General features: G+C 60.2%; 52 protein-coding genes (2 of these 52 only partly in view). 26 read left to right on the top strand and 26 right to left on the bottom strand.

Features of this window, described 5'->3' with window-relative positions; genetic code table 11:
- The 5 genes from ACP7BS_RS20820 to ACP7BS_RS20800 form a co-directional block, all read left to right on the top strand.
- A protein-coding gene (locus tag ACP7BS_RS20820; RefSeq protein ID WP_426239647.1) for an ABC transporter substrate-binding protein crosses the window boundary here: on the top strand, positions 1–1,126 show its 3' portion. The gene continues 107 nt to the left of window position 1, outside the view; 1,126 of the gene's 1,233 nt are visible here — the last part of the coding sequence; its start codon lies off the left edge, out of view; its stop codon occupies positions 1,124–1,126.
- 235 nt (positions 1,127–1,361) lie between these two features.
- On the top strand, positions 1,362–2,264 hold the full coding sequence (locus tag ACP7BS_RS20815) for a carbohydrate ABC transporter permease (RefSeq protein ID WP_426229853.1): 903 nt from the start codon (positions 1,362–1,364) through the stop codon (positions 2,262–2,264).
- Positions 2,261–3,088 (top strand): carbohydrate ABC transporter permease, encoded by an 828-nt coding sequence (locus ACP7BS_RS20810; RefSeq protein WP_426229852.1) that lies wholly within the window; start codon positions 2,261–2,263, stop codon positions 3,086–3,088. Before ACP7BS_RS20815 ends, ACP7BS_RS20810 begins: the two co-directional genes overlap by 4 nt.
- Positions 3,085–4,152 (top strand): ABC transporter ATP-binding protein, encoded by a 1,068-nt coding sequence (locus ACP7BS_RS20805; RefSeq protein WP_426229851.1) that lies wholly within the window; start codon positions 3,085–3,087, stop codon positions 4,150–4,152. The genes ACP7BS_RS20810 and ACP7BS_RS20805 overlap by 4 nt, the downstream gene beginning before the upstream one ends.
- Before the next feature lie 93 nt (positions 4,153–4,245).
- Complete coding sequence (locus tag ACP7BS_RS20800) at positions 4,246–4,641, top strand: winged helix-turn-helix domain-containing protein (RefSeq protein ID WP_426239646.1); 396 nt, start codon at positions 4,246–4,248, stop codon at positions 4,639–4,641.
- Here ACP7BS_RS20800 and modC read toward each other — a convergent pair.
- The 3 genes from modC to modA form a co-directional block, all read right to left on the bottom strand.
- Complete coding sequence (gene modC, locus ACP7BS_RS20795; protein ID WP_426239645.1) at positions 4,616–5,683, bottom strand: molybdenum ABC transporter ATP-binding protein; 1,068 nt, start codon at positions 5,681–5,683, stop codon at positions 4,616–4,618. The genes ACP7BS_RS20800 and modC overlap by 26 nt on opposite strands.
- A complete protein-coding gene (gene modB, locus ACP7BS_RS20790; protein ID WP_426239644.1) occupies positions 5,680–6,381 on the bottom strand; it encodes a molybdate ABC transporter permease subunit in 702 nt (233 codons plus the stop codon). Before modB ends, modC begins: the two co-directional genes overlap by 4 nt.
- Before the next feature lie 87 nt (positions 6,382–6,468).
- On the bottom strand, positions 6,469–7,263 hold the full coding sequence (modA, locus tag ACP7BS_RS20785; RefSeq protein ID WP_426239643.1) for a molybdate ABC transporter substrate-binding protein: 795 nt from the start codon (positions 7,261–7,263) through the stop codon (positions 6,469–6,471).
- 188 nt (positions 7,264–7,451) lie between these two features.
- Between modA and ung the strand changes: the two genes are divergently transcribed.
- On the top strand, positions 7,452–8,153 hold the full coding sequence (gene ung / locus ACP7BS_RS20780; protein ID WP_426239710.1) for a uracil-DNA glycosylase: 702 nt from the start codon (positions 7,452–7,454) through the stop codon (positions 8,151–8,153).
- Here ung and ACP7BS_RS20775 read toward each other — a convergent pair.
- The 3 genes from ACP7BS_RS20775 to ACP7BS_RS20765 form a co-directional block, all read right to left on the bottom strand.
- On the bottom strand, positions 8,150–9,058 hold the full coding sequence (locus ACP7BS_RS20775; RefSeq protein WP_426239709.1) for a DMT family transporter: 909 nt from the start codon (positions 9,056–9,058) through the stop codon (positions 8,150–8,152). The genes ung and ACP7BS_RS20775 overlap by 4 nt on opposite strands.
- Before the next feature lie 126 nt (positions 9,059–9,184).
- On the bottom strand, positions 9,185–10,483 hold the full coding sequence (locus tag ACP7BS_RS20770) for an HlyD family type I secretion periplasmic adaptor subunit (protein ID WP_426239708.1): 1,299 nt from the start codon (positions 10,481–10,483) through the stop codon (positions 9,185–9,187).
- A gap of 17 nt (positions 10,484–10,500) precedes the next feature.
- A complete protein-coding gene (locus ACP7BS_RS20765; RefSeq protein WP_426239642.1) occupies positions 10,501–12,270 on the bottom strand; it encodes a type I secretion system permease/ATPase in 1,770 nt (589 codons plus the stop codon).
- 353 nt (positions 12,271–12,623) lie between these two features.
- Between ACP7BS_RS20765 and cobF the strand changes: the two genes are divergently transcribed.
- The 5 genes from cobF to ACP7BS_RS20740 all read left to right on the top strand — a co-directional run bounded on the left by cobF (position 12,624) and on the right by ACP7BS_RS20740 (position 17,042).
- Positions 12,624–13,394 (top strand): precorrin-6A synthase (deacetylating), encoded by a 771-nt coding sequence (gene cobF, locus ACP7BS_RS20760; protein ID WP_426239641.1) that lies wholly within the window; start codon positions 12,624–12,626, stop codon positions 13,392–13,394.
- 144 nt (positions 13,395–13,538) lie between these two features.
- Positions 13,539–14,912: a precorrin-3B synthase gene (cobG, locus tag ACP7BS_RS20755; protein ID WP_426239640.1), complete on the top strand. Its 1,374-nt coding sequence runs from the start codon at positions 13,539–13,541 to the stop codon at positions 14,910–14,912.
- A 2-nt stretch (positions 14,913–14,914) separates the two neighbouring features.
- Positions 14,915–15,547, top strand: a complete 633-nt coding sequence (locus ACP7BS_RS20750; protein ID WP_426229843.1) for a precorrin-8X methylmutase — start codon at positions 14,915–14,917, stop codon at positions 15,545–15,547.
- A complete protein-coding gene (locus ACP7BS_RS20745; RefSeq protein ID WP_426239639.1) occupies positions 15,544–16,281 on the top strand; it encodes a precorrin-2 C(20)-methyltransferase in 738 nt (245 codons plus the stop codon). Before ACP7BS_RS20750 ends, ACP7BS_RS20745 begins: the two co-directional genes overlap by 4 nt.
- On the top strand, positions 16,278–17,042 hold the full coding sequence (locus ACP7BS_RS20740) for a precorrin-3B C(17)-methyltransferase (RefSeq protein WP_426239638.1): 765 nt from the start codon (positions 16,278–16,280) through the stop codon (positions 17,040–17,042). Before ACP7BS_RS20745 ends, ACP7BS_RS20740 begins: the two co-directional genes overlap by 4 nt.
- On the opposite strand, the gene ACP7BS_RS20735 is transcribed toward ACP7BS_RS20740, so the two are convergent.
- Positions 17,006–17,776, bottom strand: a complete 771-nt coding sequence (locus ACP7BS_RS20735) for a cobalt-precorrin-6A reductase (protein ID WP_426239637.1) — start codon at positions 17,774–17,776, stop codon at positions 17,006–17,008. The genes ACP7BS_RS20740 and ACP7BS_RS20735 overlap by 37 nt on opposite strands.
- Between ACP7BS_RS20735 and cbiE the strand changes: the two genes are divergently transcribed.
- Positions 17,775–19,016, top strand: a complete 1,242-nt coding sequence (gene cbiE, locus ACP7BS_RS20730; protein WP_426239636.1) for a precorrin-6y C5,15-methyltransferase (decarboxylating) subunit CbiE — start codon at positions 17,775–17,777, stop codon at positions 19,014–19,016. The two genes, ACP7BS_RS20735 and cbiE, sit on opposite strands and share 2 nt — an antisense overlap.
- A gap of 25 nt (positions 19,017–19,041) precedes the next feature.
- A complete protein-coding gene (cobM, locus tag ACP7BS_RS20725) occupies positions 19,042–19,806 on the top strand; it encodes a precorrin-4 C(11)-methyltransferase (protein ID WP_426127208.1) in 765 nt (254 codons plus the stop codon).
- A gap of 6 nt (positions 19,807–19,812) precedes the next feature.
- Here cobM and mnhG read toward each other — a convergent pair whose 3' ends face one another.
- The 6 genes from mnhG to ACP7BS_RS20695 are packed head-to-tail and all read right to left on the bottom strand — an operon-like array spanning position 19,813 to position 25,854.
- The gene (gene mnhG, locus ACP7BS_RS20720; protein WP_426239635.1) at positions 19,813–20,193 is read right to left on the bottom strand and encodes a monovalent cation/H(+) antiporter subunit G; all 381 of its coding nucleotides are present in this window, start codon (positions 20,191–20,193) and stop codon (positions 19,813–19,815) included.
- Positions 20,190–20,471 (bottom strand): K+/H+ antiporter subunit F, encoded by a 282-nt coding sequence (locus tag ACP7BS_RS20715; protein WP_426239634.1) that lies wholly within the window; start codon positions 20,469–20,471, stop codon positions 20,190–20,192. Before ACP7BS_RS20715 ends, mnhG begins: the two co-directional genes overlap by 4 nt.
- Positions 20,468–20,956 (bottom strand): Na+/H+ antiporter subunit E, encoded by a 489-nt coding sequence (locus ACP7BS_RS20710; RefSeq protein WP_426239633.1) that lies wholly within the window; start codon positions 20,954–20,956, stop codon positions 20,468–20,470. Before ACP7BS_RS20710 ends, ACP7BS_RS20715 begins: the two co-directional genes overlap by 4 nt.
- A 3-nt stretch (positions 20,957–20,959) precedes the next feature.
- Positions 20,960–22,585: a monovalent cation/H+ antiporter subunit D gene (locus ACP7BS_RS20705; RefSeq protein ID WP_426239632.1), complete on the bottom strand. Its 1,626-nt coding sequence runs from the start codon at positions 22,583–22,585 to the stop codon at positions 20,960–20,962.
- Positions 22,586–22,591: 6 nt separating this feature from the next.
- Positions 22,592–22,927, bottom strand: a complete 336-nt coding sequence (locus tag ACP7BS_RS20700) for a Na+/H+ antiporter subunit C (protein ID WP_113247198.1) — start codon at positions 22,925–22,927, stop codon at positions 22,592–22,594.
- On the bottom strand, positions 22,927–25,854 hold the full coding sequence (locus ACP7BS_RS20695; protein ID WP_426239707.1) for a monovalent cation/H+ antiporter subunit A: 2,928 nt from the start codon (positions 25,852–25,854) through the stop codon (positions 22,927–22,929). Before ACP7BS_RS20695 ends, ACP7BS_RS20700 begins: the two co-directional genes overlap by 1 nt.
- A gap of 388 nt (positions 25,855–26,242) precedes the next feature.
- On the opposite strand from ACP7BS_RS20695, the gene ACP7BS_RS20690 reads away from it, so the two are divergent.
- Positions 26,243–26,956: a response regulator gene (locus ACP7BS_RS20690; RefSeq protein WP_426229833.1), complete on the top strand. Its 714-nt coding sequence runs from the start codon at positions 26,243–26,245 to the stop codon at positions 26,954–26,956.
- Complete coding sequence (locus ACP7BS_RS20685) at positions 26,957–28,216, top strand: ATP-binding protein (RefSeq protein ID WP_426239631.1); 1,260 nt, start codon at positions 26,957–26,959, stop codon at positions 28,214–28,216.
- Between the two features lie 296 nt (positions 28,217–28,512).
- Here ACP7BS_RS20685 and ACP7BS_RS20680 read toward each other — a convergent pair whose 3' ends face one another.
- The 7 genes from ACP7BS_RS20680 to ACP7BS_RS20650 form a co-directional block, all read right to left on the bottom strand.
- On the bottom strand, positions 28,513–29,925 hold the full coding sequence (locus ACP7BS_RS20680) for an efflux transporter outer membrane subunit (RefSeq protein ID WP_426239630.1): 1,413 nt from the start codon (positions 29,923–29,925) through the stop codon (positions 28,513–28,515).
- Between the two features lie 365 nt (positions 29,926–30,290).
- Positions 30,291–32,876 (bottom strand): bifunctional diguanylate cyclase/phosphodiesterase, encoded by a 2,586-nt coding sequence (locus ACP7BS_RS20675; protein WP_426239706.1) that lies wholly within the window; start codon positions 32,874–32,876, stop codon positions 30,291–30,293.
- A gap of 186 nt (positions 32,877–33,062) precedes the next feature.
- Positions 33,063–33,251, bottom strand: coding sequence for a DUF3008 family protein (locus ACP7BS_RS20670; RefSeq protein WP_426239629.1), 189 nt, complete (start codon positions 33,249–33,251; stop codon positions 33,063–33,065).
- 42 nt (positions 33,252–33,293) lie between these two features.
- Complete coding sequence (locus ACP7BS_RS20665; protein WP_426239628.1) at positions 33,294–34,943, bottom strand: cisplatin damage response ATP-dependent DNA ligase; 1,650 nt, start codon at positions 34,941–34,943, stop codon at positions 33,294–33,296.
- Between the two features lie 3 nt (positions 34,944–34,946).
- Positions 34,947–35,957 carry a ligase-associated DNA damage response exonuclease gene (locus ACP7BS_RS20660; protein WP_426239705.1) on the bottom strand — a complete coding sequence of 337 codons (1,011 nt, stop codon included), beginning with the start codon at positions 35,955–35,957 and terminating at the stop codon, positions 34,947–34,949.
- A 60-nt stretch (positions 35,958–36,017) separates the two neighbouring features.
- Entirely contained in the window at positions 36,018–36,977 is a 960-nt protein-coding gene (locus ACP7BS_RS20655; protein ID WP_426239627.1) for a nucleoside hydrolase, read from the bottom strand.
- Positions 36,978–37,071: 94 nt separating this feature from the next.
- Positions 37,072–38,307, bottom strand: coding sequence for an NAD(P)/FAD-dependent oxidoreductase (locus ACP7BS_RS20650; RefSeq protein ID WP_426239626.1), 1,236 nt, complete (start codon positions 38,305–38,307; stop codon positions 37,072–37,074).
- Between the two features lie 274 nt (positions 38,308–38,581).
- Here ACP7BS_RS20650 and ACP7BS_RS20645 point away from each other — a divergent pair, with 274 nt between their 5' ends.
- Positions 38,582–39,238 (top strand): hypothetical protein, encoded by a 657-nt coding sequence (locus ACP7BS_RS20645; RefSeq protein ID WP_426239625.1) that lies wholly within the window; start codon positions 38,582–38,584, stop codon positions 39,236–39,238.
- Between the two features lie 29 nt (positions 39,239–39,267).
- Here the strand turns inward: ACP7BS_RS20645 and ACP7BS_RS20640 are convergent, their stop codons facing one another.
- The 3 genes from ACP7BS_RS20640 to gltX form a co-directional block, all read right to left on the bottom strand.
- The gene (locus ACP7BS_RS20640; RefSeq protein WP_037100293.1) at positions 39,268–39,441 is read right to left on the bottom strand and encodes a DUF1328 domain-containing protein; all 174 of its coding nucleotides are present in this window, start codon (positions 39,439–39,441) and stop codon (positions 39,268–39,270) included.
- Between the two features lie 112 nt (positions 39,442–39,553).
- Complete coding sequence (lysS, locus tag ACP7BS_RS20635; protein ID WP_426239624.1) at positions 39,554–41,047, bottom strand: lysine--tRNA ligase; 1,494 nt, start codon at positions 41,045–41,047, stop codon at positions 39,554–39,556.
- A 191-nt stretch (positions 41,048–41,238) separates the two neighbouring features.
- Entirely contained in the window at positions 41,239–42,696 is a 1,458-nt protein-coding gene (gene gltX, locus ACP7BS_RS20630; protein WP_426239623.1) for a glutamate--tRNA ligase, read from the bottom strand.
- Between the two features lie 280 nt (positions 42,697–42,976).
- On the opposite strand from gltX, the gene ACP7BS_RS20625 reads away from it, so the two are divergent.
- The 3 genes from ACP7BS_RS20625 to ACP7BS_RS20615 all read left to right on the top strand — a co-directional run bounded on the left by ACP7BS_RS20625 (position 42,977) and on the right by ACP7BS_RS20615 (position 44,415).
- Positions 42,977–43,324, top strand: a complete 348-nt coding sequence (locus ACP7BS_RS20625) for an ArsR/SmtB family transcription factor (RefSeq protein WP_426239622.1) — start codon at positions 42,977–42,979, stop codon at positions 43,322–43,324.
- Complete coding sequence (locus ACP7BS_RS20620) at positions 43,308–43,796, top strand: SRPBCC family protein (protein ID WP_426239621.1); 489 nt, start codon at positions 43,308–43,310, stop codon at positions 43,794–43,796. The genes ACP7BS_RS20625 and ACP7BS_RS20620 overlap by 17 nt, the downstream gene beginning before the upstream one ends.
- Before the next feature lie 82 nt (positions 43,797–43,878).
- Positions 43,879–44,415 carry an SRPBCC family protein gene (locus tag ACP7BS_RS20615; RefSeq protein WP_426239620.1) on the top strand — a complete coding sequence of 179 codons (537 nt, stop codon included), beginning with the start codon at positions 43,879–43,881 and terminating at the stop codon, positions 44,413–44,415.
- A gap of 299 nt (positions 44,416–44,714) precedes the next feature.
- Here ACP7BS_RS20615 and ACP7BS_RS20610 read toward each other — a convergent pair whose 3' ends face one another.
- The 3 genes from ACP7BS_RS20610 to ACP7BS_RS20600 all read right to left on the bottom strand — a co-directional run bounded on the left by ACP7BS_RS20610 (position 44,715) and on the right by ACP7BS_RS20600 (position 47,258).
- The gene (locus ACP7BS_RS20610) at positions 44,715–45,464 is read right to left on the bottom strand and encodes a TerC family protein (protein ID WP_426239619.1); all 750 of its coding nucleotides are present in this window, start codon (positions 45,462–45,464) and stop codon (positions 44,715–44,717) included.
- Between the two features lie 148 nt (positions 45,465–45,612).
- Complete coding sequence (locus ACP7BS_RS20605; RefSeq protein ID WP_426239618.1) at positions 45,613–46,452, bottom strand: AraC family transcriptional regulator; 840 nt, start codon at positions 46,450–46,452, stop codon at positions 45,613–45,615.
- A 107-nt stretch (positions 46,453–46,559) separates the two neighbouring features.
- Positions 46,560–47,258 (bottom strand): TetR/AcrR family transcriptional regulator, encoded by a 699-nt coding sequence (locus tag ACP7BS_RS20600; RefSeq protein ID WP_426239617.1) that lies wholly within the window; start codon positions 47,256–47,258, stop codon positions 46,560–46,562.
- A 129-nt stretch (positions 47,259–47,387) separates the two neighbouring features.
- On the opposite strand from ACP7BS_RS20600, the gene ACP7BS_RS20595 reads away from it, so the two are divergent.
- The 7 genes from ACP7BS_RS20595 to ACP7BS_RS20565 all read left to right on the top strand — a co-directional run.
- Entirely contained in the window at positions 47,388–48,611 is a 1,224-nt protein-coding gene (locus ACP7BS_RS20595; RefSeq protein WP_426239616.1) for an HlyD family secretion protein, read from the top strand.
- A 145-nt stretch (positions 48,612–48,756) separates the two neighbouring features.
- The gene (locus ACP7BS_RS20590; protein ID WP_426239615.1) at positions 48,757–50,349 is read left to right on the top strand and encodes a DHA2 family efflux MFS transporter permease subunit; all 1,593 of its coding nucleotides are present in this window, start codon (positions 48,757–48,759) and stop codon (positions 50,347–50,349) included.
- Positions 50,350–50,435: 86 nt separating this feature from the next.
- Complete coding sequence (locus tag ACP7BS_RS20585) at positions 50,436–51,566, top strand: metallophosphoesterase (protein ID WP_426239614.1); 1,131 nt, start codon at positions 50,436–50,438, stop codon at positions 51,564–51,566.
- 103 nt (positions 51,567–51,669) lie between these two features.
- The gene (locus tag ACP7BS_RS20580; RefSeq protein ID WP_426239613.1) at positions 51,670–52,740 is read left to right on the top strand and encodes a LacI family DNA-binding transcriptional regulator; all 1,071 of its coding nucleotides are present in this window, start codon (positions 51,670–51,672) and stop codon (positions 52,738–52,740) included.
- 10 nt (positions 52,741–52,750) lie between these two features.
- Positions 52,751–54,205, top strand: a complete 1,455-nt coding sequence (xylB, locus tag ACP7BS_RS20575; RefSeq protein ID WP_426239704.1) for a xylulokinase — start codon at positions 52,751–52,753, stop codon at positions 54,203–54,205.
- Between the two features lie 71 nt (positions 54,206–54,276).
- Entirely contained in the window at positions 54,277–55,584 is a 1,308-nt protein-coding gene (xylA, locus tag ACP7BS_RS20570) for a xylose isomerase (RefSeq protein WP_426239612.1), read from the top strand.
- A gap of 156 nt (positions 55,585–55,740) precedes the next feature.
- Positions 55,741–56,092, top strand: the 5' portion of a protein-coding gene (locus ACP7BS_RS20565; protein WP_426239611.1) for a GFA family protein. It continues 56 nt past the right edge of the window; the window shows 352 of its 408 coding nt (coding positions 1–352); the start codon lies at positions 55,741–55,743; the stop codon falls past the right edge of the window.

The following is a 56,092-nucleotide window of genomic DNA, read 5'->3' as shown; positions in this document are numbered from 1 at the left end:
TGACCGCGACATTCAGCCGGCGCCGCATCTGGTGGCCGATTTCAACAAGCTCAACAACGGCATCCAGATCGAGTACCGCCAGATCCAGTTCGACGATGTGGTGAGCGAGGCGATGCGCGCCTATTCGACCGGTCAGGCGCCGGATATCATCGCCATCGACAATCCGGAGCATGCGCTGTTTTCATCGCGCGGCGCTTTCCTCGATCTGACTGATATGATCTCGAAATCGACGGTGATCAAGCCGGAGAACTACTTCCCCGGGCCGCTGAAATCGGTCGAGTGGAATGGCAAATATTACGGCGTGCCGAAGGCGACGAACACGATCGCGCTCTACTACAACAAGGATATGTTCAAGGCGAAGGGTCTCGACCCGAACAAGCCGCCGCAGACTTGGGATGAGCTTGTCGAGGATGCGCGCAAGCTGACCGATCCGGCGGCCAACGTCTATGGCCTGGCCTTCTCCGCCAAGGCGAGCGAGGAAGGCACCTTCCAGTTCCTGCCCTGGGCGCAGATGGGTGGCGGCAGCTACGAAAACATCAATTCCGAAGGTGCGGTGAAGGCGCTGACCGTCTGGAAGACGATCATGGATGAGAAGCTTGCCTCGCCGGATACGCTGACCCGGGGCCAGTGGGATTCGACCGGCACCTTCAATTCCGGCAATGCCGCCATGGCAATCTCCGGTCCGTGGGAACTCGACCGCATGACGCAGGAGGCAAAATTCGACTGGGGCGTGACGCTGCTGCCGGTGCCGCAGGAAGGTGCCGAACGCTCCTCGGCGATGGGCGATTTCAACTGGGCGATCTTTGCCTCGACCAAACATCCGGAGGAAGCGTTCAAGGCGCTCGAATTCTTCGCCTCGCAGGATGACAAGATGTTCAAGAACTACGGCCAGCTTCCGGCCCGTTCCGACATCTCCATCCCGGAAACCGGTCAGGCGCTCAAGGATGCCGGCCTCAAGGTGTTCCTCGAACAACTGAAATACGCCAAGCCGCGCGGTCCGCATCCCGAATGGCCAAAGATCTCCAAGGCGATCCAGGATGCCATCCAGGCCGCGCTAACCGGCCAGTCGAGCCCGAAGGACGCGCTTGATCAGGCGGCCGAAAAGATCAAGGCTGTGCTGGGCTGAGCTTGCTTTCTCTCTTCTCCCCAGCGGGGAGAAGATGGCCCGAAGGGCCGGATGAGGGGGCACAATCTCCATGCTTGCGGATAGACCCCCTCATCGCCTCACTTTGCTCGGCACTTCTCCCCGCTGGGGAGAAGACAAACTTGCCGATGGCCTGCGCCATCATCATTTCCTCCCGGAAGGGGTTGTCTTGCGCGCCAATGCGTCAGGCAACCCCGTTCGGAGCATCGGAGGCCCCATGAAGAGGCTGCTTTCCAGCATCCGGGATGGCAACGGTTTCGATATCGTGCTCGTCGCCTTTCCACTCGGTTTTCTATTCCTGATGGCGGGTCTGCCGCTGCTCTACAATATCCTGATGAGCTTTCAGGAAGTCGACATGTTCAGCCTCGGCACGTTGCTGCGGCCCTTCGTCGGTTTCAAGAACTACCGGGACCTGTTTGCCCAGCCGGAGACATGGCCGATCCTTGGTAATACGGCGATCTTCGTGATCGGTTCGATTGCCGGCCAGTTCCTGATCGGCTTCGGGCTGGCGCTGTTCTTCTGGGTGAATTTTCCGGGTGCTTCGTGGCTGCGCGGCCTGTTCCTGGTATCCTGGGTAATGCCCGGCCTCGTCGTCGGCGCCATCTGGAACTGGATCCTGTCGGGCGATTTCGGGGTGCTGAACTTCATGCTGAGGGAAACCGGCATCATCTCAGGCAATATCTTCTGGCGCTCCGATCCGAACTATTCGCTCTATGCCGTCATCATGGCCAATATCTGGCTGGGCACGGCCTTCAACATGATCCTGCTGTCGGTCGGCTTGGCGAGCATTCCCGGCGATCTCTATGAGGCCGCCGAACTCGACGGCGCCAATGCGTGGCAGCGGTTCTGGACGATCACCCTGCCAATGATGCGCTCGACCATCGGCGCGATCATTTCGCTCGGCCTGATCTTCACCTTGCAGCAGTTCGATCTGTTCGCGGCGATCACGTCCGGCGGACCCAACAATTCGTCCAACGTCACGCAATACTGGGCGTGGGACCTGTCGTTCCGGCAGTATGACTTCGCCAAGGGTGCGACGATCTCCGTCATCATGATCGTCTTCGTGATGTTCGCCTCGGTCGTCTATGTCCGCTCCACACGTCATGAGGTGCGCGGATGAACGACACCAACCGCAACCGCCTGATGCTGGTCATCGCCCTCGTCATGGCGGCGATCTATCTGTTTCCGCTCTACTGGATGTTCATCACCGCCTTGAAAAGCGGTTCGGAGATGTTTGCGACGCCGCCGAGCTTCTGGCCCTCTGAACCGCAATGGAGCACCTATGCCTTTGTCTGGGAAAGCCGTGACATGGGCCGTTATTTGTGGAATTCGCTGATCATTGCCTTCGGCTCGGTCGCGCTGATCACCGTGCTCGGGGTCGGCTGCGCCTATGTGCTGGCGCGCTACCGCAATGTCTGGGTGGATATCGGGCTGTTCCTGATCCTGATGCTGCAGGTTCTGCCGGCATCGCTGATGATCACGCCGATCTTCGTCGGCTTCTCGCAGCTCGGCATGCTCAACTATCCGCGCTTGGCCGTGATCATTGCCATTGCCGCCAAAAGCATGCCGTTCTTCGTCGTGCTGGTGCGCGCCACCTTCATGGCCGTACCGCAGGAACTGGAGGAGGCGGCATTGGTCGATGGCAATTCGCGGGTCGGCGCCTTCTTCAACATCGTGCTGCCGCTTGCCCGCAACGGCATCCTCGTCAGCGCCATCCTCATCTTCATGCAGGCCTTCGGCGAGTTCGTCTATTCGAAGTCGATCATCCAAGCGGTGGAATTGCAGCCCGCCAGCGTTGGGCTCAATTCGTTCATGGGGCCGAACACCAACGAATGGAACAATATCATGGCCTATGCCACGATCTACGTGACCCCCATCCTCGCCATCTTCGTGCTTTTGCAGCGGCGCATCGTCTCCGGCCTTACTTCGGGAGCCATCAAATGACCAAGCAGATCGAGCTCTCGGGCGTCAATAAATATTACGGCGCCTTCCATGCCCTGAAAAACATCGAGCTCAGCATCGAGAAGGGCAGCTTCGTCGCACTTGTAGGCCCATCCGGCTGCGGTAAGTCCACCCTGCTGCGCTCTTTGGCCGGGCTTGAAAGCATCTCGACGGGCGATCTGAAGATTGCCGGCGAGCTGATGAACAACGTGCCGCCGCGCAAGCGCGATATTGCCATGGTGTTTCAGTCCTACGCGCTTTATCCGCATATGACGGTGGAGCAGAACCTCACCTACAGCCTGCGCATTCGCGGTGTGCCGAAGGCGCAAGCCAAGAAGGCGGCTGAAGAGGTTGCGGCGACCACCGGGCTTTCGCAGCTTCTCGGCCGCTATCCGCGCGAACTGTCCGGAGGCCAGCGCCAGCGTGTCGCGATGAGCCGGGCGATCATTCGTGATCCGAAGGCGTTCCTGTTCGACGAGCCATTGTCCAACCTCGATGCGGCGCTGCGCGTCCATATGCGCAAGGAAATCCGCACGCTGCACGACCGGCTGGGCGCGACGTCGGTCTATGTTACGCATGACCAGATCGAGGCGATGACCATGGCTGACCATGTCGTGGTCATGAAGGATGGTGTCATCGAGCAGCAGGGCGCGCCGCTCGAACTGTACGACCGGCCGGCCAACAGGTTCGTCGCCGGCTTCATCGGGTCGCCGGCAATGAATTTCGTGCCTGCGGTGGTTGGCGAGGATGGCCGTTCGCTGGCGGTCGATGTCGGTGAAAAGCAGACCATCGTTCTTGACCGCCAGCTGCAGCCCGGCCGCAAGGTGACGGCGGGGTTGAGACCCGAACACCTGCATTTCGTCGAGCCGGGGCAGGGCGTCTTCCGCCTGCCCGTCGGTATCGTCGAGAGCACCGGATCGGCGACCTACATCACCACCTCCACGGCTGCGGAGGTGACGATCGTCGAGACGTCGCGCAGGCAGGTTCGCACGGGAGATGTCATCGATGTATCGATCCGTCCGGCCGATGTGCATGTGTTCGATGATCAGACCGGACTGCGGGTTTGAAGGCGGCGGCCACTCTGGAGTGGGGGCGGCGCTATACATCGGCAGGCGGGCGCGATAATCTTTTATCGATCCAGCCAGGGCACGTAGAACCGCATGACACAGACAGATCACAGCAGTCTCCACCCCGTTTTGCGGGTCGATTTCCCCCATGCCGAACGGCTCGGCCGAGGCAAGATCGAGTTGCTTGAGCATATCCGCGAAACCGGATCGATCTCGGCTGCGGGCCGTGCCATGGATATGTCCTATAGGCGGGCCTGGCTTTTGGTGAGCGCGCTCAACAGCATGTTCCAACAGGAGGCGGTGGAATCGCAGCGCGGCGGAAAACAGGGCGGCGGTGCAATCCTGACGCCCTTCGGCGAAGAATTGATCCGTCAGTTCCGCGCGATGGAGGCGAAGGCTCAGGCGGCGCTGGCATCGGAACTGGCCTGGCTGCAAGACAATCTCAGCGCCAGCGCGCCGAAGATCAGAGATCCAGAGCCACGCTCTTGATGATGGCATGAACCGGTTTGCCCAGATGCAGTCCGAGCACGTCGCGCGAGAGGGTCGTCACCCGCGAAACGATCGTCACGTCAGCGCAATCCAGCCGGATATCCACCATGCCTAGCGCCGGTTCGCCGATCTCGATGATCGTTGCGGACAAAATATTGAGCGCGCTCAATCCATCCGGCCGGCTGGTTGCCAGCATGACGTCGCGGGCGGCGATCTGTAGCCGGACGCGCTTGCCGATGGGGGCATTGAGATGCGGCACGCGGATTTCGGCCTTTCCGGCCCGGATGACGGTGATCTGATGCGTTGTGTCCGTCGTCTCGACGATGCCGTCGATAACCACGCCGGCCTCGCGGCGGCTGATGGTCGAAGACGGCTGGCTGAGGATGGTTGCCGCGTCGCCTGACGCGCTGACCCGGCCGTTTTCCAGAATGATGACCTTTGTCGCCAACCGGGCGACTTCCGCGATCGAGTGGCTGACATAGATGATCGGAATATCCGCCTCATCGCGCAGCCGCTCCAGATAGGGCAGGATTTCCGCCTTGCGTTCCTCGTCGAGGGCGGCCATGGGCTCGTCCATCAGAAGCAGGCGCGGATTGGACAGCAACGCCCGGCCGATGGCGATGCGCTGCTTTTCGCCGCCCGAGAGGTTGGCCGGTGCGCGGTCCAGCAGTGCACCGACGCCGAGCATATCGACGATCCGGTCGAAATCCGCTCCGCCATGGCTGCGCCGGGCAAACCATCGACCATAGCCGAGATTGCGCCGGACGCTCAGATGCGGAAAGAGGCGGGATTCCTGAAAGACATAACCGAAGCGGCGTTTGTGCGCGGGCACGAAAACCCGCTTGTCACCGTCGAAAAGCACGTCGCCGTTGAAGATCAGAGACCCGCTCCCGGGCCGCATCAGCCCTGCGATGATGTTGATCAGCGATGTCTTTCCTGATCCCGAGCGGCCGAAGAGGGCCGTCACGCCCTTGCTCGCAGAGAAGGCCGCTTCGACGGAAAAGGCGCCAAGCCGATGGCGGATGTCGACCTCAAGGCTCATACGGCGTCAACCTTCTTCGCGGCGAGGTTTGCCAGGATTTCCGACACCATCAGCGCGGCCATGGAAATGACGATGGAAATCAGCGTCAGGCGAAACGCACCGGCGTCGCCGCCGGGAACCTGGGTAAAGGTATAGATCGCCGAAGACAGTGTCTGGGTTTCACCAGGAATATTGGAAACGAAGGTGATCGTCGCGCCGAATTCACCCATCGCCTTGGCAAAAGCCAGAACCATGCCGGCGATTATACCTGGCATTACCAGCGGCAGCGTGACGGTGAGGAAGACCCAGAATGGTCCTGCCCCCAGCGTCGAGGCCGCCAGTTCCAGCCGGCGGTCCACGGCTTCGATCGACAGGCGAATGCTGCGCACCATCAGGGGGAAGGCCATGACCGCGCAGGCGAGAGCTGCACCCGTCCAGCGGAAGGAAAAGACGATGCCGGTATATTCGGCGAGAAACGCGCCGATCGGGCCACGTTTGCCGAACAGGATCAGAAGCAGAAAGCCGGTCACGACCGGTGGCAGGATCAGAGGCAGGTGGACCAGGCCATTGAGGATGGATTTGCCCCAGAAGCGTCCGCGCGCCAGAAGCATGGCGATAGCAATGGCGAAGGGCAGGCCGACGATCATGGCCACAAAAGATACGCGCAGGCTGAGGCGGATCGCCGTCCATTCCGCGTCGCTTAAAGTCAACCAGTCCAAATTGCGTGCTCCGTCCCTGACGGTCAAACGATATGCGCTCCATCCATTCGCGGATAGAGCGCATCGCCGTCTTATTTCTGGGTCAACTTACTTCAGAACCGTAAAGCCTTGGGCTTCGAACAGGGCAGCAGCCTTGGCAGACTTGACGAAATCGACATAGGCGGCGGCGTCCGGGTTCTTGCTGTCGGCGGTGATGGCGATCGGGTAGACGATCGGCGGATGGCTGTCTTCCGGGAAGGTACCTGCAATCGTCACGCCTTTGTCGGCAGCCGCATCCGTCTGGTAGACGATGCCATAGGGCGCTTCGCCTTTGGACACGAGCAAAAGGGCTGCCCGGACGTTTTCAGCACCGGCGACATTCTTTTCGACGGACGACCAGATGCCTAGCTTTGCAAGCGCTGCCTTGCCGTATTTGCCGGCGGGAACGGAATCGACAGCACCCATGGCGAGCTTTTCGTCACCCAGCAGTGCCTTCAGATCGAGCCCCTGCTTGATATCGACCGGGGCTGCATCCTTCTTGCCGGTGACCAGCACGATGCGGTTGCCGAGCAGGTTGGCGCGAGTGTCGTCCTTGATCAGCTTCTTTTCAGCGACGTAGTCCATCCAGGCAAGGTCGGCGGAGATGAAAACGTCGGCCGGTGCGCCGGACTCGATCTGCTTGGCAAGGGCCGAGCTTGCCGCATAGGAAACCGTGGTTTCCTTGCCGGACTCCTTCTGCCATTCGGCATTGACGGCATCGAGTGCGTTCTTCAGGCTTGCCGCAGCAAAGATAGTGACCTTTTCGGCTGCGAGCGCCGGCTGGGCGAGCGACGCGCCACCGATCCAGAGCGCTACGGCTGCAGTTCCGAGACATTTCAGCAAGGTTCGACGTTCGGTGCGCATGCGGTTCCCCATTGGTTTCGAGATATCCATTTAGATATAACGGTGCAATCCAATTGGCCAGCGTTATGTTTGTCAAAATATATTGAAACTCATTCGCCTCAACCCGAGATCTGCTGCTTGCCATCGCCGCGGCTGAAGTTAAATTCTGCGGCGCAGGATTGACCGGAATGAACAGGGTAGGGACCGCGATGGAATCGAGTGTCAGAATCGACGAGAGCTGGAAAGCAGCTCTCGCCACGGAATTCTCCAGCCCCTATATGGCCGCGCTGAAAAAATTTCTGGTAGAGGAACGAAACGAGGGAAAGCAGATTTTTCCGAAGGGGCCGGAGTATTTTCGCGCTTTGGATCTGACACCGCTCGACACGGTGCGCGTGGTCATTCTCGGGCAGGACCCTTATCATGGCGACGGGCAGGCACATGGACTGTCGTTCAGCGTCAAGCCGGGCGTGCGCTCGCCGCCATCGCTGGTGAACATCTACAAGGAGCTGCAAAGCGATCTCGGTATTCCGCCTGCCCTGCATGGCTTTCTTGAAAGCTGGGCGCGGCAGGGCGTCTTGCTGCTCAACAGCGTGCTGACGGTCGAACGGGCGATGGCGGCATCGCATCAGGGCAAGGGCTGGGAAAAGTTTACCGATGCGATCATCCGCGCTGTCAACGATCAGGAGCATCCGGTGGTCTTCATCCTCTGGGGAGCCTATGCGCAGAAGAAGGCGGCTTTCGTCGATCAGTCGCGCCATCTGGTGATCCGCTCGCCGCATCCGTCACCGCTGTCGGCCCATAACGGTTTTTTCGGCACCAAGCCCTTTTCCAAGGCCAATGATTTTCTGCTCTCGAAAGGCCGCGAACCGATCGACTGGGCGCTGCCCGCCAATCCGGAGATACCGGCTTAGGTCAGCGTCTGGGAGGACGGCGGTTCGGGTTTCCTGGCATTGCGCCGGGCAACCACGCTCTCGCGCCAGACGGTGAAAATGCCGGCGCAGACGACGATTGCCGAGCCAAGGATCATGTTGAGGTTCAGCGTCTCGCCAAAGATCGAGACGCCGATGATCGAGGCGAAGACCAGCTGGAGATAGGTCAGCGGTTGAACCTCTGACGCGTCCAGAAGCTCATAGGCTTTGATCAGGAAGAAATGGCTGGTCGTTCCGGTGATGCACAGAAGCAGCATCCAGCCCCAGTCCTGCGGCGCAAGCGTCGTCCAGTAGAATGGGCCGACCAGGGTGATCGCCACCGCGCCTGCTACACCGGTATAGAAGAAACTGGTCATGGCGCTGTCGTCACGGCTGACCAGCCGCGTCGCGATGACGTAGATCGCAAAGATCAGTGCCGAGGAGATCGGGATCAGGAAATTGATGTCGAAGCTGCTGTCGTCAGGTTTCAAGATGAGCAAGACGCCAAGCAATCCGATGATGATCGCCGTCCAGCGCCGCCAGCCGACGCGCTCGCCGAGCAGCGGCATGGACAGCAGCGCCACGAATAGCGGTCCTGAGGAAAAGATCGCCTGCGAATGGGCAAGACCGACCCTAGAGAACGAAATGATGACGATGACGATCTGTGCGACCAGCAGGATACCGCGCAAGATCTGCAGGATCGGACGTTTCGTCCCTGCGGTGACGGATAATCCGCCACGCGAACGGGCCGCCAGCGCAATCGCGAACGCGGCAAACGCCCAATAGCGGATCATGGTGATGAAGACCGGGGGGTAGAGACCGCCCAGATGTTTGGAAATCGCGTCCTGTATCGAGAAGATGACAAGGGCAAGCAGGACGAAGATATAGCCGGTACGCTTCGAGGTCATGACAACGGTCATACACCGGCTCTGCCGCAAGCCGCCACGCGATTTTCGCGACGCAGCCCTGTTTGTTTGAACAGGCGTTTTCGGGCAACACGGCGGTGATGGGCACCGCCGTGTTGCTTGTCTGGATCAATCCTCGCGGAACGTATGCTGTATCTGTTCGGTCAGTGGTTTCGCGAGGTAGGAGATCACGGTGCGATCGGCGATCTTGATGAACACTTCAGCCGGCATGCCGGGATAAAGCGTCAAGCCTTTCAGGCCGGTCAGGCTTTCCGGCTTCGGCCTGATACGGAGCGGATAGTAGGTCATGCCGGTACGCTGGTCGGTCACGAGGTCGGGCGCAATGGTTACCACCTCCGCTTCGACAATCGGTGTTGTGCGCTGGTTAAAGGCGCTGAAACGGACTTCAACCGACTGGCCGAGGCGAATCTGATCGATATCATGGGTGGCAATCTTGGCTTCGACCGTCAGGCCGTCGGCGCCGGGCACAACCAGCATCAGGACTTCGCCGGGATTGATCACACCATTTACGGTATGCACGGCCAACTGATAGATCCGGCCATCGAGCGGCGCGCGAATGTCGATACGTTTCAACTGGTCCATGGCGGCGACGCGGCGGTCCTCGTACTCGGCGATCTTGCCCTCGACATCCGTCAGCTCCTTGGCAATTTCAGTACGGCGGTCTTCATCGAGCTGCAGGATCTGCAGGTCGATTTCACTGGATTTCCCGGCAGCCTGTGCACGGGCCGCGAGACGCGCGCCGCGGTCGCCTTCCAGCTGGGCACGGTCGCGCTTCAGCTCGGTCAGGCGCTGCATGGAAACGAGGCCCTTGCCATAGAGCTTGTCGAGACCCGACAGTTCTTCGCCGATCAGTTTCAGCGCATCTTCGATCGCCGTCAGCTGAACGGTCAGGCCCTTGGTTTCATCGACAAGCTGGCTCTTGCGCGATGCGAGCTGACTTTTCATGCCGACGAGAGCATTCTTGCGGCTGATGAACAGCTTGCGTTCGCTCTGTTCCAGAACCTCGCCGGGCGTGCTGGTGCCGGATATCAACTGGCTCAGGTCTTCGGGGATGGCGAAGTCGTTTGACCCCAGCTGCTCGGCCAGCAGGCGGGCGCGGCGCGCATAAAGTTGTGCCAGCGTGTTCTGCACGATCGACAGGTTGGCGCGCACCGTCGTGCCGTCGAGCTTGAGCAGGATTTGGCCAGCCTTGACGGTATCGCCCTCTTTGACCAACACTTCCTCGACGATGCCGCCTGTCAGGTGCTGAATCTTCTTGACGTTGTTCTCGACCACGACCGTGCCGCTCGCGACGATCGCGCTCGATAGCTCGGTGGTCATCGCCCAGCCGCCGATACCGACGACGAGTGCGAGGCCGAGGATTGTTACGGCGGTGATATGCCGGCCCAGCGACCGGTGCGAGCTCATTGGTTTTGCTGCCTGGGTCACGACGCGGACTCCTGTCCTTCACCCACGACTTTCAGCGATCCGTGGCTTGCAATTTTTGGCTGACGGTTGTCCTTGCGCAGGATCTGCGCGAGCACTTCATCCTTCGGTCCAAACGCCTGCATCCGTCCCTCGTTCATCATCAGCACCATATTGGCGGCGGCGAGCGCACTCGGCCGATGGGCAATGACGACGACGATGCCGCCGCGTGCGCGCACGCTCATGATTGCTTCGCTGAGTGCCTGCTCGCCCTCGGCATCCAGATTGGAGTTTGGTTCGTCGAGGACGACGAGGAAGGGCTCCCCATACAAAGCACGAGCGAGAGCGACACGCTGGCGCTGCCCGGCGGAAAGCGCTGCACCACCTTCGCCAATCTCTGTCTCGTAGCCGTTGGGCAGCTTGAGAATAAGGTCGTGTACGCGGGCGGCCCTGGCGGCGGAAACAATGGCATCCGGCGACGGGTTTTGACCCAGGCGGGCAATGTTCTGTGCGACGGTCCCGGCGAAAAGTTCAACGTCCTGCGGCAGGTAGCCGATAGACCGGCCGAGCCTGTCGCTGTCCCATTGATCCAGCGCTGCACCGTCGAGGCGGACAGAGCCGCGAAACGACGGCCAGATGCCGATCAGGGCGCGCGCAAGCGAGGATTTGCCGGAGGCGCTGGGTCCGATAACGCCAACCGCACTGCCGGCGTTTACCGTGAAGGTTACTTCCGCGAAGGTCAGACGCTGCGCGCCGGGAGGGCCACCTGCGAGGTTTTCGGCGCTCAGTTTTTCCTTCGGTATCGGCAGTTCCAGCGGCGATTCGCGTTCCGGCAGGGCGTTGAGCAATTCCTTCAGTCGCTGCCAGCTCTGCCGGCAGGAAACGTAGCCGCGCCAGTTGCCGATCGCCAGTTCCACCGGTGCAAGCGCCCGAGCGGTCAGGATCGAACCGGCGATGATGATGCCCGGCGACGCCATGCCCTCAATGACAAGAACCGCGCCTGTTGCGAGAACGGCGGATTGCAGTGCCATCCGGAACACTTTGGATAAGGCTCCGTATCCGTTGCCGACATCGGACGTTTCCCGGTTTTGTTCGCGGAAGGTGTTGTTGCGCTGTTCCCAAAGCTGCGACATCCGGCCCATCATGCCCATGGCCTGCATGACTTCGGCATTGCGCTGTGAGGCCTGAGCGAAGGCATTGCGCTGGTTGCCCGCTTCCGACGCCTTTTTCGATGGGCCTTGTGTGCCGCGGTTGGTCAGGAACGTTAGGCCGATGAGAATGATCGACCCGATGACCGCGACGATGCCGATCATCGGGTGGAAGAGAAAGCAGATGCCGATGTAGAATGGCAGCCAAGGCAAATCGAAGAATGCTGCGGGGCCGGTGCCAGAGAGAAAGGAACGAACCTGATCGAAATCGCGCAGAGCTTGCAGGCCATCGCCCTGGGTGCGCAGTTTCAAGGGGGCCTGAACCACGGCACGATAGATCCGCGCGCTCATGGCTTCGTCCAACGCACCGGCAACACGCACGAGCATCCGGCCGCGCACCATTTCGAACGCGCCCTGAAAAGCATAGAGCAACAACGCAAGCAGGCAGAGCGCGATCAAGGTCGGGATGCTTCGGCTCGGCAGAACCCGGTCATAGACTTCCAGCATGAAGAAGGAGCCGGTCAGATAGAGGATATTGACAAGCGCACTGGCGATAAAGATGCCGATGAAGCCTGCCTTGCAGTTCCACAAAGCTGCGGCAGGATCGGATGCGCTGACTTTGTTCTTCAATGGATTGGTCACTGTTGAGGTCCTCGCGAGACGTTCGCCGTCTCAAATGGTGTGCACTATGTGCCACAATTTCTCTAGGGCCGCATTACCAGGCATTCTGCCGCCCGGGGAACATGCGAACTGCCATGGCGTATAGCATCGCCGGTTGCTGCATTTGCGCGTCTATGTAAATGATTTATCGCTAATGTAAACGGATTTATCGGTTTTATAGCGGAACTATTGGGCTGTTGCCATGGTGGTTGTATTATCTTGGTAAAGTATTTTTCGTGTTTTACCAGATGCTTAGACTTGATGGGCGCCACCACTGTCTTGCGCTGCTTTCCTCAATCCGCCAAACACACCGATATGTTGAAAAAGGCTTCGAAATGAGAAATGTCCTGATCGTGGGGATCGGCGCTGGAAACCCTGAACACATGACGGTGCAGGCGATCAATGCAGTCAATAAGGCCGGCGTTCTGTTCATCCCCACCAAGGGGGATGCGAAGGTTCAGCTTGCCGATATCCGCCGTGATATTGTGTCCCGTTATGTCAGCAATCCGAACAGCCGGGTGGTGGAATTCGCGGTTCCCGTGCGCCAGGTGGCGGATCGGTCCTATCAGCGCAGCGTCGATGACTGGCATGCCGCGATCGCTAGCGCCTACGAGCGCCTGCTGACCGAAGAACTCGATGAAAGTCAGACCGGTGCCTTTCTCGTCTGGGGCGATCCGATGCTGTATGACAGTACGATCCGGATCATAGAACGAGTTCGCGCCTTGGCGACGGTTGCGTTCGACTATTCGGTCATTCCCGGCATTACCAGCATTCAGGCATTGGCCGCCAGTCACAGGATTCCGCTCAATCTCGTCGGCAAGTCGGTGGAGATAACCACCGGGCGGCGTCTGTCGCAGAGCTTTCCGCAGAAAAGCGAAACGGCCGTCGTCATGCTTGACGGCGAGCAAGCCTTCATGAAGATCGATGATCCCGAGGCGCAGATCTATTGGGGCGCCTATCTCGGCACGGAACAGGAGATCATTATTTCTGGCCGTCTTGCCGACGTGAAGGACGAAATTCTCCAAACGAGAACAGCGTTGCGGGCGCAGCATGGCTGGATCATGGATATCTACCTTTTGCAGAAGGGCGTGGATTTCGAAGAGTAGCGGGCAATATGGTGCTTCCTTTTGCCGTGCGCCATGGCATGGCGGCCGGGTTTGCTGTGTTGTAGAGTGATGCAGTGACGGGCCAACGGTGGCCCGAGCCTCGGATTGCACTTTTGGAAACCTGGAGATGGCGAGCCGCCTGTCATGACGTTTTGTGCTGCACCATCCGACAGATCAATGGAAGTCACGCCGCTCGCGCCGATGCGCCGTGGTGCGTGTCCCTCCCTGTCAACGCCGATGATGACGGGCGACGGCCTGTTGGCACGATTGCGGCCCGAAAAACCTGGGTTTGCGCTTCGCGATCTGATGGCGATAGCGGATGCGGCGGCTTTGTGTGGAAACGGGATTCTGGAAATCACCGCGCGGGGCAACCTGCAAATCCGTGGATTGACGGTGCAGACCGTCTCGCTCTTGTCCCAAAAAATCGCAGAGGCTGGCATCGAGATCGCGCAGGGGCTGGCCATTGAAACGCCCCCTCTGGCCGGGCTGGACCCAGCCGAAATTGCCGACGCCGTTTCCGTTGCCGAACGGTTGCGCGTAGCTGTAGCTGCGCATCAGCCACCATTGATCCTGGCGCCGAAGCTTTCTGTGGTGGTGGATGGCGGCGGGCTGCTGAATCTGGGTGCGGTGACCGCCGATATCAGGCTGCGCGCAGTCCAGGCCGACGGCCAAGGGCGCTGGCTGCTGGCTCTTGCCGGTACTGAGGCGACGGCAAGGCGGATTGCCGTGCTGGAAGAAGCGGCTATCGTCCCGGCAGTGATGGATATTCTCAAAAACCTTGCAGCGATCGGCAGGGATGCTCGAGCACGCGATATCGTCGGCGCTGTTGCAACCCGCTGGGCCGCCGCAACTGATCTTGATCCGATCCCGCCCATGGTGCCCGCACCGAACGCCGCTGGTATTCACCATCTTGGCGAAGGCCGCTCTGTTCTCGGCATAGGCCTGCCATTCGGACAAATCCACGCGCAGGGTCTCGGCGCATTGCTTGAGGCACTGGACATATTGGGGGCTACGGAAATCCGCCTGGCCCCCGGTCACGCGCTGATGGTGCTGGGCATTACAGCTGACCGGACCGGTGCGGCGCAGGCTTTGGCGCTCGGCCATGGCTTGCGGGCATTTCCGCGTGATCCGCGCAATCACATCGCCGCCTGCGCCGGTGTCGGCGCCTGCCGCTCGGCGCGGATAGATACGCGAGCCGTGGCGCACATGGTTATAGACAAAGCACCGGTGCTGCTCGACGGATCGCTGACGGTGCATGTGTCCGGCTGTGCCAAGGGCTGTGCCAAACCGTCCGCTTCGGCTCTGACGATCACCGCTGCGCCAACAGGCTACGGCCTTGTCGTAAATGGCCCTGCATCGGCGGCGCCAACCGCTTATATCGAAGAAAACAACATAAGAACCGCGCTTGAACACCTCGACAAGCTGGTGTCTGAGCGGAAACAGGGTGGCGAATCGGCCCGGTCCTGCCTTACACGGCTCGGAGCGGACGGGATAAGAGCCGCGGTTCAACAGGGATAGAGATGCCTGATTACGATTATATCCGGGATGGCGATGCTATCTACGAGCGCTCGTTTGCTATCATTCGCAGCGAAACCGATCTCTCCCGCTTTTCTGAGGAAGAGGCCGATCTGGCCGTTCGCATGGTGCATGCCTGCGGACTGGTCGATGCGGCGCAATATTTCGAGTTCTCTCCCGGCTTCGTTCCGGCCGCCCGCCAGGCCCTGAAGAATGGCGCGCCGATCTTTTGCGATGCCTTCATGGTTTCTCACGGCATTACCCGCGCACGCCTGCCGGCCGATAATGATGTGATCTGCACTTTGCGCGAACCGCAGACGGCCGACATCGCCCGTGAGATCGGCAATACCCGCTCTGCCGCTGCGTTGAAGCTGTGGGTCGAGCGCCTGGCCGGTTCGGTTGTTGCCATCGGCAATGCGCCGACGGCACTGTTCTTCCTGCTGGAACTGCTGCGCGACGGCGCGCCAAAGCCCGCAGCAATCATCGGCATGCCAGTCGGCTTCGTCGGCGCGGCGGAATCGAAGGATGCGCTGGCCGACAATTCCTATGGTGTGCCCTATGCCATCGTGCGTGGCCGTCTTGGTGGTAGCGCGATGACGGCAGCGGCGGTCAATTCGCTGGCGAGGCCGGGACTTTGAGCGGCGCTTCGATTGGCAGGCTGATCGGTGTCGGCACAGGTCCGGGCGATCCGGAGCTTCTGACCCTCAAGGCGATCAAGGCACTGGAAGCCGCCGACGTGCTTGCCTATTTCGCCAAGGAAGGGCGGCGCGGCAATGGACGCGCGGTCGTCGACGGGCTGCTGAAACCGGGTCTACTTGAGTTGCCGCTCTATTATCCCGTGACCGTCGAGATCGACAAGGATCATGACGACTACAAGAGCCAGATCACCGGGTTCTACGATGCGTCGGCAGCGGCCGTTGCCGAACATCTGAACGCCGGCAAGACCGTCGCCATCCTCAGCGAAGGCGACCCGATGTTCTACGGCTCCTACATGCATCTGCATGTACGTCTGGCCGGACGTTACCCGGTCGAGGTCATTCCGGGGATCACCGCCATGTCCGGATGCTGGTCGCTGGCTGGCCTGCCGATCGTGCAGGGCGACGATGTGCTTTCCGTGCTGCCGGGCACGATGGGCGAGGACCAGCTGATCCGCCGCCTCGGCGATACCGAGGCAGCCGTGATCATGAAGGTCGGCCGCAATTTGCCGAAGATCCGGCGTGCGTTGATTGCTGCAGGCAAGCTTGGCCAGGCCGTCTATGTCGAGCGCGGCACGATGGCGAATTCCGCGATGATACCGCTGGCCGAAAAAGCCGACGACGTCGCACCTTATTTTTCGCTGGTTCTGGTTCCCGGCTGGAGCGGCAGGCCATGAGCGGCACGCTTTATGTGATCGGCACAGGTCCGGGCGGTCCACAGCAGATGACGCCCGAGGCCCTCGACGCGGTCTCAAAGTCGAACGACTTCCTTGGCTACGGCCCCTATCTCGACCGGCTGTCGTTGCGCCCGGATCAAAACCGTATTGCGTCGGACAATCGCGAGGAACTCGACCGGGCGCAGGCCGCAATCCTTCGCGCCGTGGCTGGAACCAATGTCTGCGTCGTTTCCGGCGGCGATCCCGGCGTCTTTGCCATGGCCGCCGCCGTCTGCGAGGCAATCGACAACGGGCCGGACGAATGGCGCGCGATCGATCTCGTCATCGTGCCGGGGGTTACCGCCATGCTGGCGGTTGCTGCCCGCATCGGCGCTCCGCTCGGCCATGATTTCTGTGCCATCTCGCTGTCGGATAATTTGAAGCCCTGGGATGTGATTACGCGGCGTTTGAAGCTGGTGGCGGAAGCAGGCCTGGTGATCGCGCTCTACAATCCGATCAGCAAGGCGCGGCCCTGGCAGCTCGGCGAAGCGTTCGATATCCTGCGTACCGTGCTGCCGGCGGAAACGCCGGTGATCTTCGGCCGTGCGGCTGGCCGTCCGGATGAACGCATGCTGGTCATGCCGCTTGGGCAGGCCGATGCCCAGAAGGCCGATATGGCGACCTGCGTGATCATCGGCTCTCCGGAAACGCGGATTATCCCGCGTCCGGGCAAACCCGATCTGGTTTATACGCCGCGTTTCATCTCCGGGGAGAAAAGGTGATCGACCAGGCCGAGCGCGTCTTTGACAGTCTCAACCGTGCGGACATCGGCCGGTTGCTGGCGCTCGACCATGATCACCGGGATGCCCAGCGCGCGGGCGGCAGCGATCTTGCCGTGGGTGGCCGTACCGCCGCTATTCTTGGCGACGATGACCTCGATCCGGTTCTCGATCAGAAGTTGGCGTTCGGCCGCTTCCTCGAAGGGGCCGGTCGCGAGAATGTAAAGTGCATGGGGAATATCGAGACGCGGCGTGACGGGGTCGACACTGCGGATCAGATAGCTGTGCTGCGGAGCGCTCTCGAAATGGAAAGCTTCCTGTCTGCCGATGGCAAGGAAAACGCGGTTTGGCGCGGTGCCGAGCGCCAAGGCTGCCTCTGGGACGGAGCGGACACTCGTCCAGCGATCGCCGGGTTCCTGTTTCCACTCCGCGCGACGCAGAGCAAAAAGCGGAATGCCAGTCCGGCCTGCTGCGATGGCCGCGTTGTGCGAGATGCGTGCCGCAAAGGGATGCGTAGCATCGATCAAAAGGTCGAATTTTTCGGTAGTGAGGAAATCGGCAAGCCCGTCGCTTCCACCGAAGCCGCCGCTTCGGACCGGAACCGGCTGGGCCATGGGCTCTGCCGTGCGTCCGGCCAACGAAAGCAGGCTGTCGTAATCGGTGCGTTCAGCCAGCGCGGTCGCCAGTTGCCGCGCTTCGGTCGTGCCGGCAAGGATCAGGATGCGGTGTTTGCCCATGGGTGACAATCAGGTCTTTTCTATCGGTGATACAACGCCCTGGCTGACGATCATCGGCCTTGGTGAAGACGGTTTAGCCGGTCTCGGTGACGAGGCCAAGCGCTGCATCGCCAGCGCCTCGGTGGTTTTCGGCGGGGTTCGCCATCTGGAGCTTGCCGCGCCGCTGATTGCCGGCGAGCAACAGAGTTGGCTCAGCCCGTTCGAGCGTTCCGTCGAGGCCGTGGTTGCTCTGCGTGGAAAGCCTGTCGTGGTGCTTGCTTCCGGCGATCCGTTCTTCTTCGGTGTCGGGGTGACCCTGTCGCGGCGGATCGATCGTTCGGAAATGCATGTTCTTCCCGCTCCGTCCTCGTTCAGCCTTGCCGCCTCCCGCCTCGGTTGGGCGCTGCAGGACGCGGCGATCGTTTCCCTGCATGGACGTCCACTCGATCTGATCCGGCCACATCTGCAGCCGGGATCGCGCATTCTGGCGCTGACATCCGATGAGCAAGGCCCGGGTCAGCTTGCACAGTTGCTTGTCGAGAACGGCTTCGGGCGGTCCCGGCTGACGGTGCTTGAGGCGCTGGGTGGCGCTCAGGAACGTGTGACGTCGCAACTCGCTGCGCAGTTTTCGCTGACGGAGATCAATCCGCTCAATATCTGCGCCGTCGAGGTCGTGGCTGAAACGGGTGCCCGTATCTTGCCACTGGCGCCGGGCCTTGATGACGGGTTGTTCGAGCATGATGGCCAGATCACCAAGCGCGAAGTCCGCGCGTTGACGCTGTCTGCGCTGGCCCCGCGACGTGGCGAGCTGCTGTGGGATATCGGTGCAGGCTCCGGTTCGATCGGGATTGAATGGATGCTCTCCGATCCCGCCATGCGCGCTGTTGCTATCGAAGGCTCGGATGAGCGCGCCGAGCGCATCAGGCGAAACGCGGCGAAATTCGGCGTGCCGGGTTTGACTGTTGTTCTTGGCACAGCGCCCGAGGCCCTTGCCGGACTACCATCTCCGGACGCGATCTTTATCGGTGGCGGTGGCAGCGAAGAGGGCGTGATGGCCGCGGCGATCGCCGCCTTGAAACCTGGTGGCCGGTTGGTTGCCAATGCCGTCACAACGCAGATGGAGGCGGTGCTTCTTACGCATCATGCCAGGCTCGGCGGTTCGCTGATCCGCATCGATATCGCCCGCGCTTCTCCCGTCGGCGCCATGACCGGCTGGCGTCCCGCAATGCCGGTGACGCAATGGTCATGGGTCAAGCTATGATGCCGGAAATTCAAAAGGATAGAGCATGACCGTTCATTTCATTGGAGCAGGCCCGGGTGCCGCAGACCTGATCACCGTGCGCGGCCGCGATCTCATCGCCCGCTGCCCGGTCTGCCTCTATGCCGGTTCGATCGTCTCGCCGGACCTGCTGCAATATTGCCCGGAAGGTGCGCGCATCGTCGATACGGCGCCGATGTCGCTTGACGAGATCGAGGCTGAATATGTCAAAGCCGCCGCCGCTGGCCATGATGTGGCGCGGCTGCATTCCGGCGATTTGTCGGTGTGGAGCGCCGTTGCCGAACAGATCCGCCGGCTGGAGAAGCACGGGCTCGATTATACGATGACGCCCGGCGTGCCGGCGTTTGCCGCCGCTGCTGCGACGCTTGGCCGGGAACTCACCATCCCCGCCGTCGCTCAGAGCCTCGTGCTGACGCGCGTGTCCGGGCGCGCGTCGCCGATGCCGAATGCGGAGACGTTGGCCGGGTTCGGTGCAACCGGTGCGACGCTCGCCATCCATCTGGCAATCCATGCTCTGGCACAAGTGGTTGAGGAACTGACACCGCTCTACGGTGCGGATTGCCCGGTGGCCATCGTCGTTAAGGCATCCTGGCCGGATGAGCGGGTGATCCGTGGCACGCTCGCCGATATCGAGGCGAAGGTGGCGGCCGATCCGATCGAACGGACGGCACTGATCTTTGTCGGCCGTACGCTGGGTGCCACCGATTTCCGCGAGAGTTCGCTTTATGATGCGGCCTATCAGCGGCGGTTTCGCGGTCGCGACGGCCTGTAGACAGGGTCAGATATCCATGCCCGACGTATCCGGCTGCTCGCCTGTCGTCTTGCCCGGCACGTCGTTCTTGCCCTCGATCCGGTCGCGGTAAAGCGCTGATTGACCGAGCAGCATCAAGGTTACCGGTGTCGTCAGGATGACGAAGACGATGATCAGGACTTCGTGCAGGATCCAGCGGTTCTGCAGCACGGCGAAGGTGATCATCGAGGCGATGCAGATCAGGATCGTGCCGGCGCTGGCGCCGAGCGTCGGTGCATGCAGGCGGCCATAGAACGTCTTCAGCCGGATCAGACCCATCGAGCCGATGAGGGTGATAGCCGAGCCGAGCAGAAGAAGCATGCAGACCGGGATCGCCGCCCAGGCCGGAAGGTCGGTCAGATGGCTCATTCGATCACCTCGCCGCGCATCAGGAATTTGGCAAAGGCGATAGACGAGACGAAGCCGAGCAGGGCGATGATCAGTGCCGCTTCGAAATAGATCGAATTGGCGGTGCGGATCCCGAATGTCAGAAGCAGCAGCATGGCGGTGATATAGAGTGCATCAAGGCCAAGGATACGGTCCTGGGCGCGTGGTCCCTGGACCATACGGAACAGGGCGCATCCCATGGCCAGTCCAAGCAGGATCTGCGACGCCAGGATCGACCAGATGATGAAGAGCTCGTTCATTCGAATATCTCCTTCAACGGGGTTTCGTAACGGCGTTTGATCAGGTCGGACCACGCTGCGCCGTTTTCCAGGTCCAGCACGTGGATCAAGAGAACGCCGGTCTGGCGGTCGAATTCGAGCCAGGCGGTTCCCGGTGTCGCCGTCAGGATGCAGGCTAGAAGTGCCAGCGCATTCTCGTCGCGCAGACCGATGTCGATTGCCACGAAGCCGGAATTCACCGGCCGTTTTCCGGCGCGCAGAATGACGCCCATCACGGCGATGTTGGACCGAACGACATCAACGGCCACATGTCCGGCCAGAACAGCGATGCGCCCATAATTCTTCAACCGCGTCTTGTCGGGCTGGAGGTTGACCATGGCCCAGGCAAACGCGATCCCGAGCATGGAACCGAGCACGATCTGGCCGGGCGACAGCGACTGGTTGATCAACAGCCATAACATCAAAAGGGCCAGTGACAGCAGCGGATAAGGAAACCAGTAGCGCATGGCCTATTCCCCCGCCGCAGGGCCGGCACGTGGAGCCGACATCACGCGTCCGATATAGTTCTGCGGTTCCCCCAGCGATTTCGCCGTTGCGTCCATATAGCGCATGACGGGACCTGCCTGGAAGCTGAGGAAGACGCAGGCCGTCAACAGCAGCAGAACGGGTGCGATCTCGATCAGGAAGACGCGCGGGATAGTGCCTTCGATCGATGTCCAGAAGGTGCGGATACCGACACGGTTCATGGCGATCATGGCTGCAAGGCCAGACAGGATGAGGAGGGCGGTATAGGCCCATTCGGCGCCGGAGACCTGGGCCTCACCGCCGAAGCTGCTCGGATTGAACAGGCCGTGCAGCATGGCGAATTTGGCGAGAAACCCGGAGAGCGGTGGCAGGCCGGAGAGCAGGATGGCGCAGGCGCAGAAGCAGAGACCGAGCACCGCCGTGGTGCCGGGCACCGCGACGCCGCCCTCTTTTTCGGCCTCGTTCTCGTCGACATCGCCATAGGCTTCCATCGTCACGGCCAGAACGTCGGCGCCGGCGTCGCGGGCGCGTTCCACCAGTTCGATCAACAGGAAAAAGGCGCAGATCGTCAGTGTCGAACTGACCAGATAAAACAACGCTCCGCCGATGACGGCGCCATTGCCAAGCCCGATCGCCGCCATCAGCGTGCCGGAGGAGACCAGCACGCAATAGCCGGCAAGCCGGCCCATGGCCTGCGAGGCCAGCACGCCGATCGCGCCGAAACCGATGGTCAAAAGGCCGCCATAGAGCAGGACCGATTGCCCGAAGCCGAGAGAGGCACCGGCATCTGCGCCGAACAGCAGCATGGAGAGGCGCAGGAGGATGTAGACGCCGACCTTGGTGAGAATGGCGAAGATCGCGGCGACCGGCGGGGTTGCTGCCGAATAGGTGGCGGGCAGCCAGAAGCCCAGCGGCCACATGCCGGCCTTGACGAGGAAAGCGATGCCAAGAAGGGCAGCACCCGCTTCCATCAGCATCCGGCTTTCCGGGCCGATCGTGGTGATGCGCATGGCAAGATCGGCCATGTTCAGCGTGCCGGTCGCGCCATAGATCAGGCTGACGCCAATCAGGAACAGCGAGGAGGCTGCAAGATTGACGGCGATGTAGTGTAGACCTGCCTTGACGCGCATCAGGCCCGAGCCGTGCAGCAGCAGTCCGTAGGAAGCAGCCAGCATCATCTCGAAGAACACGAACAGGTTGAACAGGTCACCGGTCAGGAAGGCGCCGTTGAGCCCGGCCAGCATCAGCTGGAACAGCGAATGGAAATGATAGCCGGCCCGATGCCATTTCGCCATCGAGAACACCTGCGTCGCCATCGCCAGCAGCCCGGTCAGTACCAGCATCAGGGCGGACAACCGGTCGAGCACCAGAACGATGCCGAAGGGTGCGGGCCAGTTTCCAAGCAGATAGACGCTGGCACCCGTTTCGCCTGCTCCCGAGGAGGACGCCATCCGCATCAGCAGAATGCTGATGATGAAAACCAACACATTGGATGCAAAAGCGATCACGCCCTTCAGCGTCCGGTTTCGTTCATCGACCGGAATGAGGGCGGCTGCGGTGATGATCGGCAGCAGGATCGGCAGGATGATCAGGTGGTGAAGCCAGTTCATGCCGTCCTACTCCCTGCCGTCGACATGGTCGGTGCCGGTAAAGCCGCGAGAGGCGAGAAGGACGACGAGAAACAGCGCGGTCATGGCAAAGCCGATGACGATGGCTGTCAGTACCAATGCCTGCGGAATGGGATCCGTATGGGTCAAAAGCCCGCCGGCGCCGCCGGGCTCAAGCACCGGCGGTGCATTGACCCTCAAGCGGCCCATGCCGAAGATGAAAAGATTGACGGCATAGGACAGCAGCGACAGGCCGATGATGACCTGATAGGTGCGCGGGCGGAACAGAAGCCAGACGCCGGAAGCGGTCAAGACGCCGATGCCTGCAGAGAGAACCAGTTCCATTATGTGTTCTCCTTCGCAGCCAGCTTCGCGGCCCTGATCTGGGCGCGGGGAGAGCGCACCGACTGGTGGGCAAGTGCGATCAGGATCAGCACTGTGGCGCCGAGCACCAGGGAGAACACGCCGAGATCAAACAGGATCGCGCTTGCGAGCGGAATCTTGCCGAGGACCGGTAGGTTCACGTATTGCGCGTGCGAGGTCAGGAACGGATAGCCGAAGACCCAGGATCCAAGGCCGGTCGCCGTGGCAACGAGCAGGCCGATCGCCATCCAGCGCAGCGGATGGATCCGCAGCCGTTCCTCGACCCAGCGCGTGCCGCCGGCCATGTATTGCAGGATAAATGCGATCGACATGGCGATACCTGCCGCAAAGCCGCCGCCCGGCAAATCATGGCCGCGGAAGAACAGGAAGGCCGCCAGCATCCCGATGACCGGGAACATCCAGCGCATGATCACCGACGGAACCAGCAGGTATTCGGCGATGCTGTCGCCCTTCTTGCGGTCCGGGTGATCATCGTCGAAGGCGTTCTGGACGCGCTGCTGCTCCGGCGCCTCAAGGCTTTCGGTGGCGGGGCGGAAGCGCAGGAGAAGCGCAAACACGGTCAGGGCAACGATGCACAGAACAGCAATCTCGCCCAGCGTGTCGAAACCGCGGAAATCGACGAGGATGACATTGACCACGTTGGTGCCGCCGCCTTCGCGATAAGCGCGCTCGAGGAAATAGCTCGAAATCGTTTCCGGCATTTCCCGGCTCATCACCGTGTAGGAGATGAGCATCATGCCGAAACCAGCGAACACGGCAAAGGCGAGATCACGCAGGCGGCGCAGGCGGGTGGAGATGGTCATCATTTCCGGATCATCGGGATCTTCAATCCGCTTCGGCAGCCAGCGCAGGCCAAGCAGGATGAGAACTGTCGTGACGATCTCGACGAGCAATTGCGTCGCCGCAAGATCGGGCGCTGAAAGCCAGACGAAGGTGACGCAGGTGACAAGGCCGGCGCCGCCGAGCAGAACGAGCGCCGCGAGCCGGTGGAATTTCGCCTGATAGGCGGCGCCGACGGCACAGACCATGCCGACCAGCCAGAGCAGCGCAAAGGCCGGATCGATGTTACGCAGGACGATGTTGGCCGGTTTGAAACCTTGCGAGAGCAGCGTGACGGCTCCTGCGAGCAGCGCCACGGCGACCAAAACCCGCATTTGTGGTTGCAACCGGCGCGTACCGGCGCGCATCTCGATCGACCGTGCCCATTTCCATGATAAGGTCACCAATACGCGCTCGAAGATGCGTTGGCCCTTCAGGCGGCGGAAGAAGGGTGGTCCTTCGATGCTGGTGGCAAGATAGGGGCGCATGATGAAAAATAGCCCGATGCCACCGATCAGTGCGATCAGACTCATGAACAGCGGCAGGTTCCAGCCGTGCCAGACGGCAAGGCTATAGACCGGTGTCGCGTCGCCGAGCACCGATTGGACGGCGGTGTGCAGGAAGGGGCCGATGGTCCAGGCCGGGATGACGCCGACGACGAGGCAGGAGAACACCAGGAAATAGATCGGCGCCAGCATCCAGTGCGGTGGTTCATGGGGTGACTTTGGCAGGTCCTGCGGTGGCGGGCCAAAGAAGACACTGTAGATGAACCGCAGCGAATAGGTGACGGCAAACATGCTGGCGAGCGTGGCGACATAGGGCGTGATCGTGTCGAGAAGATTGTATTTATGGGTTTCGATCGCCTCGGCAAAAAACATTTCCTTCGACAGGAAGCCGTTCAACAGCGGCACGCCCGCCATCGAGGCACTGGCAACCATCGCCAGGGTCGCGGTGATCGGCATGTATTTGAATAGCCCGCTCAGCTTACGCATGTCGCGGGTGCCCGTTTCATGATCGATGATCCCCGCCGCCATGAACAGCGAGGCCTTGAAGGTGGCATGGTTCATGGTGTGGAAAATTGCGGCGACCGCCGCCAGCGGGCTTCCGAGACTGAGCAGAACCGTGATGAGGCCGAGATGGCTGATCGTCGAATAGGCGAGCAGGCCCTTGAGGTCCTGCTGGAAAATCGCGAAATAGGCACCCAGCAAAAGAGTGCTGAGACCGGCGAGGCCGACGATCCAGAACCACTGGTCGGTTCCCGCCATGACCGGCCAGAGCCGGATCAAGAGGAAGACCCCGGCTTTGACGAGGGTCGCCGAATGTAGGTAGGCCGAAACGGGTGTCGGCGCGGCCATCGCATGCGGCAGCCAGAAATGGAATGGAAACTGCGCGCTCTTGGTCAGCGCTCCGAGCAGGATGAGGACGAGCACGGTGGTATAGAGCGGGTCGTTGCGGATCAGGTCGCCGGATGACAGCACGACATCGAGATCGTAGCTGCCGACGATATGGCCGATCAGCATCAGGCCGACGAACATGCACAGGCCGCCGGTCCCGGTGACCGTCAGGGCCATGCGGGCGCCGTCGCGGGCATTGGCATTGTGGTGCCAGTAGCCGATCAGGAGGAAAGAGATGATGCTGGTCAGTTCCCAGAAGATCGCCAGGAGAATCAGATTGCCCGAGAGCACAACGCCGAGCATGGCGCCCATGAAGGCGAGAAACAGCGCGAAGAAGCGCGGCACGGGGTCGTTGGCCGACATGTAATAGCGTGCGTAGATGACGACGAGCAGGCCGATCGCAGTGACCAGGCTTGCAAACATCCAGGCGAACCCGTCCATGCGCAGCGAGAAATTCAGTCCCGGTTCTGGAAGCCAGTTGATATCGTAGCGAAGCACTTTGTCTGCAGCAACGATTGGGTAGAGGCCGGCCGATGCGACCAGGCAGAACAGGGCTATGGAGCCTGAAAGCCAGGCGCTGGCTGTGCCCTTGTGCCCTGGAATGCATATTGCAACAAGGCTCCCCGCGAAAGGCGCGAGAACCAGAATCAGAAGCAATGTCGCTGCGATCTCTATGTGCCCGTTTCCTTACAGCTTTCCGAAATGTCGGGACCGCGAGGGGTCCGTGAATGCGGCAGCATTTGCGCGCCGCAGCGGTGCCCGAAGCGCACCGCGAAACGGCGCAAGAGCACATTGTTTTTATGGCTGCTTTCGGCTGCCATGCCAACCCGCAACAGTGATAAAAACGACCGCTTGCGGCAATTCGTTGCCGGGCGTGCCGCAAACCCGCAACTTGATGGCTGATCGTCAAGCGCACCGCGCAATCTGTGTTTGGAAACATCAGGCTGCGATTTTTGTAACGAAATGTAGGATCGGTATGACGGGAAATATTTCGACACTCAAAACGGCTGATGGCAGCCACCATGACGCGTGCGTTTTACCTTGCTGCTGATATAAACACTGCATGGACACAATACCGCACATCCTTGTCGTCGATGATGATCCGGAGATTCGCCGGCTGCTTGGAAAATATCTTGATGGTCAGGGCTTCCGCATCAGCCTGGCCGGTAGCAAAGGCGAGTGCGAGGCCAAGCTGGCCGAGTTGAAGATCGATCTGCTGGTTCTCGACGTCATGCTGCCGGATGGTTCCGGGCTTGATCTCTGCCGTTCCTTGCGGGGCAGGATGCCGCAGCTGTCGATCATCCTTTTGACGGCGCTGAAGGAGGATGTCGACCGGATCATCGGACTTGAATTCGGTGCCGACGATTATCTCGGAAAACCGTTCAACCCGCGCGAACTGTCTGCCCGTATCCGGGCCGTGCTGCGCCGTGGCCGCGCGGAACCGGCACCGGCCGGCAGCCGGCAATACGTGTTTGCCAACTATGTCGCCGATATCGAAAGCCGCACGCTGCTTGCACCCGATGGCAGCGCCGTCGATCTGACGGGCGGCGAGTTCGAACTGCTGGTGGTGTTTCTCCAGCGTCCGGGCCGTGTCCTGTCGCGTGATTCACTGCTTGACCTGACACAGGGGCGGACGGCCGATCCGTTCGACCGGTCGATCGATATCCTGGTCAGCCGCCTGCGCCGCAAGCTCGGCGATGCCAGCGTATTTGCGATGTTGAAGACCGTACGCAACAAGGGGTATCAACTCGCAGTTCCCGTCGAGCGGAGCAATTAGATGCTGTCGCTTCGTACGCGGTTTACGGCACTGCTGATCATCTCGGTCGTTCTGGTGCTGGTGATCGCTGCCGTCATCACGGCTTGGCTGCTGCGAAAACCGCCTGAAGTCATGTACGACCGTGTTCTGGCTGAAAAAGCAGAATTCGCGCTGCTTCTGCTTCGCGCCGATCCGCTGGCGGCGCAGACACTGCATATTACGATTCAGGAAAAGCCGGCGAAAGATCGTATCGATCAGGATCGGACTGACAATATCCTCGCGGAGGGCCGCCGCCAAGGCTACACGGCCGATGTCGTCGTCTTGAAGAGCTTTAATCCGCATCGCTGGGATATCGCCATTCGGCTGGATGACGGCCGCTGGGCATATCTGGATTTTCCGGATCCCGCGCCTTTTCCGTATCTGCCGCTGGCGGCCTATCTGGCATTGGTTGCCATCGGCATGACCGGTATTGCAACCTATGTCAGCAACGTGATGATGCGGCCGTTGCGCATCCTTGATGAAACGATCGCCAAAATCCGTCCTGATGGCATTATTCACGAACTGCCTGAGACCGGACCGATGGAGGTCCGTACCACCGCCAAGACCATCAACAGGCTGGCAACGCGTCTCAATGCAGCGGTCTCCAGCCGCATGCGCATGATTGCGGCCGCAGGTCACGACATGCGCACGCCGATGACCCGCATGCGCCTTCGCGCCGAGTTTGTCGTCGATGGCGACGACCGGCAGTCGTGGTTGAAAGATCTCGACGAACTCGACCATATCGCCGACAGCGCGATCCGGCTGGTGCGTGAGGAAATCAGTCCTGCAGCGCAGGAACAGGTGTCGCTGGACGCGGTTCTGCGGTCCGTCGCAGAGGAGATCAGCGAAACAGATCTCCCCGTTGAACAGGGAGCGATCAAGCCGGTACTGGTCAAGGGTGCGCCATTCGCTCTCAAGCGCGCGTTGCGGAATCTGGTGGTGAACGCCGCGACCCATGGCCTCGGGGCCCGCGTTTCGCTTTCCCGCTATGGCGGCGAGGCTGTCTTGACGATTATGGACAGCGGCCCCGGTATTCCGCAGGATCTGCTCGGCCGTGTGTTCGAGCCGTTCTTTCGTGTTGATCAGGCCCGGCGGCAGATTGTGCCCGGAGCCGGTCTCGGCCTCGCCATTTCGCAGGAAATCATCGAAAGCCATGGCGGTACGATCACGATTGTCAACCGCCGTGAGGGAGGCCTGCTGCAGACGGTGCGTCTGCCGCTGTGCAAACCGGAGCAGGATTGATCGAGAAAACTGCTTCCCCGGTCGATGTGGACAGTTAATCCAGTCTGATGGACTGCTGGCGTCTCGGGTCTCGGCATCGATGCAGTTGACATCGCAATCGACTGTTGGGTGCAGCTGTGCACGCCTTTACGCTTGAAACAGATCGGCGAGCTCCGCTACCACGCTGATCACCAGCCGACATCTTCACCCGCTCACCGCTTACGCCCAAATGAAAAAGCGCGGCCGACTGATCGGCCGCGCTTGATTGATCCTGGCGTTCGAGCCCACCTGGCGACGGCGAGCAGGTCGCGTTCGTCTTATTGTCCGATAGCCTGGATGCCTGCGCCGCCACCGATGGCGATGTTCAGAGCTACATAGTTGTTGGCGAGGTTGCGAATGCCGGATGCAAGCGCAATACGCGATGTCGCCAGCGAGCGTTCGGCGTCCAGCACGTCGAGCAGCGATGTTGCACCGCCCTTGTAGCTTTCGCGTGCCAGGCCCAAGGCCTGCTCGTAGGAATCCACCACCTTACGCAGGGCTGCCACGGTCTGGTAGTTGTTGCGCAGCGCGACAAGCGCGTTTTCGACTTCCTCGATCCCGTTCAGAACGGTCTGCTTCCAGGAGAGGTATTGCTGTTGCGCGCCGGACTTGGCGATGTCGACATTAGCCTTCAAACGTCCGCCATTGAAGATCGGAATATTCAGGCTTGGGCCGAAGGACCATGTGCTGAGACCCCCGGCGACCGCAGAGACGATACGGGAGCCGTCGATCGAGCCACTCAGGCTGAGGCTTGGATAAAGCTGAGCCTCGGCAACGCCGATCTGGGCGGTGGCCGCAGCCAGAAGACGTTCCGCCCTGCGGATGTCCGGCCGGTTGCGCACGAGATCGGCCGGAATGCCGATCTTGGTGTTGTAGCGCGGCGAGGGCTGAGACGCGCCGTTTCTTAAGCCGGCTGTGACCGTGGTTGCGGGCAACCCGAGCAGGGTGGCGATGTGGTTTGCCGCCTGGTTGAAGCCGGTCTGGTAACCGGGCAATTCGGCCAGCGTGCTGTTCACCAGGCCTTCGGCCTGAACAACGTCGAGGCTGGAGGCTGCGCCCGCTGCCTTGATGTCGTTCGTCAGTTTCAATGTTTCGCGCCGCGAGGCCAGGCTCTTCTGCTGCAACGCATAGGCTTCCTGGTTGTAACGCGCCTCGATGTAGGACGTCGTCAGGTCGGACAGGTAGGCAAGGCGGGCAACGTTGACGTCGGCATAGGCGGCATCAAGCGACGCGTTGGCCGATTCCTTGGCACGCGCGTACTGGCCGAACAGATCGATCAGCCAGGAAGCATCGCCGCCGCCGCCGATTGTCTTGGTTTCGCTGTGGTCGCCTTGGCCGCTGTTGCGCCGCGAGGAGCCATCCTGGCCAGCAACACTTGCGGAACCGCTCGCATTGATCTGCGGCAGGCCGCCGGATGCTGCGACGATGACATTGGCGCGGGCTTCGATGATGCGCTCGATCGATTGCTGAACGTCAAGGTTTTCGCCGAGACCCTGGGCAACGAGGCCGTTCAGTTTCTTGTCGCGGAAGGCTTCCCACCATGGCTTCAGCGTTACATCCGCCGCTTCCGCCTGGCCCCCTTGCGAGAATTTAGCCGGCAGCGCCGCGTTCGGAGATTGATAGTTAGGCCCGACAACGCAGCCCGAAAGAAGAACGAGGCTCAAGGGAAAGAGCACTTTAGCAATTTTCATCTGGGTCCCCATCCGGCCCGCATGGGTCGGTAACAAACGATTCACTTTTTTCGTCTTTAACATTTTCCGCGCCGCTTGCGAGGGAACAATTGCAAAGTTGTGTCCGAAATGGACGATCCCCAGCTTTGGTGTTTCCCAAGTGCCACGGCTTGGACGTTTTAGCGGCGATTTCAAGGGCGCCTGATAAAAAATCGTCCGTGCGAATCACTCCGATCCCAATAGTGTGCCTGCTTGAATGTTAACAATTAACTGACCCCTTAAAGGGTGTGCGTGTCTGGCGTTTGTCACTCCGATGTCGAATTGTTTCCAGCATGCGGGCCTGACGTCGTCGCGCACAATGTGATGCGGCACGGAGCTCGCTTGGATCAGGCCGCCAGCCATCGGCGTTCGCGGGCAAAGTTTGCAAGGTCTGTCGCGCTCATGGGTCTGGCAAACGCATAGCCTTGCAGTCCGTGACAACCCAGATCCTTCAAAATACGGGCATGTTCCATGGTTTCGACGCCCTCGGCGATAACTTCGATGCCGAGCGATATGCCGATGTCGATAATCGAGGCAACCAGCTGGCGCTGTTTGGTGGAAGTCAGGATCGGGATCACCAGCTGCCTGTCGATCTTGAGGCGGCGCGGGGTGAGTTTTAAAAGGCTGACGATGGAGGCATATCCGGTACCGAAGTCGTCGATTTCGATATCGATGCCGAGGTTTTTAATCTGCTCGATATTGGAAAGCACGGTCATGTCGCTTTCATCGAACGAGATCGATTCCAGCAATTCGAACGAGATTTTGCCGCGCGGAATGGCCATCTGATTGAGGCGATCGATCAGTTTTTCATCGTGCAGGCGGTGATAGGAGAGATTGACGGATACTTTCGGGATATTGATCCCGCTTGCCTCCCATCGCATCGACTGGAACAGTGCTTGTTCAAGGATCCGCTGGTCGATCTCCGAAAGCACGTTGATGTCTTCGGCCGTCTTCAAGAACGCGTGCGGCGCCAGCAGTCCCTTGGTCGGATGATCCCAGCGCGCCAGGGCTTCGACGCCGATGATATCGAGGGTCGTGGGGCAGAACTGCGGCTGGAAATAGGCGATGAACTCGTTCTGTTCGAGCCCCCGCAGGATTTCGTCTGCTGTCTGCTTCGTCTTGAAAACAGCGGTCTTCAGGGAGTGCGTGAAGAATTCGTAGCGGTTGCGGCCGCGGCGCTTGGCTTCATAAAGCGCAATGTCGGAATTGACCAGAACCTGGCAGAGATCCTCTTCCTGCCTTGCCTGATGAGCAATGCCGATGCTGACGCCGATGCGGCATTCCTGTTCCTTGTACCGGACCGGGATACTCATTGCGTCGATGATGCGTTGCGCGAGCGCTGTTTCACAGCCCTCGATCTCGCCCTTGCGTGAGATGATGACGAACTCATCTCCGCCGATGCGGCCAACGAAGTCGTCATCGCTGGTGTTGGCGCGAAGAATCTGGGCGGCATGCCGGAGGATTTCGTCGCCTGCCGCATGGCCGAGCGTGTCGTTGATTTCCTTGAACCGGTCGAGATCGATATGGAAGATGCTGGCGAGGCCCGACTTTATGCCGCCCGGGTGTTTTTTCGCAAGAATCTCGTCGAGGTACCGCCGGTTGGGCAGCGCGGTCAACGGATCGTGCAGGGCATTGAATTCCATTCTGTGCCGTGCTGCCTCCAATTCGGCACTGTGCGCTTCGGCCTGCCCTTTGGCGGCTTCAAGCCGCTCGTTCTTTTCGACATCGGCGGTTACGTCCCAGTTGACGCCGACGATCTTCTCATTGCCGCCCGCACCGATATATGTCGAGCCAACCGCGCGGATGTGCCGGACGCGGCTGCCGGGGAGCCGGATGCGGAAGTGCGAGACGTAGCTCGCCCCATGCCGCAGCGCATTGCCGAATTCCTGTTCGGCTTGCTGCAGATCGTCCGGGTGCAGCGCGTCGCGCCAATCCTCATAGACTTCTCTCGCATTCTGCCGCAGGCCGTACAATTCCTTCATACGGTCGTCCCACAGAAGCTTGCCCGAGGCAATGTCGAGTTCCCAGATGCCGATCTGCGAGGCGTCAAGTGCGATCTTCAGCCGATGAGACAGTTCCTGGAGCTGGTCCTTGTTGCTCTCGAGAACCTGGATATTGCGTTTGCGCTCCTCGATCAGCCGCCCGCTGATGAACATCGGCACAAGGATGAAAAGGCCGCCGATGAGGACCAGCGTGCGGATCAGCCCGGCGTTCGGCGGGGTGGCGACCCAGCCGCCCTTCGGCACTGCGCTGATCACCCAGGATCCACCCGGTAGGAAGAGGCTCACCTCGACAGGATCGGCTGCCTTGACGCCGCTGTCTCCATAAAACAATGCGCCGTCTTCGCCCAAACCATCGCGGCCGGAAATCGCCACGTCGATATCGAGCTTGGGCGAGAGAAGTCCGCTATCCTGGTACAGCCGATCGACATCGATGACTGCGGAGACGAGACCCCAGAACCGGTTGGACTCGCCCCCGTCGGGAAGCGATACGGGAAAGCGTCCCACCAGGCCCTGACCACCCTGGATAAGATCCAGGGGGCCAGCCAAGACCATTTTGCCAAGCTCACGAACCTTGAGTGCTACGGCGCGCTGATTGCTGTTCTTGCGGTAGTCGAGGCCCAGAACCTTCTCATTTCCATCGAGCGGGTAGACGAGGGAGACGATGAGATTGGGCGCCGCTGCAATATTGCGCAGCCTGGAACGCTCATTGAAAATGTTGCGGGCCAGATCGGAGAACCGTTTCTGGTTCATGCCCGGTTCCGTGGAGATCGTAGCGATTAATCCACGCACCAGCTGAATGTCACCGTTGATGTTGGCCTCGAGCTTCGAGCGGATCGGATTAAGCTCGGCGATCACCGCCGCCCGCATCCTCGCTGCATGAACCGCGCTGTTTTGCTGCTCGGCAAACAGGCCCGCTGCAATCACCACCATCAGTGCAACATAGGTAGGTATGTAGTTCGGCTTGAGAAACCGAACTATTGTTGATCTTCTGAGCGCATTCGACAGTCCGGAAAACACATGATCTCCAAAGCTGTTCACTACCGACAGCAATTGGATGAGATTGTCGCAAGCGCGTCTTAACAAGATGTGCTTGAGCGCCCCGTCAATTCTAGTGCTTTATTCGGCTTTCTTCTTTTTCGGCAGCGTCTTGCGGTCCGTTTCCGCAAACTCCTGCAGCTCTTTTTCCGACATGGATTTTTCCATGCTCTTCGAAGCGCCTTTGAGTTCGGATTTTTTAGTCTCTCCGCGTTTAGCGGATAGTGCCGCGCCGGCGGCTTTTTGCTGGGCTTGGGATTTTGCAGGCATAGACTTTCTCCTCCACTCGGATGCCTCCTTAACAACTGTTTTCTAGATTGGTTCCGCCGGCTCCGGCAAATTGCTTTCAGGCGCCGCGATCATTGCAAGCAGCGTCTCCAGCCGGTCGGCATCGCGCGGCAGTTTGTCCGTTCGCAGCCGCGAGATGCGCGGAAAGCGCATGGCAACGCCGGATTTGTGCCGGCTGGAAAAGTTGATGCCCTCGAACGCGACCTCGACGACGAAACCGTGATCGGCTTCCGCCCGGATAGAGCGCACCGGGCCGAAACGCTCCACGGTGTTGTTGCGCACGTAGCGATCCAGAACTTCAAGCTCCGCGTCGGTAAAGCCGAAATAGGCCTTGCCGACAGGGACCAGGACGTCCTTGCCATCGCTCGTTGTCCAGACCCCGAAGGTGAAGTCGGAATAGTAGCTCGATCGTTTGCCGTGACCGCGTTGGGCATACATCAGCACCGCATCGACATTATAGGGCTCACGCTTCCATTTGAACCAAGGACCCTTTGAGCGCCCTGATGTATAGGGCGAATCCAGACGTTTCAGCATGATCCCTTCGATCACCGGATCCGGTGGGTCTTTGCGCAGGCGGTCAAGTTCTTCCCAGGTTGAAAAGGGGACGAGCGGCGAGAGATCGAAATGCGAGGGGGCGGCCGTTTCGATCAGGGCGGAAAGCGCGGCGCGCCGGGTCAGGAAGTTATCCGGGCGCATATCCCGGTCACCGGAAAACAACAGGTCGTAACCACGGATGAAGGCTGGATAGTCGTCCAGCATCTTCCGCGTTACCGTCTTGCGGTTCAGCCGCTGCTGCAGATCGGAAAATGTCCGCGTCGCGCGATTGGTGCGCATGGTGCCGCCGACGAGAAGCTCGCCATCGATGATGCCTTCGAAATTCGCCGCTTCAAGGATGTCTGGAAAGGCACCGGAAATGTCGTCGCCGCTGCGAGAATAGAGCCGCCGCGTGCCGGCCAGATTGGCAAGCTGGACGCGAATGCCGTCCCATTTCCATTCGGCGGCAAAGTCTTTCGGATCGAGCGCACCAAGATCATTGTCGCCGACCGGCGTTGCCAGCATCACCGCATGAAACACTGCGGGCATATCCAGTTCCGGCTTGGGCGCTTTTCCATCCAGCCATTCGAACAAGGACACATAGGGGGGCGACAGGCCATGCCAGAGCGTTTCGATCTCGGTGACATCGACGGTACCCATATCGGCAAGGGCCTGTTTCACCAGCCGCGCCGAGACGCCGATGCGCAGCCCGCCGGTGACGAGCTTGAGGAAGGCAAACCGGCTCGATCCCCCCAGTTGATCAAGCAGATCGCGCACCAAGCCATGGACATTGGCCCGCCCCGCCGTTTCCAGCTGGTGCATGACGGCACCGAGCGACAGGTCTCTGGCCGTTGTCTGGCTGTCTGCCGGCGGTTCCCAGACCAGCGAGATGGTTTCGGCAAGGTCGCCGACATAATCGTAGGAATAGCGGAACAGCACATCATCCATCCGCTCCAGCACCAGTTGCCGCAGCACATTCGGCTTCACGGTCTTGAGCGTCAGCGTGCCGGCGATGGCGGCGAGCGCATAGCCGCGGTCCGGATCGGGGGCGCTGCGAAAATAATCCGCCATCAGCTTGATTTTGGCGTTGCGCTGCGGGGTGAGAACCAGGCGGTCGAGCAGTTCCGCGAAGGCGCGCATTTGCTATTCTCCCTCGTCGTCGTAGCCGACCAGATGCAGCGGCCGGGCGGCGATTCCCTGCATCTCGCACCAGCGCACCAGTGCTTCTTCACGGCCGTGCGTAACCCAGACCTCGCCTGGCTTGATCTCGTTGATCGTTTCGATCAGTTCCGGCCAGTCGCAGTGATCCGAGATGATAATCGGCAATTCGACGCCGCGTTGCTTGGCGCGCTGGCGCACCATCATCCAGCCGGAGGCGAAGATCGGAATGGGATCGGGAAAACGTCTCGCCCATTTGTCGGCAAAGGCCGAAGGTGGACCAACGACGACGGCACCGGCGAAGGATTGCTTGTCTTTCGCATCAACCGTGGCGGGCCGGAGATCGCCCAGTGCGATGCCCTCGCTTTCATAATAGTCGCAGAGCCTGGCAAGAGCGCCGTGAATGAAAATCGGCGCGTCGTAACCCGCTTCACGCATCAGGGCGATGATCCGCTGGGCCTTGCCAAGGGCATAGGCACCGACCAGATGGGCGCGCTCGGGGAATTGGCTGAGCGAGGTCAACAGTTTGGCAATCTCGCCGCGATCGTCCGGATGGTGAAACACCGGCAGGCCGAAGGTTGCCTCGGTGATGAACACATCGCAGGGCACAGGTTCGAAAGACAGGCAGGTCGGATCGCGGCGGCGCTTGTAGTCGCCCGAGACGACGATGCGGATGCCGCCCGCTTCAACGGCGATCTGCGCGGATCCGAGCACATGGCCGGCCGGGTGAAAGCTTACGGTGACATCGCCGATCGTGGTTCGTGCGCCGAGCATCGCCTCCTGCGTGCTGACGCAGAATGTGTCGCCATAGCGAATACGCATGATGTCGAGCGTCTCGCGCGTCGCCATCACATGGCTATGGCCGGAGCGAGCATGATCGGCGTGGCCATGGGTGATCAAGGCCCGTTCGACGGGCTGGACGGGATCGATATAGAAGCCGCCCTTCTCGCAAAAGAGACCCCTGGGCGTCGGGTAGAGCAGCGTTTCCGGTTTCATGGAGACGAAGATAGCTGGCAATTGCGCAACTGCCAGCTATCACAGCGAATTTTTAACGGCTCAGGCTGCGGGGCTCTGTCCCAGCGTCTTTGAGATCAGCTCAAGCACGCCCTGTGCATCCACGTCGATGCAGATGTTCTGGCTGGGCAGATTGTCCCAATCGCTTGGCGGGAAGATGTGATCGTCGGCCTTCTGGATGGTCTGGCCATCGGCAATGCCGCCGCAGACGACGCGGATCGCACCGCTGCGCAACGTGAAGAGTTGGGGCGCCACGACATAGACGCAGGCGCAGCTGTCATGCACCACCATGCCGTCATCGACATGCTGCTCGTAGAACTCGATGTAGAACTGCGAAATGTCCGACAGAAGCTTTGCCCGCTTGCCGCCGCTCGCAGCGATCGCAGCCAGTCTGCTGCGTGTCATCACCGTTTTCTCGGTGACGTCGAGACCGACGACGACGACTGGCCAAGGGGCCGTCATCACCGCGTCAGCAGCTTCCGGATCGCCATGGATATTGGCTTCGGCCGCCGGCGTAATGTTGCCGCGCATGTCGAACGCGCCACCCATGATGACGACGTCCTTGACCAGTACCGCGATGTCCGGATCGTCACGCAGCGCAAGCGCCAGATTGGTCATGCGGCCAACGGCGACGATGGTCACTTCACCGGGATTTGCACGAACGGTGTCGATGATGAAGCGATGGGCCGGACGCGGATCGCAGGCGAGATCGACCGTTTCCGGAACGCCGATATTGCCGAGACCGTCATCGCCATGGATGAAGGTCGGCCAGCCGACATGGGCCCGCGACGGGTCGAGCGTCTCACCAAGCCCCTTGGCAACCGGAGCTGCGATATCCCACTGCTGCTTCAGATAGAGCGCGTTGCGCGTCGTCGTCTCGATCGAGGCATTGCCGAAAACGGTGGTGATGCCGATCAGGTCGATATCCGGGTGATTGTGCAGGAACAACAGGGCCATCGCGTCATCGACGCCGGGGTCCGTATCAAAAATTACCTTATGCATGATGTGTTCTTTTCGTTGAATGGAAGGCTGTCGCGGTTTTCCGAGTTGAATTCGGCCCGGCTGTGAAAGTCAACCGCGCCGATGTCGCTTGTCCTTACTGAAACCGCTGAATGCTGAAGGATTGGAGATCGGGTTGATCGCCATGATCCAGAAGTGCTGCCACCTTTTTTCCGGTGATTGCCGACAGCGTCAGGCCGAGATGGCCGTGGCCGAAGGCGAGTGCGATGCGCGGATCGTGCGGGCAGAGGCCGATGACCGGCACCGAATCCGGCGTGGACGGCCGCCGGCCCATCCATTCGCTGCCGCCGGTCTCCGGCAGGCTCGGCACATAGCGGCGCATCTTCTGGCGCATTGCGGCGGACCGGGCGAAATTCGCTGGTGCGTCCGGCTTGGCCAGCTCCACCGCGCCACCGACCCGAAGGGCGTTTTTCAGCGGGGTGGCAACGAAGCCGTGTTCGGCGAAGAAGACCGGCAATTCCAGTGTCACCTGTGGATTGATGAAGGTGGTGTTGTAGCCGCGTTCGCTTTCCAGGAGAACCTTGAGACCAAGACCGCGCACCAGCGTCCGCGACCAGACGCCGGCCGATATCACCGCCTTGTCGAAGGTTTGGGGTGATTGCCCGCGGCTCAGGAACGTGATGCCGTTGGTCTCCTGGCGAACATTTTCCACCTGTGCATCGATGACCGTTCCGCGTTCGCGCACATAGGCCTGCAGATGCCGGAGCAGGGCGAGTGGATCGAGAAAGGTCTGGTAACCGGCGGAAAAGACCCCACCGGCAAAGTTCCCCTCAAGAGCCGGTACCCGCGACCGTGCCTGCGCGGCATCGAGTTTTTCGACCGCATAGCCGAGCAGAGCTGCATTGCCGCTCTCATGACGGAACGCGGCGTCGACCGCCTTTTCAGTATCGAAAATGGTCAGCGCACCACTGGGTTTCATGTGCCCGGATAGTCCGGCCATGCGGGCAAGGTCTTCGTGGGCACCGAGAGCCTCGCGCATAAGGCCGAGCAGGGCCGTCCGCGAGCGCTCCACCCGCGCCGGCGTGGCCGCCATCAGCAGATTGATGAGCCAAGGCGTGAGAGCCGGCAGGTCCTGCCACCGCAGGGTCAAGGGTCCCAGCGGATCGAGCAGCCATTTCGGCGCCGACAACAGCATGTCGGGGCGTGCCAGCGGATCGATCTCGGGAACGGCGAGAATGCCGGCATTGCCGACGGATGCGGGCAGGCCGCCGATGTCCTTTTCGAAAATGGTCACGTCATGCCCCTGTTCGATCAGGTGAACGGCGGTGGCGCACCCGATGATGCCTGCCCCTGCGATACCAATGCGCGCCATGATGTCGGATATGTCCCTGTTTCGAACCGGAAGGTGTGAGCACCGGTTTTAGCGGTGCGCCAGCCAAGAGCAACTGATTTGCGGGCAGAAATCGAGCAAAGTTTCAAATCGGGGCAAATCGGCCGTTGGGCGGCAACAAACCGCCAGGACGCTTAAACTTTCCGAAACGTGGCCACGATAGGGTGGAGGCTCAATCAAAAGGCGGGGGGCGTTCCTGCATCCGCGCATGGCGCGGCGGGGGCCGGGAGTTGAAGCTGATGACGGAACAGCGCACGTGAAGTCGGTCTTTAAAAAGATACGTCTCCCCCGCAAGGTGATGTTCGTCATTACCGGCATTCTCGTGCTGTCGGGTGCGTCCGGCGCCTATGCTGTCTATTCCGGCAAGGAAACCTTTCTCGGCATGGTTGGGCCGCAAAAGCCCTCAATTTCGGGGCTTGCCTGCACCACGCTCGAGACGCTGAAGATGCGCCGCAACGGTCAGCGCTGGATCCGCAAGTATGTAAGCACGGAATCTGCCGGTGGCGTCGATCGCGTCCGCACTGCGTTGCGCATTGCCGGCCTGCTGGCCAAGGAAGAGCAGGCCGATCTCTATCAGGTCGTGGTGCTCGATGCCGCCGGGCCTTCGGATCGTGCCGGCCGTCGCGGCGCTGCTATCGGTGCCCAGGTGCTGTATGCGCCCGATCCGTCCATGCTGCCGGGAATGAGCACGCCCTTCGTTGCCCGCTACACGGACGCCAAGGCAAATAGTGTCGGTCTCTTCTACGGCCGCGAAATCGCCCTCTCGGCGGAGGACGTCAAGACCACGCTGACGGCGATGGACGACAAATCGGATTGTTTCGATCCGGTTGCCGCCGCTGCCGCAGCAGAGCCGGGCGCTACCGGATCAAAGAGCGGCGCCGAGAGCCCGCTGGAAAAACCAGCGGGACACTGACGGGACTTGGATACTATCGTTCGTCCCGATCAGACGATGGCGTTGCCGGCGATGACGGCGAGAACCACGAAAATCAGGAAGATGATCACGGCGATGGCAAATAGCACACGCGCGATCGTCGCGGTTGCGGCTGAAACGCCGGAAAAACCAAGAAAACCGGTAATCAGCGAGATAACCAGGAAAATAAGCGCCCATTTCAGCATGGAGGGGTCCTTTCAAATTCTGCCGACATAGACGCGCAGGACCTGGAAAAGTTCCATCAGCTCATGGGAATGCGCCATCCTGTTTCCAGGATGACGCGTTCTTGGTTTTATCTCAGTCCGCCTTGTTGCGGCGGGCCGGGAAGAGGATGATGTCGCGGATCGACGGCGCGTTGGTCAAGAGCATGATCAGTCGATCGACGCCGATGCCAAGGCCACCGGCGGGCGGCATGCCCTGGTCGATCGCATCGAGGAATTCGTCGTCCAGCTGCTTGTCCTTTTCGCCGCGGGCATGGGCCTGTTCCAGCTGTTCGACCATGCGCTTGCGCTGCTCTTCCGGATCGTTGAGCTCCGAAAACGCGTTGCCCAGTTCCCAGGCGTTGCAATAGGTCTCGAAACGCTCGACCAAGCGCGGTTCGCCCGGCACTTCCTTGGCAAACGGCGAGATGTCCTTCGGAAAATGCGTCACGTGCGACGGCTGGATCAGCGTGCCCTCGACTTTTTCTTCAAAGATGAAGGCGAGGCATTCGCCCCAGGTCCAGTCCTTTTCGACTGCAAAGCCGGCAGCCTTGGCTGCGGTGCGGGCTTCTTCATCGGTTTTCATGGCGATGAAGTCGAGGCCGGTCGCTTCCTTGACGGCATCGGGCATGGGCACGCGCTTGAACGGACCCTTGAAGGAGATTTCCTTGTCGCCGAACATGAATTCGGTGGTGCCGTGGATCGATAGTGCGAGTGTCGAGAAAAGCCGCTCGACGAGGTCCATGATGTCCTCGTAGTCGGCATAGGCCCAGTAGCATTCCATCATGGTGAATTCGGGATTGTGCCGGGTGGAGACGCCTTCGTTGCGGAAGTTGCGGTTGATCTCGAACACCTTGTCGGACAGACCCGAAACCAGCGTGCGCTTCAAGAACAGTTCCGGCGCAATGCGCAGGTACATGTCGAGCTTCAGCGTGTTGTGATGCGTCTTGAAGGGCTCGGCTGTTGCGCCGCCATAGACCGAGTGCAGCATCGGCGTTTCGACTTCCATGAAGCCGTCGTCTTCCATGAAGCGGCGGATGCCGGAAACGATCTTCGAGCGCTGCTGGAAGCGCAGCTTGGATTCCTCGTTGGTCATGATGTCGAGATGGCGCTTGCGGTAGCGCTGCTCGATGTCGGACAGGCCATGCCACTTCTCCGGCATCGGCAGCAGCGACTTGGTCAGCATGATGATCTCTTGCGCGTTGATCGACAGCTCGCCGCGCTTTGTGCGGCGGACAACACCGGTGACGCCAATGATGTCGCCGATATCGATCAGGGGCAGCAGCGCGCGGGCGTCTTCCGGCGTCGTATCCTTGTGGGAAAAGATCTGGATCTTGCCGCCGGCATCATGGATGTCCATGAACATGCCGGAATTGCGCGAGGAATAGACCCGGCCCGCCACAGTGACGACATCGTCCGTCACCACATCCGCTTCCAGGCTTTCGTATTTGCTGGCCAGCTCCGCGTTGGTGATGGTGCGGTGGAAATGCGCCGGATAGACGTCGCCGATTTTTTCGCGCAGCAACGCCAGTTTCTGGGCGCGCACTTCGGTGACGTCGGAGGAGAGGGCGGTTTCGGTCTTTTCGGTCATAGGGCTCGCCTTATCAATGCGGCATATCTTGAAATTGTGTCATTCGCAGCCGGTGCGGCGTGCCTGGTCTAACCCTCCCCCTTGTGGGGAGGGTCGGAGCGCAGCGGAGGGGAGGGGTTCTTTCTTTTCTTGAAAGGAAAATCCCCTCCCCAACCCTCCCCACAAGGGGGAGGGAGTTTACCGCGCAAGCGTTATTTTCCGCTGCCAGCCATCGAGGCCGCAACCTGGCCGGCGACCTTCAGGCGCTGGCGCACGACCGAGCGGCCGAGGATGGCCATCGAGTCGAACAGCGGCAGCGAGCGGGTCGAGCCGGAAACGGCGACGAACAGCGGCGCGACGATGACCTTGAGCTTCTTGCCCATGCGATCGGCGATGGCGCGCAGTTCGGCTTCGATCGCCTCGACGTTCCATTCGAGGATCTTTTCCAGGTCCGGCTGGACCGTGTTGAAGATCTCGACCAGTTCTTCCGGGCTCGATTTGACCTTGGCGAAAGATGCGGCGTCAAGCGCGAGGTCGGACTTGAACAGGAAGCCTGCCAGATCCGGCAGTTCGCCGAGCTTGGAGATGCGCGACTGCGAGAGCTTGAGGCCCTGCTTGATCCGGTCGTTTTCCATCGCCCAGGCAAGAACGCGGGCGGCGAACTCGTCTTCGCTCAAACCTTCGCGCAGCCAGCGGCCATTCAGCCAGTCAAGCTTCTGCACATCGAAGATCGCGCCGGCCTTGGAAAGATTGCCCGGATCGAATTTCTCCGCCAGCTGTTCCATAGTCAGCAATTCCTCACCTTCGGCAATTTGCACGAAAAACAGGCCGAGGAAGTTCATCAGCGCTTCCGGCAAGTAGCCGAGGGCCGAGTAATAGGAGATCGACGTCGGGTTCTTGCGCTTCGACAGCTTCGACTTGTCGGCATTGCGCATCAGGGAAAGATGCATGAACACTGGCGGCTCGAGGTCGAGATACTGATAGATCAGGATATGCTTCGGCACCGAGGACAGCCATTCCTCGCCGCGCGCGACATGGCTGATCTTCATCAAATGGTCGTCGACGACATTGGCCATATGATAGGTCGGCATGCCGTCGGCCTTCAGCAGAACCTGCATATCGACCGCATCCCACGGGATATCGACTTCGCCGTAGACGCCATCGACGAACTTGCAGGAGCCTTCGGTCGGGATTTTCATGCGCACGACGGTCGGTTCGCCGGCATCCATGCGTGTCGTGACTTCCTCTGCCGACAGCGTCAGGCACCGGCCGTCATATTTCGGCGGCTTGCCGGCGGCGCGCTGCGCTTCCCGCATTTCGGCCAGCCGTTCTGGCGTGCAGAAGCAGCGGAAGCCGTGGCCGTTGGAAACGATCTTTTCGACGAAGGGGAGGTAGGTGTCCTTGCGGTCGCTCTGGCGGTAAGGGCCGTAGGGGCCGCCGATATCCGGGCCTTCCGACCATTTCAGTCCGCACCATTTCAGCGCGTCCAGCACCTTGGTTTCGAATTCCGGCGTCGAACGGGTCGCGTCGGTGTCTTCGATACGTAGGATGAACTCGCCACCCATCTTCTGCGCGAAGAGATAGTTGAACAACGCAATGTATGCGGTGCCGACATGGGGTTCGCCGGTGGGGGAAGGTGCAATGCGCACCCGGACTGGTCTGTCTGTCATGATCCTGGCCCGTGCTTTACGTGCTTTCGGCCTTCCGCCGGAAAGGAGACGTCCGGATGTGAAGGCGCATGCTTTTAAGGGAAGGAAATGCCCGATCGATGCCTGAAACGGCGGAAAATATCGGAAATTCCGTATGGCTGGCGTGAGACCATATTCAAAAGGGCGCGTCAAGGAAAACTGCGTTTGCGGCGGCGGCGACGGTGTTCTGAGGGACCGTTGACACATGATCCGATTTTATTTATTTAACTCTCAGGTTAATTAACTTTATGGTTTAATACTAATGACCCAGGATCAACTCAGCACAACTCTTTCGGCGCTCGCCGATCCGACGCGGCGGGCGATCCTGGCGCGGCTCGCCTTGGGCGAGGCGTCGGTCAATGAATTGGCCGAACCTTTCGCAATGAGCCTGCCTGCCGTTTCCAAGCATCTGAAAGTGCTGGAAAAGGCCGGCCTGATCAGTCGTGGGCGCGAGGCGCAGTGGCGCCCTTGCAAACTGGAAGCGGGGCCGTTGAAGGACCTCAACGCCTGGCTCGATAACTACCGGCAATTTTGGGAGGAGAGTTTCGACAAGCTCGACCTCTACCTGCAAAAACTTCAAGAGGGAGATGGAAATGCACGCAAGAGCTGACGTTGTCCCGGCAGGCAAGGCCAACCTTGTCCTGACGCGGACATTCAATGCCCCGGCAGCAATGGTCTACAAGGTCTGGACCGACCCGTATCATCTGGCTCAGTGGTGGGGTCCGCACAACTTTACCAATCCCGTCTGCGAGGTCGATCTGAGGCCCGGCGGCGTCATTCGTATCCATATGAAAGGGCCGGACGGGCAGATGTATCCGTCGAACGGTACCTTCAAGGAAATCGTCGAGAACGAGCGTCTGGTCTTTACCAGCACCTATGACAGCGAAGACGGCGTCACGATGCTCGAAGCGTTGAATACGGTGACATTCACCGAGACGGACGGCAAGACCGTTCTGACCCTGCATGCGCAGGTGCTGAGAGCGACAGAAGCCGTGTTGCCTGCGCTCGACGGCATGGAAGAAGGCTGGAGCCAGAGCCTCGAAAAGCTCGCCGACGTCATCGCAGCCGCTTCCAACGCTTGAAATTTTATCAGACCGAAATTCCCCTGAAGTGCGCGTCAGCCTCTTCAGGGGCCCTATTCCCATACGCAACAGGAACCCGACTATGCTGAAAATTCTGCTGATTATCCTTGCCGTCATCGTCGTACTTGTGCTCGGCGCCGTCGTCTTTGCCGCGACAAAACCCGATACATTTCATGTCGAGCGCAGCGCCATTATCAATGCACCGCCGGAAAAGATCTTTCCGCTGATCAACGATTTCAACCAGTGGCAGGCATGGTCGCCCTACGAAAAGAAGGACCCGGCGATGAAGCGCACATTTGAAGGCGCGACCAGCGGCCAGGGCGCGGTATACAATTGGGACGGTAACAAGGATGTCGGCGCCGGCCGGATGGAAATCACCGAAGCGACGCCGTCATCCAAGCTTCAGATCAAGCTCGATTTCGTCCGTCCATTCGAAGGTCACAACGTCGCAACGTTCACGCTCTCGCCTGCGGCACAAGGCACAACGGTGACCTGGGCAATGGATGGGCCGAGCCCGCTGATTGCCAAGGTGATGGGTCTGTTCTTCAACATGGACACGATGATCGGCGACGATTTTGCCAAGGGGCTCGAAAATCTGAAGGCTCTCGCCGAGAAGTAAGGCTTCAAATTGGGAACCAAACCCGGTTAGGACCGTTTTCGTCCCGAGGAGTGCGGGGCGGTGCCAACCGGACTTGAGGGAGATGGAGAACGCAGAGATTTTTCTGGTTTCTTTCTGCGGCCAACGAAACGGCAGTCGAGCTTCTTACCCCTTCCGCCTCGTATCCTCACCAAGCGCCATGTCGAATCGCCCCGGGGGCCCGTCCCGGGGCTTTTTGATGTCGTTCCCATCGTATAAAAAAGGGAGCGCAGCCGGACGGTTGCGCTCCCTCGTCGATCTAAAACCAGACCAAAGCCCGATTAGAGCTTAGCTGCCTTGTCCCTTTGCCGCTTGCGGCGCGACAGCATGTTGAGCACCTCAACCAGGGCCGAGAAGGCCATGGCCGCGTAGACATAGCCCTTTGGAACATGGAAGCCCATGCCTTCGGCGATCAGCGTCGTGCCGATCATCAGGAGGAAGCCAAGCGCCAGCATGACGATGGTTGGGTTCTTTTCGATGAAGCGGGCGAGCGGCCCGGCTGCCACCAGCATGACGGTCACTGCGAAGATGACCGAAATGATCATGATCGGAAGGTGCGGGGTCATGCCGACGGCCGTGATGATGCTGTCGATCGAGAAGACGAGGTCGAGGACCAGGATCTGGCCGATGGCGGCAGCGAAAGTGGTCGTGCCGGCCTTGGCAAGCGCATCCTCTTCGTGATCGACGGGATCGACGGTGTGATGGATTTCCTTGGTTGCCTTCCAGACCAGGAACAGGCCGCCGGCGATCAGAATCATGTCCTTCCAGGAATAGCCATGTCCGAAGAGGTCAAACACCGGTTCGGTCAACTGGACAATCCAGGCGACGGTTCCGAGCAGTGCCAGGCGCATGACCAGTGCCAGGCCGATGCCGATGCGGCGGGCCCTTTCGCGGTGTTCCGGCGGCAGTTTGTTGGTCAGGATTGAAATGAAGATCAGGTTGTCGATGCCGAGCACGACTTCCATCACAATCAGGGTGATCAGGGCAATCCAGGCAGTCGGATCTTGCATCAGAAGCAGAATATCCTGCATCGGCGGTGGTTCCTTCCTCGATGGTCAAGGTACATATACGGGAACCCGCGCAGCCGGTGGGCAGCGCGGGTTTAATTGATAATCCTTATGTATGTGGAAAACGCGACAAGGCAAGCGCTAGAGGGCGCTCAAAAGGGCCGCGATACCGTTAACTCTTCACCGGAAGCCAGATTTCCGTCAGCCCCATGCCGGTTCTCGGGTCGAACCGCTCGTCGTAACGCTCCATCAGGTCCGGGAGCCCGGCATGGCTGTAGCCGGACGAGGGCAGCCATTCGGTAAAGATCGCATGGCAGGTTGCCTGGATGCCGGAAATGTGGCCGCGATGCGCGAAGATCGCGTAGGTCTGGGCGGGAAGCTTGAGGCTTTCAAAACCCTCGGGTAATGCATCAGTGCCGCGAACCTCGACGGCGGTCATGTATTGAAAGCTGCCGTCCTGTCCCTCTTCCTGTGTGCAGATCCCATACGCAGCATTGCCGATCTGTCCGGAAATACTGCCGTCATGGGCGTTGAACCGTTGCCATTGCGAGGGAATGCCGGCGTTGCCACCGTAAGTGTAGGTCTGCTGCAGGCCTGCCATCAGCATGGGTGGCGTGGTTTCGAATCGCGGTTCGTTGAGTTTGGGAAGTGGTGCGGTGTTCATGCGGATAGGCTCCATAAGATCGAGATCGCCAAGATGCCCCCTGTTGCGAACCTCTTCCGGCGTCACGCCGAAATGGTCGCGAAAGGCACGTGTGAAGGCCTCATGCGAGCTGTAGCCCGCATCGAGAGCGACCGCGAGAATGCTGGTTGCGCCCTCGGCAAGGGACAGAGCTGCGGCACTGAGACGCCGTGCCCTGATATAACCACTGATCGAAAAGCCCGTCGTCAGGCCAAAGACACGCGACAGGTGATAACGGGAAAGCCCCGCCGTCTCCGCAACATCCTCCAGTGAAATATCCCCGGCGTAGTGGCTTTCGATAAACCACAGCGCCTTGCCGATCGCATTCATCCAACCTCCCGCAGCAAACCGATATGATCTTAGCGCCGATCAGGCAGCTTCACTTGATCGCAGTTGCGCGATTGATGCCATCCTCCTGTTTGCAAGGTCAGCGGTCGTCAGGCCGTTCCTGTCTGCCGTGTTGCGTAGGCAGCCATGAAAACGCGCACGGCGCCGCTAATCACCCGGTCGATTTCCTCCAGCGGCGGGGCGGATTCCATGGTTCCGAACAGGCGAAGCTTGAAGAAGCCGCCACTCGAGAGATCGAGAAACTGGCCTGCCGCCAGATCGAGATCATCGATTTTCAGACTGCCGATATCAACCTGATGCGCCAGGAATTCCTGCAGGACCGACCGCAGGTTTTCCGGTCCCTTGAAGAAGCGCTTGCACAGATCCGGCATACGATCGCGGACGCCGAGAACGGTGCGCATCGCGGTGATCACCTTTTCGTCGGTCATATGCGAAACGAAGCTGACGCCGAATTTATAAAGGCCGGTTTCGGCGTCCTCGTGCGCGGCCAAGACCGTGCGAACCGCCGCCAGGAAAAGAGCCCGCTCCTTTTCGATCATCGCCGAAAACAGGTCTTCCTTGTTCTGGAAGTAGACGTAGATCGTGCCCTTGGAAACGCCTGCTTCCCGGGTGATGTCATTCATGCTGGCGGCATCGAAGCCAACGCTCATGAACACACGTTTTGCGCCCTCGATGATCTGCTCGCGCTTTGCCGGATCTTCGCCGGCGGCGCGGCGGCCGGAAAGGGCCTCGCCCGGACAATCTAGTGTATCCGTTGTTTCTGCCAATTGCTCGTTACCTTCGGACATTTTTGTCTCATTGTTAACTTTTCGAACCGAACGGTTCGATTTGACTTGATATGTGAGTGTTTTCGCATTAAGTCAAATCGAACTGAACGGTTCGGTTCGAATTTCTCATATCATGGCTGGTAGTGCAATATGTCAGTTTCAAGCAAATCCGGTGCTGCCCATGTCCGCCCCGTCGGCGACGACTTCAAGGCGCCCGCCGAACAAGTCGAGGCTCCCGAAGCCAAGCACGTGACGGAGCCCGTCGCTGAACAGCAGGCTGCTCCGCAGGTTGCCGCCGCCGCCCAGACACCCGCTCCCAAGCGCCGCAAGCTGGTGTTTCCCATTATCGCCATCGCCGCGCTCGCCGCCGGCGGCTGGTATGGTTACGACTGGTGGACCAACGGCCGCTTCATGATCTCGACCGACGACGCTTATATCGAAGGCGATATCGCGTCGATCTCTCCAAAGGTTTCCGGCTATATCGAGAAGGTCAACGTCGTTGCCAACCAGCACGTCAAGGCCGGCGACCCGCTGATCACGCTCGACAAGGAAGATTACCGCATTGCTGCCGATCAGGCGCAGGCTCAGATCGATACGGAAAAACTGTCGCTGCAGCGTTTCGACGCGCAGATCGCTGGTGCCAAGGCCAGCGTCCAGCAGGCAGAAGCACAGAAAACCGCCCTTGAGGCGACCGTCCGAGGTGCTGAAACCACGTTGAAACGTGCGAGCGACCTCCAGTCAAAGGCAGTCGGTACGGTCGCCTCGCTCGATGACGCCACGGTTGCGCTCGATCAAGCCAAGGCAAACCTGATTGGCGGCGATGCGCAGATCGCCACGGCGAATGCCAACATCGCCGTGCTGGTTGCCCAGCGCGCCGAGGCTGAAAGCACGATCCGGTCGCTGGAACTCGCCCGCGACAAGGCGCAGCGCGACCTGGGCTTCACGGTTTTGAAGGCGCCTTACGATGGTGTGATCGGCAATCTGGCCGTTCAGGATGGCGACCTCGTGTCCGCCGGTCAGCGTCTGGCAGCCTTGGTGCCGACCGATCAGCTCTATATCGACGCCAATTTCAAGGAAACGCAGATCGCCCACATGGTTCCGGGCTCGAAGGTCAGCATCCATGTGGATGCCTTCGACGAGGCGCCGATCGTCGGCACCGTGCAGTCGATCTCGCCGGCCTCCGGTTCGGTGTTCTCGTTGCTGCCGGCTGAAAACGCCACGGGCAATTTCACCAAGGTGATCCAGCGCGTTCCGGTCCGCATCGTCTTCCCCAAAGAGGTGCTGGACAGCGGCCGTCTTCGCGCCGGCCTGAGCGTCGTCGTCGATGTCGATACCCGCACGGCTCCGAAGCAGGATACCGCTGCGGTCAAGTGATCCGTATGCCGCGCCGTCATGGCGCGGCCTCAACGGCTGAGAAGATGTCCCGGGCCGAAGCGCCTGGACCCTGTGATGCACCAGTTTTCATGACCATGATGGCTCCCACGTTCGTCTGAACGCGGTCACGCCAGGAGCAACGCCGATGGCTGCCACTGCAACAGCGGGTACGATGCCGCTTCCTGCCGCCCGCGCGGAAGAGAAGATGGATCCGAAACGGCTGATCGCCTTTTTCGCGATGGTCTTCGGCATGTTCATGTCGATCCTCGACATTCAGATCGTCTCGGCCTCATTGGCCGAAATTCAGGCCGGTCTGTCCGCCGGCTCCGACGAGGTCGCCTGGGTGCAGACGGCCTATCTGATCGCCGAAGTCATCATGATCCCGCTTTCGGGCACGCTCGCCCGGATCGTTTCGACACGGGTGCTGTTCTCGGTGTCGGCTGCAGGCTTTACGATTGCCAGCGCCCTTGCGGCAACGGCCACCAATATCGACCAGATGATCGTCTACCGGGTGCTGCAAGGCTTTATCGGCGGTGGCATGATCCCATCCGTCTTTGCTGCCGCATTCACGATCTTCCCGCCCTCCAAGCGTAGTATCGTCTCGCCGATCATCGGTTTGGTCGCGACACTCGCGCCAACCATCGGCCCGACCGTCGGCGGCTATCTCAGCCACGCCTTCTCGTGGCACTGGCTGTTCCTCGTCAATATTATTCCCGGCATCATCGTCACCATCGTCACCTGGAATTTCATCGATTTCGACAAGCCGGAACTCAGCCTTTTCAAGAAGTTCGACTGGTGGGGGCTGCTGTCGATGGCGGTCTTCCTCGGTGCGCTGGAATATGTGCTGGAAGAAGGCAACAAGAACGACTGGTTCAGCGACGAATACATCTTTATCGGTGCGGTCGCATCCGCGATCGGTGCTCTGGTTTTCTTCTATCGAGCGTTCAAGGTCGATTTTCCGATCGTCGATTTAAGGGCCTTCTCCAATCGAAACTTTGCCTTCGGCTCGCTGTTTTCCTTCGTCATGGGCATCGGCCTTTACGGCCTGACCTACATCTATCCGCTCTATCTCGGCCGGATCCGCGGCTACGATTCGCTGATGATCGGCGAGACGATGTTCGTGTCGGGTCTGGCGATGTTCTGCACAGCGCCGATTGCTGGCAGGCTCTCCACCAAGCTCGATCCACGCGTGATGATGGCGATCGGCTTCGCCAGCTTCGCATCCGGTACCTGGCTGATGAGCTCTCTGACGGCCGACTGGGATTTCTATGAGCTGCTGGTGCCGCAGATCCTGCGCGGTTTCGGATTGATGATGTGCATGGTGCCGATCAACAACGTCGCGCTCGGCACGTTGTCACCCGCCCGTATTCGAGGTGCTTCCGGGCTGTTCAACCTGACGCGTAATCTGGGCGGCGCCGTTGGTCTCGCTGCGATCAACACCATTCTGACCCAGCGTCAGGAGGAGCATTACGCCCGCCTGCAGGAGCATGTGCAATGGGGTAACCCCGAAGCCATGGACCAGCTGAACAACATGATCGCCAAGTACAATTCGCATGGCCTCGACGGCGCGACCATCGCCATTCGGAAGCTATCCGGGATCGTTACCCAGCAGGCGATGGTCATGTCGTTCATCGACGTGTTCCTGATCCTCACCGGCCTGTTCGGCGCCCTGGTCTTCTGCGCTTTCCTGATCCAGAAGCCGCAACCGGTGCCAACGGGAGCCGGCGGCGGACACTAGCCGTTAAGACCACTGCACATCCGAACTGTACGCCACGGCTTTCATCAGCCAGAATGCCCTGAAGGCAAAACTTCAGGGCATTCTGCATGACAGGCCATCTCTTTCCTTCGCTCCCCCGGCGCTCGTTTCTCGCCAATCTTCTCAGCCTCGGTGTTGTGTCATCGGTTGGTCCGGCATTCGCGGCCACCACAAAGACCGCACGGCCTCCGACCGACGCAACATTTCTGTTCACGGCAGATGTTCACACATGCCTCATCTCCGGCGGCGTGCTTAGCCCCAACTGCGCGCAGGAGGGCAAGACCGATGCCAATCTTTTGCGGCATGTGGCGGCTTTGAACCGCATCACGGAGTTTGACTGGCCAACGCAGATCGGCGGTGCGTCCACCGGGCTTGCGGGAGCCGGGCAGAAGATCGCCACGCCGCTGGGGCTCGTCATCGGAGGGGATATGACCGATGATGGCGGCGGGCAGGTGAAAGTCCCCAGCGAAGGTCATCAGCTGCTGCAATTTAACAGCCGCTATCAGCAAGGTACTGGCTCGGACCGGGTGCATTTCCCGGTCTATAACGGCCTTGGCAATCATGATCTCGATCAGGACGGTGCACCGCCGCATAGCGACTGGTATCGCCGCGAACTGCGCGACTATGTCGAACTCAATCATCGCCAGACGGTGTTCTACAAGCCGCCGGTGGCAGTTGCCAATTACGATATCGATTCCGACAATTATTCCTGGGACTGGGGCGGCCTGCATCTGGTGCAGCTGCAGCGCTTCGGCGGCGATACCAGCAAGGGGGCCATCAGCGGCCTGGACTGGTTGAAACAGGACCTCGCCAATTCGGCTGCCGATGGCCGGCCGGTGGTCCTGTTCCAGCATTATGGCTGGGATTCTTTCTCGTTGGAGAAATGGGATCCGGCGAAGATGACCTTTGATGACGAGGGTTCCGGTCACGCCCATTGGTGGGGCGAGGACGAGCGCTCGGCATTGCTGGGCGTACTCAAGGGGTACAACGTCGTTGGTCTGTTCCACGGCCACGAACACGATACGCCGATGATCTACAATCAGGACGGTCTCGACCTGTTCAAGCCGACCGCTACATTTAAGGGCGGCTTTGCAGCTGTTCACATTACCAATCATTATATGGATGTGGTCATTGCCGAGGCGCAGGGAACAGAGGGGAACGTGAATTTCCTCAAAGCTTTCAGCAAACCATTGGCCTGATCCGGGGAGAGGAGGACGACGGGCAGCAAGGGTCGGAGACTGGCTTGAATTTTCTGATTTACGTACATCAGATTTTCCTCTAAGGCTTTTTTCCGGAGGAAATATGCGCCCGACAGTTCACGATATTGCCGCTGCAGCAGGGGTCAGCCTTGCAACCGTCGACCGCGTTTTGAACCAGCGCGCCGGGGTGCGAACCGTCACGCGTGAAAGGGTCGAGCAGGCGATCGAGCGTATCGGCTATGTCCGCGACGTGGCCGCCGCAAACCTGGCCAAGAGCCGCGTTTACCCCTTCATCTTCATCCTGCCCTCCGGCGACAATTCCTTCATGCGCGGGCTGGAGGCGCAGGTGCGCGCTGCGATTGGCCGCTCCGCTGTCGAGCGCACCGATATTTCCATCGTTACCGTCCCGGCGTTTAACGCCGAAGCCTTGGTCGCAGCGCTGGATGAGGCTCGTGCGGTATCTCCGGCGGGAGTCGCCGTCGTTGCAATCGATTCCCCGCATGTCGTGGCCGCCGTTGATCGCCTTTCGGCCGCGCGTATCCCCGTCGTTACGCTGGTCTCGGATCTTGCCGGCTCCGCCCGCGATCATTTCGCCGGGATCGACAATATTGCCGCGGGCCGTACAGCAGCCAGCCTGATGGGACGTTTTCTCGGCGGCCGTTCCGGACCGGTTGCGGTGCTGGCCGGTTCGATGCTGGTGCGCGACCATCGCGAACGGCTTGAAGGCTTCCGGGCAGTGATGACGGAGAATTTTGGCGGGCACGCTCTATTGCCTGTCATCGAAGGGCAGGACGATCCTGACCTTGTGGAGAGACTGGTCGGTGAAGCGCTTGCCGCAGCGCCTGAAATTGCCGGTATCTACAGCCTTGGCGCGGGTAATCGCGGCCTCATCTCTGCTTTGAAACGGCGAAAGAATGCGGCTCCGGTCTGTGTCATCGCCCATGAGCTGACGCAGCATACGCGGGCAGCGTTAAACGAAGGATTGATCGATGTCATTCTCAATCAGGATGCCGGGCATGAGGTGCGTAGCGCTGTCCGCGTGCTGAAAGCCAAGGCCGACGGCGTTGCCGTGATCGGTGCACAGGAGCGCATCCGCCTCGACATTTTCCTCAAGGACAACCTGCCCTTTGAGCAGGACAGCAACCAAGCGCCCGAACGGGGCAGGCAAGACTAGGGAGATCAACATGTATCTTGGTATCGACCTCGGCACGTCCGGGGTGAAGGCATTGCTGATCGACGGCGGCCAACGGGTCATCGGTTCCGCATCCGGCGCCATGGACGTTTCGCGGCCGCATCCGGGCTGGTCGGAACAGGACCCGGCCCATTGGATCCGCGCGACGGAAGAAGCCATTGCCGGATTGAAGGCGGCCCATCCCAAGGAACTGGCCGCCGTCAAGGGGATCGGTCTCTCCGGTCATATGCACGGCGCGACGCTTCTGGATGACAATGACAAGGTTCTGCGTCCCTGCATTCTCTGGAACGATACCCGCAGCCACAAGCAGGCCCTGGCGCTTGACGCCGATCCGCAGTTCCGGGCGCTGACCGGCAATATCGTCTTTCCGGGGTTCACCGCGCCGAAACTTGCCTGGGTGGCCGAAAACGAACCCGAAACCTTCGAGAAGGTCGATTGGGTCCTGCTGCCGAAGGATTATCTGCGCCTGTGGCTGACCGGCGAGCATATTTCCGAAATGTCGGATTCGGCCGGCACTTCCTGGCTGGACACCGGCAAGCGCGCCTGGTCCGAAAGCCTGCTTGATGCGACTGGACTGACCGAAAGCCAAATGCCGTCATTGATCGAAGGTACGGAGCAGGGGGGCACCCTGAAAGCCGATCTCGCCGCCAAATGGGGCATGGGCGCGGGTGTCGTCGTTGCCGGCGGGGCAGGGGATAATGCCGCATCGGCCTGCGGCATGGGCACGGTCGGCGAAGGTCATGCCTTCGTATCGCTCGGCACCTCCGGCGTGTTGTTTGCCGCCAATACCAGCTATCTGCCCAATCCAGCCAGTGCCGTACACGCGTTCTGCCACGCGCTGCCCAATACCTGGCACCAGATGGGCGTCATCCTGTCGGCCACCGATGCCCTCAACTGGCATTCGGAGATCACCGGCAAGAGCGCTGCTGACCTGACCGCCGAGCTTGGCGACAACCTCCACGCACCGTCCGGGGTTACTTTCCTGCCATACCTCTCGGGCGAACGCACGCCCTACAATGATGCGGCCATTCGCGGTGTCTTTGCCGGGCTTGCCCATGAAAGCAGCCGCGTAGTTCTGACGCAAGCCGTGGTTGAAGGCGTTTCCTTCGCGCTTCGCGATAGCCTTGAGGCCCTGCGTGTCGCCGGGACCACGCTTTCAAGGGTCACGGCCATCGGCGGCGGTTCGCGCTCGCGCTACTGGCTGAAATCGATCGCGACGGCGCTGAACCTGCCGGTCGACGTGCCTGCCGATGGCGATTTCGGTGCGGCATTCGGCGCCGCCCGCCTTGGACTGGTCGCTGCGACAAAGGCTGATCCGCTCACCGTCTTCACCGCCCCGGCAACAGCCGAAACCATTGAGCCCGATACGGCTCTGCACGGCGCCTATGCGGATGCCTACCAGCGCTACCGCCGCCTCTATCCGGCGGTCAAGTCCGCAATGTTCTGATGCATGCCCTTCATCCCTGAAGCAGGGAGAGGGGAGTTCGAAATCCAACGACAAACCCAGAGGAAACACCCATGAGCACAGGTTTTTTCGGCGATATCGCCAAGATCAAATATGAAGGACCCGACAGCACCAATGCGCTGGCCTTCCGCCACTACAACCCGGACGAGATCGTCATGGGCAAGCGCATGGAAGATCATCTGCGCTTTGCGGTTGCCTACTGGCACACCTTCGTCTGGCCGGGCGGCGACCCCTTCGGTGGCCAGACATTCGAGCGGCCGTGGTTTGAAGACAGCATGCAGGCAGCCAAGCTGAAGGCTGATGTCGCCTTCGAATTCTTCACGCTGCTCGGCACGCCCTTCTACTGCTTCCATGATGCCGACGTGCGTCCGGAAGGCAAAAACTTTGCCGAAAATACCAAGAACCTCAACGAGATCGTCGATTACTTCGCCCGGAAGCAGTCGGATACCGGCGTCAAGCTGCTCTGGGGCACGGCAAACCTGTTCTCCCATCGCCGCTATATGTCGGGCGCTGCGACCAATCCGGACCCGGACGTCTTTGCCTTTGCTGCCGCAACCGTAAAGACTTGCCTTGATGCGACACTGAAGCTCGGCGGTGAGAACTATGTGCTTTGGGGCGGCCGCGAGGGCTATGAGACCCTGCTCAACACCAATGTGAAGCAGGAACTCGACCAGCTCGGCCGTTTCGTCAACATGGTCGTCGAATACAAGCACAAGATCGGCTTCAAGGGCGCCATCCTGATCGAGCCGAAGCCGCAGGAACCGACCAAGCATCAATATGATTATGACGTCGCGACGGTCTATGGCTTCCTCAAGACCTATGGCCTTGAAAACGAGGTCAAGGTCAATATCGAGCAGGGCCATGCGATCCTGGCCGGCCATTCGTTCGAGCACGAACTGGCACTGGCCAATGCGTTCGGCATCTTCGGTTCGATCGACATGAACCGCAACGATTACCAGTCCGGCTGGGATACCGACCAGTTCCCCAACAACGTTCCGGAAATGGCACTGGCCTATTATCAGGTTCTCTCTGGCGGCGGTTTCAAGACCGGGGGCACCAATTTCGATTCGAAGCTGCGCCGTCAGTCGATCGATCCGGAAGACCTCTTGATCGGCCATATCGGCGGCATGGATTGCTGCGCCCGGGGCCTGCGCGCCGCAGCCAAAATGGTCGAGGACAAGGCACTGTCCGGTCCGCTCGACGCACGCTACGCTGGCTGGGCGTCGGATGAGGGCCAGAAGCGCTTGACCAGCATGTCGCTGGAAGAGATCGCGGCCTATGTCGAAAAGACCGATCTCAACCCGCAGCCGAAATCCGGCAAGCAGGAATTGCTCGAAAACGTCGTCAACCGCTACGTTTAAGCGGCGTCGCACGGCAGATTGAACAAAGAAGGAAAGGGCGCTGTGGCGCCCTTTCCCTTGTTAACGCCGCAGTGGCCAACACCCTCGCCCTCGAATATCCTTCAAGAGCACATATGTGCGCAGAGCGGACTCCGGGCTGGCAGAGAGGATACGGCTATGTTCAAGACCTATTGCGGTAGCTGTCATTGCGGTGCAGTCCGCTTCACGTCAGATCTGGACATCAGCGCCGGGACTGGAAAATGCAATTGTACCTTCTGCACCAAGATACGTCTCTGGTCGGTCAAAGCGGCTCCTGCGGCATTCCGGCTGCTGGCAGGTGAAGCAGCCTTGGTCGATTACCAAGGCGCCAATACGGTTGCCCACCACTTCTTCTGCCGGCATTGCGGCGTGCGCCCCTTCGAGTGGGTGGACGTGCCGAACATGACCGGCGAGAGATACTATAATATCAACCTCGCCTGCCTTGATGATTTCGATATCGACGAACTGATGGCGGCTCCGGTTACCTATT

The organism is Pararhizobium sp. DWP1-1-3 (genome assembly GCF_049896125.1).
Lineage (GTDB): Bacteria > Pseudomonadota > Alphaproteobacteria > Rhizobiales > Rhizobiaceae > Pararhizobium.
Note: the sequence above shows the minus strand (reverse complement) of the source record. Positions and strands in the feature narration are given on the sequence as shown.

Excerpts from the sequence above, each read along its gene's own strand:
- ACP7BS_RS20815 (WP_426229853.1), top strand. The coding sequence starts at position 1,362 with ATGAAGAGGCTGCTTTCCAGCATCCGGGATGGCAACGGTTTCGATATC.
- ACP7BS_RS20810 (WP_426229852.1), top strand. The coding sequence starts at position 2,261 with ATGAACGACACCAACCGCAACCGCCTGATGCTGGTCATCGCCCTCGTC.
- ACP7BS_RS20805 (WP_426229851.1), top strand. The coding sequence starts at position 3,085 with ATGACCAAGCAGATCGAGCTCTCGGGCGTCAATAAATATTACGGCGCC.
- ACP7BS_RS20800 (WP_426239646.1), top strand. The coding sequence starts at position 4,246 with ATGACACAGACAGATCACAGCAGTCTCCACCCCGTTTTGCGGGTCGAT.
- modC (WP_426239645.1), bottom strand. The coding sequence starts at position 5,683 with ATGAGCCTTGAGGTCGACATCCGCCATCGGCTTGGCGCCTTTTCCGTC.
- modA (WP_426239643.1), bottom strand. The coding sequence starts at position 7,263 with ATGCGCACCGAACGTCGAACCTTGCTGAAATGTCTCGGAACTGCAGCC.
- ung (WP_426239710.1), top strand. The coding sequence starts at position 7,452 with ATGGAATCGAGTGTCAGAATCGACGAGAGCTGGAAAGCAGCTCTCGCC.
- ACP7BS_RS20775 (WP_426239709.1), bottom strand. The coding sequence starts at position 9,058 with ATGACCTCGAAGCGTACCGGCTATATCTTCGTCCTGCTTGCCCTTGTC.
- ACP7BS_RS20770 (WP_426239708.1), bottom strand. The coding sequence starts at position 10,483 with ATGAGCTCGCACCGGTCGCTGGGCCGGCATATCACCGCCGTAACAATC.
- cobF (WP_426239641.1), top strand. The coding sequence starts at position 12,624 with ATGAGAAATGTCCTGATCGTGGGGATCGGCGCTGGAAACCCTGAACAC.
- cobG (WP_426239640.1), top strand. The coding sequence starts at position 13,539 with ATGACGTTTTGTGCTGCACCATCCGACAGATCAATGGAAGTCACGCCG.
- ACP7BS_RS20750 (WP_426229843.1), top strand. The coding sequence starts at position 14,915 with ATGCCTGATTACGATTATATCCGGGATGGCGATGCTATCTACGAGCGC.
- ACP7BS_RS20740 (WP_426239638.1), top strand. The coding sequence starts at position 16,278 with ATGAGCGGCACGCTTTATGTGATCGGCACAGGTCCGGGCGGTCCACAG.
- cbiE (WP_426239636.1), top strand. The coding sequence starts at position 17,775 with ATGGGTGACAATCAGGTCTTTTCTATCGGTGATACAACGCCCTGGCTG.
- ACP7BS_RS20735 (WP_426239637.1), bottom strand. The coding sequence starts at position 17,776 with ATGGGCAAACACCGCATCCTGATCCTTGCCGGCACGACCGAAGCGCGG.
- cobM (WP_426127208.1), top strand. The coding sequence starts at position 19,042 with ATGACCGTTCATTTCATTGGAGCAGGCCCGGGTGCCGCAGACCTGATC.
- mnhG (WP_426239635.1), bottom strand. The coding sequence starts at position 20,193 with ATGAGCCATCTGACCGACCTTCCGGCCTGGGCGGCGATCCCGGTCTGC.
- ACP7BS_RS20715 (WP_426239634.1), bottom strand. The coding sequence starts at position 20,471 with ATGAACGAGCTCTTCATCATCTGGTCGATCCTGGCGTCGCAGATCCTG.
- ACP7BS_RS20710 (WP_426239633.1), bottom strand. The coding sequence starts at position 20,956 with ATGCGCTACTGGTTTCCTTATCCGCTGCTGTCACTGGCCCTTTTGATG.
- ACP7BS_RS20705 (WP_426239632.1), bottom strand. The coding sequence starts at position 22,585 with ATGAACTGGCTTCACCACCTGATCATCCTGCCGATCCTGCTGCCGATC.
- ACP7BS_RS20700 (WP_113247198.1), bottom strand. The coding sequence starts at position 22,927 with ATGGAACTGGTTCTCTCTGCAGGCATCGGCGTCTTGACCGCTTCCGGC.
- ACP7BS_RS20690 (WP_426229833.1), top strand. The coding sequence starts at position 26,243 with ATGGACACAATACCGCACATCCTTGTCGTCGATGATGATCCGGAGATT.
- ACP7BS_RS20685 (WP_426239631.1), top strand. The coding sequence starts at position 26,957 with ATGCTGTCGCTTCGTACGCGGTTTACGGCACTGCTGATCATCTCGGTC.
- ACP7BS_RS20680 (WP_426239630.1), bottom strand. The coding sequence starts at position 29,925 with ATGAAAATTGCTAAAGTGCTCTTTCCCTTGAGCCTCGTTCTTCTTTCG.
- ACP7BS_RS20675 (WP_426239706.1), bottom strand. The coding sequence starts at position 32,876 with ATGGTGGTGATTGCAGCGGGCCTGTTTGCCGAGCAGCAAAACAGCGCG.
- ACP7BS_RS20670 (WP_426239629.1), bottom strand. The coding sequence starts at position 33,251 with ATGCCTGCAAAATCCCAAGCCCAGCAAAAAGCCGCCGGCGCGGCACTA.
- ACP7BS_RS20665 (WP_426239628.1), bottom strand. The coding sequence starts at position 34,943 with ATGCGCGCCTTCGCGGAACTGCTCGACCGCCTGGTTCTCACCCCGCAG.
- ACP7BS_RS20660 (WP_426239705.1), bottom strand. The coding sequence starts at position 35,957 with ATGAAACCGGAAACGCTGCTCTACCCGACGCCCAGGGGTCTCTTTTGC.
- ACP7BS_RS20655 (WP_426239627.1), bottom strand. The coding sequence starts at position 36,977 with ATGCATAAGGTAATTTTTGATACGGACCCCGGCGTCGATGACGCGATG.
- ACP7BS_RS20650 (WP_426239626.1), bottom strand. The coding sequence starts at position 38,307 with ATGGCGCGCATTGGTATCGCAGGGGCAGGCATCATCGGGTGCGCCACC.
- ACP7BS_RS20640 (WP_037100293.1), bottom strand. The coding sequence starts at position 39,441 with ATGCTGAAATGGGCGCTTATTTTCCTGGTTATCTCGCTGATTACCGGT.
- lysS (WP_426239624.1), bottom strand. The coding sequence starts at position 41,047 with ATGACCGAAAAGACCGAAACCGCCCTCTCCTCCGACGTCACCGAAGTG.
- gltX (WP_426239623.1), bottom strand. The coding sequence starts at position 42,696 with ATGACAGACAGACCAGTCCGGGTGCGCATTGCACCTTCCCCCACCGGC.
- ACP7BS_RS20625 (WP_426239622.1), top strand. The coding sequence starts at position 42,977 with ATGACCCAGGATCAACTCAGCACAACTCTTTCGGCGCTCGCCGATCCG.
- ACP7BS_RS20620 (WP_426239621.1), top strand. The coding sequence starts at position 43,308 with ATGCACGCAAGAGCTGACGTTGTCCCGGCAGGCAAGGCCAACCTTGTC.
- ACP7BS_RS20615 (WP_426239620.1), top strand. The coding sequence starts at position 43,879 with ATGCTGAAAATTCTGCTGATTATCCTTGCCGTCATCGTCGTACTTGTG.
- ACP7BS_RS20610 (WP_426239619.1), bottom strand. The coding sequence starts at position 45,464 with ATGCAGGATATTCTGCTTCTGATGCAAGATCCGACTGCCTGGATTGCC.
- ACP7BS_RS20605 (WP_426239618.1), bottom strand. The coding sequence starts at position 46,452 with ATGAATGCGATCGGCAAGGCGCTGTGGTTTATCGAAAGCCACTACGCC.
- ACP7BS_RS20600 (WP_426239617.1), bottom strand. The coding sequence starts at position 47,258 with ATGTCCGAAGGTAACGAGCAATTGGCAGAAACAACGGATACACTAGAT.
- ACP7BS_RS20595 (WP_426239616.1), top strand. The coding sequence starts at position 47,388 with ATGTCAGTTTCAAGCAAATCCGGTGCTGCCCATGTCCGCCCCGTCGGC.
- ACP7BS_RS20590 (WP_426239615.1), top strand. The coding sequence starts at position 48,757 with ATGGCTGCCACTGCAACAGCGGGTACGATGCCGCTTCCTGCCGCCCGC.
- ACP7BS_RS20585 (WP_426239614.1), top strand. The coding sequence starts at position 50,436 with ATGACAGGCCATCTCTTTCCTTCGCTCCCCCGGCGCTCGTTTCTCGCC.
- ACP7BS_RS20580 (WP_426239613.1), top strand. The coding sequence starts at position 51,670 with ATGCGCCCGACAGTTCACGATATTGCCGCTGCAGCAGGGGTCAGCCTT.
- xylB (WP_426239704.1), top strand. The coding sequence starts at position 52,751 with ATGTATCTTGGTATCGACCTCGGCACGTCCGGGGTGAAGGCATTGCTG.
- xylA (WP_426239612.1), top strand. The coding sequence starts at position 54,277 with ATGAGCACAGGTTTTTTCGGCGATATCGCCAAGATCAAATATGAAGGA.